This is a genomic window from Anaerobranca gottschalkii DSM 13577, from assembly GCF_900111575.1.
Classification (GTDB): domain Bacteria; phylum Bacillota; class Proteinivoracia; order Proteinivoracales; family Proteinivoracaceae; genus Anaerobranca; species Anaerobranca gottschalkii.
The window spans coordinates 1-57671 of sequence record NZ_FOIF01000004.1; the positions used below are offsets into that span (position 1 = coordinate 1).

At 33.1% G+C, this 57671-nt stretch carries 47 protein-coding genes, 1 pseudogene, 1 riboswitch and 1 other annotated feature (1 of these 50 running past the window's edge); of the genes and pseudogenes, 16 read left to right on the forward strand and 32 right to left on the reverse strand.

What is annotated here, in order from left to right; translation table 11 throughout:
* Window positions 1-269: helix-turn-helix domain-containing protein (locus BMX60_RS02040; protein WP_177159656.1), on the reverse strand; the 269-nt coding region annotated here is incomplete at its 3' end.
* 322 nt (window positions 270-591) lie between these two features.
* Window positions 592-2001 (reverse strand): sigma-54 interaction domain-containing protein, encoded by a 1410-nt coding sequence (locus BMX60_RS02045; RefSeq protein ID WP_091348588.1) that lies wholly within the window; start codon window positions 1999-2001, stop codon window positions 592-594.
* Between the two features lie 215 nt (window positions 2002-2216).
* Between BMX60_RS02045 and BMX60_RS02050 the strand changes: the two genes are divergently transcribed.
* Genes BMX60_RS02050 through BMX60_RS02060 form a run of 3 tightly spaced genes read left to right on the forward strand, consistent with a single transcriptional unit; the run spans window position 2217 to window position 5024 of the window.
* Entirely contained in the window at window positions 2217-3251 is a 1035-nt protein-coding gene (locus BMX60_RS02050; RefSeq protein ID WP_091348591.1) for a hypothetical protein, read from the forward strand.
* Window positions 3241-4341 (forward strand): hypothetical protein, encoded by a 1101-nt coding sequence (locus tag BMX60_RS02055; RefSeq protein WP_091348593.1) that lies wholly within the window; start codon window positions 3241-3243, stop codon window positions 4339-4341. The genes BMX60_RS02050 and BMX60_RS02055 overlap by 11 nt, the downstream gene beginning before the upstream one ends.
* A complete protein-coding gene (locus tag BMX60_RS02060; protein ID WP_091348595.1) occupies window positions 4341-5024 on the forward strand; it encodes an ABC transporter ATP-binding protein in 684 nt (227 codons plus the stop codon). Before BMX60_RS02055 ends, BMX60_RS02060 begins: the two co-directional genes overlap by 1 nt.
* Window positions 5025-5079: 55 nt before the next feature.
* Here BMX60_RS02060 and BMX60_RS02065 read toward each other — a convergent pair whose 3' ends face one another.
* From BMX60_RS02065 to BMX60_RS11980, 10 genes are all read right to left on the reverse strand, one after another.
* A complete protein-coding gene (locus tag BMX60_RS02065) occupies window positions 5080-5475 on the reverse strand; it encodes a thioesterase family protein (RefSeq protein WP_091348597.1) in 396 nt (131 codons plus the stop codon).
* Between the two features lie 16 nt (window positions 5476-5491).
* Window positions 5492-5908 carry a MaoC family dehydratase gene (locus tag BMX60_RS02070; RefSeq protein WP_091348600.1) on the reverse strand — a complete coding sequence of 139 codons (417 nt, stop codon included), beginning with the start codon at window positions 5906-5908 and terminating at the stop codon, window positions 5492-5494.
* Window positions 5909-6027: 119 nt separating this feature from the next.
* Window positions 6028-7020, reverse strand: coding sequence for an electron transfer flavoprotein subunit alpha/FixB family protein (locus BMX60_RS02075; RefSeq protein ID WP_091348602.1), 993 nt, complete (start codon window positions 7018-7020; stop codon window positions 6028-6030).
* Between the two features lie 26 nt (window positions 7021-7046).
* Window positions 7047-7832 carry an electron transfer flavoprotein subunit beta/FixA family protein gene (locus BMX60_RS02080; RefSeq protein WP_091348604.1) on the reverse strand — a complete coding sequence of 262 codons (786 nt, stop codon included), beginning with the start codon at window positions 7830-7832 and terminating at the stop codon, window positions 7047-7049.
* 19 nt (window positions 7833-7851) lie between these two features.
* Window positions 7852-8991, reverse strand: a complete 1140-nt coding sequence (locus BMX60_RS02085) for an acyl-CoA dehydrogenase (RefSeq protein ID WP_091348606.1) — start codon at window positions 8989-8991, stop codon at window positions 7852-7854.
* 336 nt (window positions 8992-9327) lie between these two features.
* Entirely contained in the window at window positions 9328-10047 is a 720-nt protein-coding gene (locus BMX60_RS02090; protein WP_091348608.1) for a coenzyme F420-0:L-glutamate ligase, read from the reverse strand.
* A 127-nt stretch (window positions 10048-10174) separates the two neighbouring features.
* The gene (locus BMX60_RS02095) at window positions 10175-11350 is read right to left on the reverse strand and encodes a cation:proton antiporter (RefSeq protein WP_091348611.1); all 1176 of its coding nucleotides are present in this window, start codon (window positions 11348-11350) and stop codon (window positions 10175-10177) included.
* A 46-nt stretch (window positions 11351-11396) separates the two neighbouring features.
* Window positions 11397-11463: riboswitch (Fluoride riboswitch) on the reverse strand.
* Window positions 11464-11494: 31 nt separating this feature from the next.
* Window positions 11495-11935, reverse strand: a complete 441-nt coding sequence (gene mutT / locus BMX60_RS02100; protein ID WP_091348612.1) for an 8-oxo-dGTP diphosphatase MutT — start codon at window positions 11933-11935, stop codon at window positions 11495-11497.
* Window positions 11895-12128, reverse strand: a complete 234-nt coding sequence (locus tag BMX60_RS02105) for a hypothetical protein (protein ID WP_091348615.1) — start codon at window positions 12126-12128, stop codon at window positions 11895-11897. Before BMX60_RS02105 ends, mutT begins: the two co-directional genes overlap by 41 nt.
* Window positions 12129-12252: 124 nt before the next feature.
* Window positions 12253-12882, reverse strand: coding sequence for a LysM peptidoglycan-binding domain-containing protein (locus BMX60_RS11980; protein ID WP_207648375.1), 630 nt, complete (start codon window positions 12880-12882; stop codon window positions 12253-12255).
* A gap of 294 nt (window positions 12883-13176) precedes the next feature.
* Between BMX60_RS11980 and BMX60_RS02115 the strand changes: the two genes are divergently transcribed.
* The 3 genes and pseudogenes from BMX60_RS02115 to BMX60_RS12445 all read left to right on the forward strand — a co-directional run.
* On the forward strand, window positions 13177-14499 hold the full coding sequence (locus BMX60_RS02115) for a sodium-dependent transporter (protein WP_091348617.1): 1323 nt from the start codon (window positions 13177-13179) through the stop codon (window positions 14497-14499).
* Window positions 14500-14654: 155 nt separating this feature from the next.
* Entirely contained in the window at window positions 14655-15344 is a 690-nt protein-coding gene (locus BMX60_RS02120) for a YczE/YyaS/YitT family protein (RefSeq protein ID WP_242945686.1), read from the forward strand.
* A gap of 104 nt (window positions 15345-15448) precedes the next feature.
* A pseudogene (locus tag BMX60_RS12445) lies at window positions 15449-15628 on the forward strand (CC/Se motif family (seleno)protein); the annotation flags it as partial.
* Window positions 15629-15637: 9 nt separating this feature from the next.
* Here BMX60_RS12445 and BMX60_RS02125 read toward each other — a convergent pair.
* From BMX60_RS02125 to BMX60_RS02140, 4 genes are all read right to left on the reverse strand, one after another.
* Window positions 15638-24166 carry a glycoside hydrolase family 94 protein gene (locus tag BMX60_RS02125; protein WP_091348619.1) on the reverse strand — a complete coding sequence of 2843 codons (8529 nt, stop codon included), beginning with the start codon at window positions 24164-24166 and terminating at the stop codon, window positions 15638-15640.
* Between the two features lie 28 nt (window positions 24167-24194).
* Window positions 24195-26636: a sugar phosphate nucleotidyltransferase gene (locus BMX60_RS02130; RefSeq protein ID WP_242945687.1), complete on the reverse strand. Its 2442-nt coding sequence runs from the start codon at window positions 26634-26636 to the stop codon at window positions 24195-24197.
* A gap of 131 nt (window positions 26637-26767) precedes the next feature.
* The gene (locus BMX60_RS02135) at window positions 26768-27487 is read right to left on the reverse strand and encodes an MORN repeat-containing protein (RefSeq protein WP_091348623.1); all 720 of its coding nucleotides are present in this window, start codon (window positions 27485-27487) and stop codon (window positions 26768-26770) included.
* A 93-nt stretch (window positions 27488-27580) separates the two neighbouring features.
* Entirely contained in the window at window positions 27581-29947 is a 2367-nt protein-coding gene (locus tag BMX60_RS02140; RefSeq protein ID WP_091348625.1) for a S8 family serine peptidase, read from the reverse strand.
* A gap of 257 nt (window positions 29948-30204) precedes the next feature.
* Between BMX60_RS02140 and BMX60_RS02145 the strand changes: the two genes are divergently transcribed.
* From BMX60_RS02145 to BMX60_RS02165, 5 genes are all read left to right on the forward strand, one after another.
* A complete protein-coding gene (locus tag BMX60_RS02145; protein WP_177159657.1) occupies window positions 30205-30837 on the forward strand; it encodes a TetR/AcrR family transcriptional regulator in 633 nt (210 codons plus the stop codon).
* A gap of 19 nt (window positions 30838-30856) precedes the next feature.
* The gene (locus BMX60_RS02150) at window positions 30857-31711 is read left to right on the forward strand and encodes an ABC transporter ATP-binding protein (protein ID WP_091348631.1); all 855 of its coding nucleotides are present in this window, start codon (window positions 30857-30859) and stop codon (window positions 31709-31711) included.
* Entirely contained in the window at window positions 31704-32429 is a 726-nt protein-coding gene (locus BMX60_RS02155; RefSeq protein WP_091348634.1) for an ABC transporter permease, read from the forward strand. Before BMX60_RS02150 ends, BMX60_RS02155 begins: the two co-directional genes overlap by 8 nt.
* A 4-nt stretch (window positions 32430-32433) precedes the next feature.
* The gene (locus tag BMX60_RS02160) at window positions 32434-33153 is read left to right on the forward strand and encodes an ABC transporter permease (protein WP_091348636.1); all 720 of its coding nucleotides are present in this window, start codon (window positions 32434-32436) and stop codon (window positions 33151-33153) included.
* Between the two features lie 110 nt (window positions 33154-33263).
* Window positions 33264-34904, forward strand: coding sequence for a BCCT family transporter (locus tag BMX60_RS02165; RefSeq protein WP_091348639.1), 1641 nt, complete (start codon window positions 33264-33266; stop codon window positions 34902-34904).
* 9 nt (window positions 34905-34913) lie between these two features.
* Here BMX60_RS02165 and BMX60_RS02170 read toward each other — a convergent pair whose 3' ends face one another.
* Complete coding sequence (locus BMX60_RS02170; protein ID WP_091348642.1) at window positions 34914-36716, reverse strand: DUF885 domain-containing protein; 1803 nt, start codon at window positions 36714-36716, stop codon at window positions 34914-34916.
* A gap of 174 nt (window positions 36717-36890) precedes the next feature.
* On the opposite strand from BMX60_RS02170, the gene BMX60_RS02175 reads away from it, so the two are divergent.
* The 4 genes from BMX60_RS02175 to asnA all read left to right on the forward strand — a co-directional run bounded on the left by BMX60_RS02175 (window position 36891) and on the right by asnA (window position 40960).
* Window positions 36891-37889: a hypothetical protein gene (locus tag BMX60_RS02175; RefSeq protein WP_091348643.1), complete on the forward strand. Its 999-nt coding sequence runs from the start codon at window positions 36891-36893 to the stop codon at window positions 37887-37889.
* A complete protein-coding gene (locus BMX60_RS02180; protein WP_091348646.1) occupies window positions 37876-38805 on the forward strand; it encodes an ABC transporter ATP-binding protein in 930 nt (309 codons plus the stop codon). Before BMX60_RS02175 ends, BMX60_RS02180 begins: the two co-directional genes overlap by 14 nt.
* 2 nt (window positions 38806-38807) lie before the next feature.
* Window positions 38808-39593, forward strand: coding sequence for a hypothetical protein (locus BMX60_RS02185; RefSeq protein ID WP_091348649.1), 786 nt, complete (start codon window positions 38808-38810; stop codon window positions 39591-39593).
* A 69-nt stretch (window positions 39594-39662) separates the two neighbouring features.
* Window positions 39663-39903, forward strand: a binding site (T-box leader).
* Between the two features lie 46 nt (window positions 39904-39949).
* Window positions 39950-40960 carry an aspartate--ammonia ligase gene (asnA, locus tag BMX60_RS02190; RefSeq protein ID WP_091348651.1) on the forward strand — a complete coding sequence of 337 codons (1011 nt, stop codon included), beginning with the start codon at window positions 39950-39952 and terminating at the stop codon, window positions 40958-40960.
* Between the two features lie 34 nt (window positions 40961-40994).
* Here asnA and BMX60_RS12450 read toward each other — a convergent pair whose 3' ends face one another.
* From BMX60_RS12450 to BMX60_RS02265, 15 genes are all read right to left on the reverse strand, one after another.
* Window positions 40995-41168 (reverse strand): OsmC family protein, encoded by a 174-nt coding sequence (locus tag BMX60_RS12450; protein WP_091348654.1) that lies wholly within the window; start codon window positions 41166-41168, stop codon window positions 40995-40997.
* A gap of 59 nt (window positions 41169-41227) precedes the next feature.
* The gene (locus tag BMX60_RS02200; RefSeq protein WP_091348657.1) at window positions 41228-41659 is read right to left on the reverse strand and encodes a ferritin-like domain-containing protein; all 432 of its coding nucleotides are present in this window, start codon (window positions 41657-41659) and stop codon (window positions 41228-41230) included.
* A 26-nt stretch (window positions 41660-41685) separates the two neighbouring features.
* Window positions 41686-42120 carry a hypothetical protein gene (locus tag BMX60_RS02205; RefSeq protein ID WP_091348660.1) on the reverse strand — a complete coding sequence of 145 codons (435 nt, stop codon included), beginning with the start codon at window positions 42118-42120 and terminating at the stop codon, window positions 41686-41688.
* Between the two features lie 100 nt (window positions 42121-42220).
* Window positions 42221-43342, reverse strand: a complete 1122-nt coding sequence (locus tag BMX60_RS02210) for an ABC transporter ATP-binding protein (RefSeq protein ID WP_091348662.1) — start codon at window positions 43340-43342, stop codon at window positions 42221-42223.
* Between the two features lie 12 nt (window positions 43343-43354).
* On the reverse strand, window positions 43355-44044 hold the full coding sequence (pgmB, locus tag BMX60_RS02215) for a beta-phosphoglucomutase (RefSeq protein ID WP_091348665.1): 690 nt from the start codon (window positions 44042-44044) through the stop codon (window positions 43355-43357).
* A gap of 21 nt (window positions 44045-44065) precedes the next feature.
* Window positions 44066-44896 carry a carbohydrate ABC transporter permease gene (locus BMX60_RS02220; protein ID WP_091348667.1) on the reverse strand — a complete coding sequence of 277 codons (831 nt, stop codon included), beginning with the start codon at window positions 44894-44896 and terminating at the stop codon, window positions 44066-44068.
* 36 nt (window positions 44897-44932) lie between these two features.
* A complete protein-coding gene (locus BMX60_RS02225; RefSeq protein ID WP_091348670.1) occupies window positions 44933-45823 on the reverse strand; it encodes a carbohydrate ABC transporter permease in 891 nt (296 codons plus the stop codon).
* 79 nt (window positions 45824-45902) lie between these two features.
* Window positions 45903-47135 (reverse strand): ABC transporter substrate-binding protein, encoded by a 1233-nt coding sequence (locus BMX60_RS02230; protein WP_091348673.1) that lies wholly within the window; start codon window positions 47133-47135, stop codon window positions 45903-45905.
* A gap of 75 nt (window positions 47136-47210) precedes the next feature.
* Complete coding sequence (locus BMX60_RS02235) at window positions 47211-49547, reverse strand: glycoside hydrolase family 65 protein (RefSeq protein WP_091348676.1); 2337 nt, start codon at window positions 49545-49547, stop codon at window positions 47211-47213.
* A gap of 191 nt (window positions 49548-49738) precedes the next feature.
* On the reverse strand, window positions 49739-50749 hold the full coding sequence (locus BMX60_RS02240; RefSeq protein WP_242945692.1) for a LacI family DNA-binding transcriptional regulator: 1011 nt from the start codon (window positions 50747-50749) through the stop codon (window positions 49739-49741).
* A gap of 84 nt (window positions 50750-50833) precedes the next feature.
* A complete protein-coding gene (locus tag BMX60_RS02245; protein WP_091348681.1) occupies window positions 50834-51901 on the reverse strand; it encodes an ABC transporter permease subunit in 1068 nt (355 codons plus the stop codon).
* Entirely contained in the window at window positions 51901-52947 is a 1047-nt protein-coding gene (locus BMX60_RS02250; RefSeq protein WP_091348683.1) for an ABC transporter permease subunit, read from the reverse strand. Before BMX60_RS02250 ends, BMX60_RS02245 begins: the two co-directional genes overlap by 1 nt.
* Window positions 52940-54526 (reverse strand): sugar ABC transporter ATP-binding protein, encoded by a 1587-nt coding sequence (locus tag BMX60_RS02255; protein WP_242945689.1) that lies wholly within the window; start codon window positions 54524-54526, stop codon window positions 52940-52942. Before BMX60_RS02255 ends, BMX60_RS02250 begins: the two co-directional genes overlap by 8 nt.
* 106 nt (window positions 54527-54632) lie before the next feature.
* Complete coding sequence (locus BMX60_RS02260; protein ID WP_207648376.1) at window positions 54633-55745, reverse strand: DUF3798 domain-containing protein; 1113 nt, start codon at window positions 55743-55745, stop codon at window positions 54633-54635.
* A gap of 111 nt (window positions 55746-55856) precedes the next feature.
* Entirely contained in the window at window positions 55857-56816 is a 960-nt protein-coding gene (locus BMX60_RS02265; RefSeq protein WP_091348689.1) for a D-alanyl-D-alanine carboxypeptidase family protein, read from the reverse strand.
* Between the two features lie 176 nt (window positions 56817-56992).
* Between BMX60_RS02265 and BMX60_RS02270 the strand changes: the two genes are divergently transcribed.
* On the forward strand, window positions 56993-57671 hold the 5' portion of the coding sequence (locus BMX60_RS02270) for an ABC transporter ATP-binding protein (protein ID WP_091348690.1). Its footprint extends 257 nt past the window's final position; 679 of the gene's 936 nt are visible here — the first part of the coding sequence; it begins with the start codon at window positions 56993-56995; the stop codon falls past the right edge of the window.

The following is a 57671-nucleotide window of genomic DNA, read 5'->3' on the forward strand; positions in this document are numbered from 1 at the left end:
TTTTTATATGCTAGGCAGGCATCCTTAATAGCTTGTTTTGTTATATTATTTGAATAGTCATTAAGCCATGAGTATTCTTTTGTCTTTTTTAGCTCAGTTAATCTTTTCCTAAGTTCTCTATCATTTAAAAATTTACCACCGTTATTATAATTCTCTTGTTCTGTAGCTAAAGCCCAATTATATGCCCATCTTGCTACTCCTGCACATTCCTTTAGTTTAGTTTTTTGTTTGTTGTTAGGTAGAAGCATTACTTTATAGGTTTTAATCATTAGGTTTATCACCCCCTAACAATTTCCTCATTTATAAAATTGTTATAGATATTTAGATTATTTTATAAATATAGTTTAACTGTTAAAAACCTCCTAATCCCATTTTTCCAACACAATCCCACTAATAAATAAAGCAAGAGTTATGCCAATATTTTTAAATACCTTCCAACCCTTTATATTGAGTATTTTTTATATAAATATAATTTTCAAATTATAATAATATGGCAGGCAATGTACGAATTTCACACACACTACCTGCCACCCCTTATCAATTCCCCTTTAATTTTGTCTTTAAAAAAGACATATGTACAAAAACACTACACTATTCTAAACCATATCTTTCTATTTTATCGTATAAACTAGAGCGACTAATGTTTAATATCTTGGCAGTTTTTTGTTTATTTCCCTTAGTCCTTTCTAAAACCCTTTTAATTACTTCTATTTCAGTTTCTTCTATTATTTCTTTTAAGGGGCGAAGGGGACCTTCCCCTTTTGTAACAGTCCTTTGGGTGATGTACATTGGTAAGTGTACCGGTAAAATGGTGTCTGAATCTGTTAAATTTATTGCCCTCTCCAAGACATTTTCTAACTCCCTAACATTTCCAGGCCAATTGTGTCCCCTTAAATATTCTAAGGTTTTAGGGGAAATTTTTTTGACGTATTTTCCCATTCCATTTGAAAGTTTTTCTAAAAGTTTATAGGCTAATATTTCTATATCTTCCTTTCTTTCCTGTAAAGAAGGGATATAGATAGACATTACATTTAATCTATAATAGAGGTCTTCTCTAAACTGACCTTTGGCGACCAATTCTTCTAAATTTTGATTTGTAGCAGCAATTACCCTTACATCAATAGATTTAGGAGAATTACTGCCAATCCTTTCTACTTCCTTTTCCTGTAATACCCGTAAAAGTTTTGCCTGCATTTTAAAGGGCATATCTCCAATTTCATCTAAAAAAATAGATCCACCATTAGCTAGTTCAAATTTCCCTACCTTTCCCCCTTTTTTAGCACCAGTAAAGGCACCTTCTTCATAGCCAAAAAGTTCTGACTCTAGAAGTTCTTGAGGGATAGCAGCACAGTTTACTTTAACAAAGGGATAATGACTTCTGTTGCTAGCATTATGAATGGCATGGGCAAATAATTCTTTGCCAGTACCACTTTTCCCTAATAACAAAACATTTGAGTTAGTTTGTGCAGCTTTTGCTGCCAAATATTTTGCCTGAAGGATCTTTTCACTTTCCCCTACGATATTTTCCCAAGAATATTTAGCCCCTTGTATTTCCTTAAGCTGAGTTTTATAAAGACTAAGTTCACTTTCCAATAACTTATTTTTTTGAATTATATCTTTGAATTCTTCTACATCTTGAAATAAAACCATTCCAAAGCCATATAAAACTTCCCCATTTTCATCTAAAACTGGGATCCGGTGGACAATAGCTGTATGTCCATTTTCAAATTTGTGTTTCCAAGCAATTTCCGCCTTTTTATTCTTAAAAACATAGGGAAAGCGGGAATTTCTATCTACATCTAAAACTTTTTTGCCAATAATCTGTTCTTTAGGATAACCTAAAAAATCGGCGAATATTTGGTTTATCATAATAACTTCTGTATTTTTCCCTATTAATATAATAGGGACCGGTATTGGGTCAAAAATTTTTTCCATCATGGAAATCAACATATTATCAATTACAATTTCATCGAGTTTTTTTCCTTTTGCCTTATTACTCATTTCCTCCCCACCCTTAAATAGTTTCCAATATAATTTATTCTATAACTTTTAAATAAAACCTTTTTGTTCTAAAAAATTAAATTATGTATTATATCAAATATATAAAATATTAACTTTTAATAAAATATTAAATATTCTACTTTTTTTAAACTATTGTGTTTGCTATAATGTTAATTAGGAACTTAAGGTTTAATTTTTAAAAGGGAGATGGGTAAATGAAAAAAATAAATTGGCTATTAGTTTTTTTAAATACCCTTTGTACTGGGGCAACGGCAGTTTTTTTTCTCTTTACTATATTTCAATTAACTATTGCTAAGGAAACTCCTTTTAATTTCAAAGAATCCTATAATCAATTACGGATTACAAATATTTATACCATAAATCAATCTGAAACTGTGGAATTAAAAGAAAAAATCCATACTCTAGTTTCTGATCAAGATGTTGTAATAATTATGACAAATATTGATTTAGTAGGTCTAGCCCTCTATGATCCTCAAGGATATTTTAAGCAATATCCATTAAAAACTGGAAATTATTTAGATTTTTACGATCCTTTGGGAGAAAATGAAGAAATCCACCAAATATTAGTTAAAGAAAATTCCTTTCTTTATAATTCAATGGAAAACAATACTATAATGTTACATGGCAAAGAGTATAAGGTAGTAGGAGTTTACTCTGAAGATCATCCACTAGCAACGGAAAACACCCAATATATTTACAACTTTTTTTCCACTATAGATCTTAGAGGTGAATATGTAATCTATACTGAAAATGAAAAGTTAATTGATGAAATAATTATCTTATTTGATAATTCTGAATATAAAATAAAAATTTTTGAGTTGAAGAAAGAAAATCTTTTTATAACATTTTTAAATCAAGTAATAACTATCCCCCTTTACCTAACTTCTTTTATTGGGATTATTTTTATTTACTTCAATTATTATTTGTATTTCAATGTCTTTTTATCAAAGTTTAGTAAAATTTCTAGTATCCATTTAAGGTTTGGAGCTACTAAATTTAAATTACTTCTGGAATATTCTAAAGAAATATTAATGAGCCTAACTATTGGCAGTGGTTTAGGTAGTATATTTTACTGGCTGTTTATACCTTTAAGAAATGAACAGCCTCCCTTTAAAATATATTTACTTTTACTAGTAGTTTCCATTTCCCTTAGTTACTTGTTATTTGCTGTGGTTTATTGGTTTAAAAAATTTAATGATACAAAATGGAGAGTTGATTATGAGAGGTAGAATATATTATGCTTTAAAGGATATTAAGAAAAACATCTTATCTATAATAATTTTTATGGGGCAGCTTGTTATTTTTACATTCTTTTTGCTAATTGTCATCAATGAATTATTTAATGTTTATTCATACGGAAAAAATATGGAAAAATTATATGATTATAATTTGGTATATTTTAATACCTATTACCACCCTTTAGGAACAAAAGTCACTGAGAAAGTAGATACTACTTTAAAAGAAGTTTTAGATGATAAAAAAAGGGCCTATTCAATTATCGAAAACTTTCCAGTCCAGGATATCCAAAATATCAAAACAGTAGTTGCCTTAGGAAATTTTCAAGAAATCTACGATATCAACCTAGAAAAAGATGATTTTGACAATCAAAGTAAAATCCCCGCTTTGTTAGGCAGAAATGTTAAAAATGTTAAAGTAGGGGACGAATTTTCTTTGAATCTTTTAGATAAAAAAGTGGTTATCGTTGGAGAGCTACCTAAGAATTCCTCATATTTTAAAAGACAAATGGAAGAATCATTAAATAATAGTATCCTTATTTTATCTTCTTATGAAGGATTAGGTCTTTTGCGGTATCACAATGTAGAACAGATAATTACAAATATTACCTTTGTGGATCCCGATATAAAAGAAATAAATGACTTTATTAATAATATGGAAGAAAGTAATCTAAGTTTTACCCCCAATTACTTCAATGACACTGTTTCAAAGTTGTATAGACAAAATAAAACCAACATTTTATTTTTCTTCACTTTCTTCTTATTTACCTTTGCATTTTCTATTTTAGGAATTTTATCTAATTTGATTACATTGGTAGATAAAAATCTACAAGAGTTTGCTGTACATTTACTTTACGGCGGAACATTAGCTGACCTTTACTGGAGGACATATATCTATGTTGCATCAATGATCTTTTTACCACTACTTGCTTCCTTGTATCTCCTTGAACAAACTGGTTTAAAATTTTTTTCTAATCTAACCATGTTAATTTGGGGGGGTATATTAATTGGATTAATTTCCCTTTATCCGTTGTGGAAATTGAAAAATAAAGACTTAGTTTTTTATTTAAGGAGGGATTACTAATGGAAGTTATTATAAAAGCTATGGAAGTAAAAAAAGAATACCTTACTGGTAAAAATAAAACTTTAGCAATAAATAATATCTCCTTTGATGTCTTCAAAGGGGAAAAACTCGCTATAACTGGACCTTCCGGTTGTGGTAAAACAACTTTGCTTAATATATTAGGGTTAATTGTAAAACCAACTTCTGGCAACATAATCATAGATTCTAAAGAAATATCAAGTTTTAAAGAAAGGGAAAGGGCTAGATATCGAAATAAATATTTTGGCTATATAGTTCAAGACTTCGCTTTAATAGAAGAATTTACCGTTTACGAAAATATTGAAATTCCCCTTTTATATACATCTGAAAAAGTTCCTAGAAGTAGAAGGAGGAAACTAATCTCAGAGCTTTTAACACAAGTAGGTTTAGAAGTTAAAATTAACGAAAAGGTTAAAAATTTATCAGGAGGTCAAAGGCAAAGGGTAGCTATAGCTAGAGCTATTGTAAATGACCCTGAAATCATTTTAGCCGATGAACCAACTGGTTCTCTTGATTCTAAGACAGGGGAAGAAATTATGACAATTTTAGATAACTTAGTCCAATTAGGAAAGACATTGATATTGATTACCCACGATAACGGCTTAGCCCAGTCCTGTGATCGACAAATCAAATTATTAGACGGAAAAATTACGGAAATAATATAAAAACAGGCAAGATTTTATCCTAGAAGTTGGGATAAATCTTGCCTTGTTTCTTTGATTACTTTCCTTTATTAACAGCTTTTTCTAAAAACTTATCTAATTTAATGATATACCTTTCATGGATTCCTTCACCTATTTTCTCTAACTGGTCAAAGGCTTCAACCTTAAATAATAATCTTTTCCCTTCAATTTCCAAAAGCTCTGCTACAGCCCATACCGTCATACCCACTGGGGTAGCTGCTAAATGTTTGACATCTAGATGGGTTCCAACGGTAGCAAATCCTTCGGGAAGGTGAGGATCTACAGCCTTTAATGCAGCATTTTCCATCAAGCCTATCATCAATGGTGTAGCAAAAACTTTAACTCCTCCACTGCCAAAGGCCTGGGCAGTATCTACTTCCCCTACCACTTTTTCCACTTTGGCATTCATACCAACAGTTAGATTAAATTCCATAGTGAACCTACCTCTCTTATTTAGGTGGCATTACAGTAGCCATTCCATCTAGTACCATTTGGCCCTTTTGGTTAGTACAAGTTGTTCTTAACTTAACCCTATTTTTTTCTTCAATTATTTCTACTACTTCAACTTCAGCTTTAACTGTGTCACCGATATATACAGGGGCGGTAAACTTTAATTCTTGTCCTAAATATATTGTTCCACATCCTGGAAGTTTCATTCCTAATACAGCAGAAATTAACCCAGCATTGAGCATACCATGGGCAATTCTAGTTTTAAACATAGTATTTTTTGCATACTCTTCATTGGTATGGGCAGGGTTTAAATCCCCTGTAATTCCACCGAAAAGATAAACATCAGTTTCTGTAATTGTCTTTTCAGTAAATGCTTTGTCACCAATTTTTAATTCCTTAATTGTTAAACCTTTCATCCAAACCTCTCCCTTCTAAAATGGCTATTTTAATTCTATAACAAAATATAATATTTTAAAAATTTTTTCTTTAATATTAGGCTTTCCAATAAGGAAAGCCTAATATAATTTTAATTTCCTTACTTTAATTCTTCAAGTAATGCAGGAAGAATTTTGTTAACATCTCCTACAATACCTAAATCAGCTACTTCAAAAATTGGAGCTTCAGGATTTGAGTTAATAGCAATGATAAACTCAGATTCTTCCATACCAGCTACGTGCTGAATGGCACCAGATATACCGCAGGCGATGTAAAGGTGAGGTCTTACAGTTTTTCCTGTTTGACCAACTTGGTGGTTTTTATCCATCCAACCTGCATCTACCGCTGCCCTAGAAGCAGATACCATTCCACCTAGTCTGTCGGCTAACTGTCCTAGAACTTCAAAACCTTCTTTTTTACCTAAACCTCTACCACCAGAAACTAAGACATTAGCATCTTCAATTCTAACTTTTGCTTTCTTTTCTTTAACTTCTTCTACTATTTCAACATTAATATCTGCCTCTGATAATTGAGGAGTTTCTACATGGACTTTACCAGCTCTAGTTTTATCCATTTCTTTTAAAGGCATTACACCAGGTCTAACAGAAGACATTTGTGGTCTGTGATCTGGACAAATGATAGTTGCCATAATGTTACCACCAAAGGCAGGTCTTGTCATTAACAAGTTTTTAGTTTCAGGATCAATATCTAAAGATGTACAATCAGCAGTTAGTCCTGTGTGAACCCTAGCTGCAACCCTAGGTGCTAAGTCTCTACCTATGGTAGTTGCACCAATTAACATAATTTCAGGTTTTCCTTCATTGATGGCATGGGCTAATACCTTTGTATAAGGCTCAGTTGTATATTTTTTCAATAACTTGTGTTCATATACCTTTACAGTATCAGCACCATAGTAAATTAACTCTTCAGCTAATCCTTGTACATTATCGCCTAATAATACTGCTGTAACTTCTGTTTCTAATTTATCTGCAATTTCTCTACCTTTGCAAATTAACTCTAGAGAAACCTTCTCTAAAACGCCATCCCTTTGCTCAACATAAACCCAAACACCTTTATAATCTTGTAAGTTCATTTTAATCTCTCCCTCCTCAATTTAGCTTAGATGATAAATTTTTCTCTAAGCTTATCAGCTATTACTTTTGCAGCTTCTTTCGGTGTTAAGTCTTTATGAATCACACCTTTACCCTTTACCCCTTTTGTAAAGGATTTTTTAACCTTTGTAGGTGAACCTTTTAATCCGATATTAGATCTATCTACATCGATATCTTCTAAAGTCCATTTAATAATTTCTTTTTCCCTGTAAGCATCAAAAATTCCACCTACAGACATGTATCTTGGTTCATTCATCTCTTTTAATGTAGTAATTAAGCAAGGCTTTTTAATTTTAATCCATTGGTAACCATCTTCAAAAATTCTTTTAACTAATAAATATTCGCCATCTAATTTTAAGTCTTCCACATAACTTACTTGTGGTAAACCTAAATGCTCAGCGATTTGTGGACCTACTTGAGCAGTATCACCATCTATCGCTTGACGTCCAGCAATAATTAAGTCGTATTCTAACTTTCTGATAGCAGCAGCTAGAGTTTGGGAAGTTGCCCATGTATCAGCACCAGCAAAAGCTCTGTCAGTTAAAAGGATACCTTTATCTGCTCCCATTGCCAGAGCTTCCCTTAAAGCTAATTCTGCTTGTGGTGGTCCCATAGTTAAAACTGTTACTTCAGCACCAACTTCTTCTTTTAATCTTAAGGCTGCTTCTAAACCACTTTTATCATCAGGGTTTATAATACTAGGTACCCCTTCCCTAATAAGGGTTCCTGTTTTAGGATCTAATCTAACTTCTGTAGTATCTGGAACTTGTTTTATACAAACGATTATTTTCATGACACTTTTCCCTCCCTAATTATTTTAACAGGTTAGCGGCAATAACCATTCTTTGAACTTCAGAAGTTCCTTCATAAATTTCAGTTATTTTCGCATCCCTCATCATTCTTTCTACTGGATATTCTCTCGTGTAACCGTATCCACCATGTAATTGTACTGCTTTTACAGTTACTTCCATAGCAGTTTCTGCTGCATATAACTTAGCCATAGCAGCTTCTTTACTGTGTGGTAAGCCATTATCTTTATGGAAAGCTGCTTTATAGACTAAAAGTCTAGCGGCTTCAACTTTTGTATGCATATCAGCTAATTGGAATTGGGTATTTTGGAAGAAACTTAGAGGTTTGCCAAATTGTTTTCTCTCTTTTACGTATTTAACCGTTTCATCTAAAGCACCTTGAGCAATACCTAGAGCTTGAGCAGCTATACCAATTCTACCACCGTCTAAAGTTTGCATAGCAATTTTGAAACCTTGACCTTCTTTACCTAGTAGATTTTCTTTAGGAATTACGCAATTTTCAAAGATTAACTCACAAGTAGCTGAACCTCTGATACCTAACTTAGCTTCTTTTTTGCCAATGGTGAATCCTGGAGTACCAGCTTCAACAATAAATGCAGAAATACCCTTTACCCCTGCAGATTTATCAGTCATAGCCATAACAATGTAAATATCTGCATAACCAGCATTGGTAATAAAGATTTTAGTACCATTTAAAATGTAATTATCTCCGTCTAGAACTGCAGTTGTTTGTTGGTTACCTGCATCGGTACCGGCATTAGGCTCTGTTAAACCAAAGGCTCCTAATTTTTCCCCTTTTGCCAATGGAACAAGATATTTTTGTTTTTGCTCTTCTGTTCCAAACATGTAAATTGGGTTAGCACATAGTGAAGTGTGGGCAGAAACAATTACTCCTGTAGTAGCACAAACTTTAGATAGTTCTTCTACCGCCATAGCATAAGCTAGATTATCTCCACCTTGTCCACCATATTCCTTTGGAAAAGGAATACCTAAAAAACCATACCTAGCTAATTTTTTCACAGTTTCTACTGGAAACTCTTCTGCCTCATCTACATGATGGGCTAAAGGCTTTACCTCTTTTTCAGCAAATTCTCTGTACATTGTCTGTAACATTTGATGTTCTTTAGAAAAACTAAAATTCATAAACTCTTCCTCCTTTTTGTGAAAGTTCTTTCTTTCACTTTATTTGTATTTTAAAAAATTATTTATCATTAGATAATGTGTTTATCTAATGTTTATAACCGACAATTTATAATAGCAAAAAACATGCCAAATTTTTTAATGATAATAAACCCTTTATTTATCGCCTATTAAAGATTTGATTTTTTAACACCAAACAAATTCTGTCCCGATTTCCGCACACTCCTGCAAGTTGTGTTGGTTTTTACTGTTTGTTTTCCCGGACAATAGTCAAAATTTGTACAGGTTTGTGTACAAAAAAAGACGGCACTTACTGTACCATCTAGCTTTTCAAAAATTTTATGCACTTGTACTCACTTCTCTTTCAGCATATTCCCTAATTAAAATAATAGGTGTTTGTTCTCTATCTTGTCCTGCTGGATTATCTTTTAATAACTTTCTTACTAGATCTTCTTTATCTTGTATTTCTTTATTAGAGGCAAGAATTTCTACACCTAAATCATTGGCATCTACAATCATAGAATCTATATCGTATTTCTCTTTAATTTTTTGGCATACTTTTTCTGGATTTTTAGGGGCAAAAATTCCTTTATCTGCATAATAATCATAAGCTTCATCATTAAAGCCATCTAAATTACTTATACCGTTACCAATTATTTTATAAAATACACCTTTGATGCGGAAGATCTTGCAGATAGCTGCAATAATAGCTGCAAATAGAATTTTCACCGGCCCTACTATATCGATAGCTACTTGCATTTTATATTCATTACGCAACCCTGTACAATGTTTATTCTTAACAACAAATTTAGATAATAATTTAGCTAAAAGAGTAACTTTTACGTCTTTTTTATATATTATATCTCCTTGACTTAAGGCTACTATTTTTTCACTTAAAGTTATAATATCCCCCTTTTGATAGTAGGGAATGACATATTCTTCTATTACTTTATCTAAATCTTCACCTAAAGTAATAAAATGGGTTTTAATAGCATATCTGGCATAATTTTTACCATCAATTTCTCTATATAGGGCCTTTCCCTCATTAGCTTTTAACATAAATTAACACCTTCCAATAACTTTAAAATTATTATTTTAAACTACTTGATAACAAGTAAGTATGCCCATATATTTTTATACTATACAATATAATTATTACAAAATTATTAATTAAATCATAAATTTATTACTCTAAAAGATAATCCCCTGCATACCTAATACCGATAGCTCCTAAAGGTGCTGTAATTACTATAGCTAAAACAGCTAATGCTAATATAATTTCTCCCCTTGGAACTCCCATAGCTAAAGGTATTCCTCCAATAGCAGCTTGAACTGTCGCTTTAGGGCTATAGGCAATTGCACAAAAAATTTTTTCTTTAGTGTTTAAGCCACTTTTAATTAAGGAAAAGAAAACCCCTATACTTCTTGCTAATACACCTGTAAATATCAATAAAATCCCCAAAAGTCCCGCTTCTTTCGCTACCATAATATTTACTTCAGCCCCTACTAATACAAAAAGCAAAAGCTCAGCAAAAACCCAAACCTTATTAAGTTTTGTAGCTAACCTTTGAGCAACTAATGGGATTTTTTGAAGTAACACAAAACCTATTACCATTACTCCTAAAAGTCCTGCTATCTCTATTTTTTCAGCAAATTCTTTTTCCATAGTAACTAATATTAAACCTGCTGACAGTAAAAATAGGACTTTTTTAGTATCCCTGATATGAAATTTTTTAAAAATTTTAATCAAAATTAAGGAAAAAATAAATCCTAATACTATACCCAAGAAAATAGCAACTAAAATTTTTTGTCCTTGAATAAATAGATTAAATTGACTTCCTCCATACAGTCCTAAAAAAGAAGTAAAGATAGTTATAGCAACTACATCATCTATACTGGCCCCTGCTAATAATAGAGTTGGTATTCCCTTTTTTTCGCCTTTTCCTTCATTCATCAATTTTAACATAGAAGGGACAACCACTGCGGGAGATACTGCAGCGATAATAAAACCTAACATTCCTCCTTCAGTAAAATCGAAATTGAAAAAAATAGTACTTAAAAATAAAATTGTCAACCCTTCCAGTAATCCTGGAAAAAAACTCAAAAGTAAAGCAGGTCTTCCAACTTTAATTAATGTATCTTTTTTTATTCCTAACCCTGCCCTTAACAAAATAATTATTAAGGCAATCATCCTTAGTTCAGATGATATTAAAAGGATCTGGGGACTTAAGATATTAAATCCGTAAGGTCCCATTAACACCCCTAAAACTAACATACCTAATAAGCCTGGTAATTTAATTTTTTCAAAAAGAACATAGAACAGTGAACCAAAAATAATTATTATAGCAAGACTTAATAACATCTACATTCCTCCTCTGTCTTGATTTAAAAAACAAAACTCCTACCCTGTCAAGGTAGGAGTCATTAGCCAAGAAATTTAGGCGGTTCTAGTGGATCTCCATCACTAACTTTAGTTGTCAGTTCTATTATACAAATTCAACTAAAATTAGTCAATAAAATAACTCTGAATTTTTCTTATAAAAGGTATATCTGCGGGGGCAAAAAGGTATTCATTTAGTCCTTCGACGGAAACCCAACTGACCTTTTGATGAAATTTTTCTGTAGGTTGCCCTGAAACGATAGAACATAAATAACTTTTTATTTTAACCACCTTGTCCCCGTAATTATGGGTATTTTCTCCAAAGAAATCTCCTACTAAGATTTCAATTCCCAATTCTTCAAAAATCTCCCTTTTTAAAGTTTGTTCAGGGGTCTCACCCTTTTCAACCTTTCCTCCTGGAAATTCCCACAAATTTTCTAAAGAATCCCCTAAAGGTCTTTGGGCAATTAGTATCCGATCCCCTTCTATTATGATAGCGGCACAAACTTCTAACTCCTTATTCCTTTCATTTAATCTTGATGGCTGTATAGTAATATTCCCTCTCATGTCCTCCATGGGGCTGAAAGTCAAACCCCTGCCTTTCCAATTCTTCAACAATTCCTTCTGATTGAGTAGCATCTGCTCCTTCTAGCCTAATAACTATTCTATCATTAACTTCCATATCCTTTAATTGTTCTCTTAACCTCTGCAGGTCAAGGGGAGTTATTTCTGTGCCACAATTAAAGAAGTATTCTTTCATCTAAATTCCTCCCTTAACATTTTCCTCAAGTTTAGTTTGTACTAAATAATAATTTTTAAACACAAAAGAAACCGTCATCTCAAGTTACCTTGAAATGACGGTCTAATTATTTCTTTACCGTATTTTATTGAGAAATGACATTGAAATCTCTAGAACGGCGGCAGAAAGTACCTTCACAACCAATTACAAATACTGTTCCTCTTATATTACTTGGAACTTGCCAATGAAACTCGATGATATTTGTCCTTTGAACTTTTTTAGCTTCAATAAGCCTTGTTTGATTAAAAGGTTGACTTGCAGGGGTAAAGAATAAGAATCCTTCATTTACGTGCATTGGGAACCTAGCTCTAATTATAGTATGTCTCGCTAATCGTACTCCCCCTTCTACAACTGGTAATGGTTTTCCATCTGATCCTAAAAATTCAACTGCAACGGGCTCTGGAGGGTGTGGAGGAGTTGGTGGGTGTGGTGGATGGGGTGGCATTGGTGGGTGTGGTGGATGAGGTTTTTTAGTTGGAACACAAATTCTTTGCCCTACAAAAATAAGTGCAGGATTTGGAATTTGGGGGTTAGCTGCTATAAGTTGTTGTAATGGTATTTGAAAACGTTGAGCTATTAAAAATAAACTATCTCCCTTTTGCACAGTGTAAATGAACCCACTGCAATGGGCTGGTGGAGCTGGAGGTCTGACATTTTGAGCCAAAGGACTTGCCACTTCATGCATGGATCTATTTTTAGCTAACTTTCTTTTCACTTTTTTTCACCACCTTTATAGGTTTTCCCTACATTATATGTCAAAAGATAATTAAAGTTTTAGGACATTTGTGTATTTTTAAAGATATTTACTTTTTCCAAAAAATAACTGTACTTTTTTTTTGCAACAAGCAGGAATTTTGTTATACAACAGCGAATATATTAAGTAATAAATTTTCTATACATTCAGTATTGTGTGTAAAGTTTGAGATTTATTTCACAAGGAAGGAGGGTAGACTAACAATACTGGATAATAGAAAAAAATCTAAATCTAAGAAAAGGAGAGTGTTAGTAAATGGAAAAACGGGAACAGTGGGGTTCAAGGTTAGGTTTTATTTTCGCTGCAGCAGGTTCTGCCATTGGATTAGGTAATATTTGGCGTTTCCCGACAAGGGTTGGGGAAAACGGTGGAGGAGCTTTTGTACTAATTTATTTATTAATTATGTTTGCCATCGGTATCCCTGTTATGATTTCTGAATTCGTTGTAGGTAGAAAAGGGCAGAAAAATATAGTAGGGTCCTTTACTTCTATCAAAAAAACTCCCCTTTGGTATGGAGTTGGATTTATGGGAGTTTTATCAGGATTTTTAATCTTAAGCTTTTACTCTGTAATAGCCGGTTGGGGTGTAAGTTACATTTTTAAATTCATAACTGGTACTTTTTCTGGCAATGTAGATACAGAATCAATATTTGTAGGATTAATAACTAATCCAACTCAGCCACTATTTTGGCACTTAGTATTTATGGCTATGACAACATTTATAGTGTTAAAAGGAATTGGTGATGGTATAGAAAAATACAGTAAACTCCTAATGCCTACCCTTTTGGGTTTGCTTGTTCTATTGGCAATAAGGGCTCTAACTTTAGATGGAGCTTGGGAAGGAGTTATCTGGTACTTAAAACCAGATTTTAGCGAAATCAAAGCAGATACCATTTTAGCTTCACTAGGGCAAGTATTCTTTAGCTTAAGTTTAGGTATGGGTGCAATGATCACCTATGGTAGTTATCTTTCTAAAAAAGAAGATATCCCTGGCAATGCGGTGTTAATTTCCCTTGCCGATCTACTAATCGCAGTATTGGCCGGTTTTATCATCATCCCAGCGGTATTTGCCTTTGGCTTAGAACCTGGAGCTGGTGCTGGTTTAGTGTTTATGACTTTACCTGCAGTTTTTGGTGCGATGCCCTTTGGTAATTTCTTTGGCTTCTTATTCTTCGTTTTATTAACTATAGCTGCTTTAACTTCTGCAATTTCCCTCCTCGAGGTTGTAGTAGCTTACTTTATTGATGAAGTTAAATGGGATAGAAAAAAGGCAGCTTTAATAGTTGGAACAATTATTTTCTTAATGGGTATTCCTGTATCTTTATCCCAAGGTGGAATCACTATCGCTAATATCGACTTCTTAGATCTGTTTGATAAAATTACTTCTTTAGTTTTCTTACCCCTTGGTGGTTTAATGACCGTTATCTTTGTCGGTTGGGTCTGGGGTGGTAAAAATGCCCTTGAAGAAATTCGCCAAGAAGGAGTTAAGTTTGAACTTGGTAATGCATGGTTATTCTTAATTAAATATGTACTACCAATAGTTCTACTTTATATACTAATAAGTGGTTTATTCCTATAATAAAATTTTATTTAATTTAAACTAATAAATTTCAAGGCTATGGCAAACTACAAAAAATTGCCATAGCCTTTTATTTTTTTATTATGGGTTTTAAACTATATTGTTCTGTAGTATAATTTTAATAAACTATTAATCTAATCTGAGGAGTAGAGAATATGCTCAAATCATTTAAGGGAAACACATTATACAAACTTCCTACCCTTTTTTTCGGCTTTATTCTTTGCAGTTTAGGAATTACAATGATGTACAAAGGGAGAGATTTAGGTTTAGGGCCATGGGATGTACTACACACCGGTATTATGAATTACCTTCCTCTAACCTTCGGTCAAGTCTCACAAATGACGGGATTTATTATTATTCTTATTAGTTCATTGTTAGGGGTAGCTCCAGGTATCGGTACCGTGTTAAATATGATTTTTATCGGAATATTTATTGACTTTTTCGATAATAGTCCTTTGTTATTTACCCCCCAAACCTTTGTTGGTAAATTGATAATGTTAATTCTAGGGGTATGGATTTTAAGTATTGGTATTTATTTTTATCTAAAATGTGGTCTTGGAGCTGGACCTAGAGATGGTTTAATGTTAGGTCTCGTAAAAAAAACAAATCTTTCCGTTGGCAGAATAAAAACTTTCATGGAAATATCTGTATTGATATTGGGAGCTTTATTAGGTGGTCAAGTGGGAATTGGAACAATCATTGTAGCCCTAACATTAGGTTATTCTTTACAAATTGTTTTCACTATAGGAAAGTATAATTCAAGGGATATTATTCATAGAACTTTAAAGGATGAATTTTTATCTTTATCAAAAATATTTAACCAAAAAGAAAGGAGTTTATTATGAAAATTACACTAACTGAAGAAGTGATGGGATATCTAAAAGAGAAAAATAAACAGGTAATTACAGTCAATTTGGTAATAGGTGGTTCCTCTTGATGTGGGCAAACTTATAGGTCTGAGGTTCAGACTAAACCCCCAAAAAAACTGGATAATTATTATAAATATGAAATAGAAGACATAACTGTTTACGTAGATAAAGACTTACCTGTTGATAGAGAAAAAGGTCTTAACATTACTTTAGAAGGTTTTTGGTTATTCAAAGTTTTAAAGGTAGAAAACAAACTGTAATGGGAAGGGTTAGACCCTTCCCATTATTACTTCTATGTTATGTTCCATTCCATCATCTTGTAAAGTGATAGGGAAATTTGTCAGGTTACCATCTAAAAATACCTCTTTAACCCCTTTATTATATTTTTCTGGGTTTCTTACCGTAATTAAATATGATGTTTCTCCATAGTTATACTTGATGGTATATTCCTGCCAGTCTTTAGGAATACAAGGATCAACCGTCAGTTTATCCCCTGATAACTTAAATCCAATTATATGTTCAAGACCTACTCTATACATCCATCCAGCAGCACCGGTGTACCAAGTCCAGCCACCTCTACCTATATGGGGTGCTACAGCATATACATCGGCAGCTATCACATAAGGTTCCACCTTATATGTGGATGCTTCTATAGGTGTTCTTGAATGATTTATCGGATTAACTAAATTGAACAGTTCCCATGCCTTATCTCCATCTCCCTTTAAAGCATAGGCTAAAATAACCCAGATTGCTGCATGGGTGTATTGCCCTCCATTTTCTCTAACACCAGGTACATAGCCTTTAATGTATCCAGGCTGTTGATCACTTTTATCAAAGGGTGGTGTAAAAAGCTGAATTAAACCTTGATCCCTTTTTATCAAATACTTTTCTACTGAATCCATAGCCATTTGGATTCGCTCGGTATTTTTACCTCCTCCAGATATTATGGACCAAGTCTGTCCTAAAGAATCAATGATACATTCGGTATTTTGAGAAGAACCTAATGGTTTTCCATTATCATAGAAAGCTCGGAGATACCACTGACCATCCCATGCATTTTTTTCTATATTTTCCACTATTTCTTCTGCTATTTTTTCATACCTAGCTGCCCTATCACTTTCTCCCATATATTCTGTTATCCCTTTAAAATCTTGGAGAATTTTATACAAGAACCAGCCTAACCAAACACTTTCCCCTTTACCTTTATTACCAACTGTACTCATGCCATCATTCCAGTCTCCAGAACCCATCAAAGGGATACCCCTTTCTCCAAATTTAAGGGATCTTTCTATGGCTCTAATACAGTGTTCGTAAACTGAAGCTTTTTCCATAGAAATTCTGGGGATTCCATACCTTTCATCTTCCCTTCCTAAGGGTTCATCTTCTAAAAAATGAACCTCTTCTTTGAGAATTTCAAAATCCCCTGTCCTCTTTACGTAATCGGCGGTAACTAATGGCAGCCATAATAAATCATCGGAAAAACGGGTTCTTATCCCTTTATCTCCAGCCCCTGGATGCCACCAGTGTTGAACATCTCCTTCTACAAACTGATGGGCACAATGGAGTAATATTTGCTCTCTAGTAACAGTTGGTAAATTAAATACTAAATTCATCGCATCTTGTAATTGATCTCTGAATCCATAGGCTCCACCGGACTGATAAAAGGCAGATCTGGCCCAAATTCTACAAGAAAGAGTCTGATAAACTAACCAGCCATTTAACATCAAATCCATAGATTGATCGGGGGTTTGGATTTGGATTTTCCTTATTAACCCTTGCCAGAATCTGGTTACTCCTTTTAAGGCATTTTTACACTGGGCCAATGACTTATATTTAGTTGCTAAGTCAAGGTACTGTCCATCAACATCATACCCTGTTATAAAAGTCAATTCTGTTTCTGCTAAAGCCTTTAGTTCAATGGTTGTTTGAATAGCTGCACAGGGTTCCAATCCAGCTCCAACTTTGTTGCTCAACCTTTGATATTTTAAAGCTAATGGATTTGACATATCTCCTGTTAATCCAATAAACTCCCGGCGATCTCCAGTATAACTATCTATTTTCTCTGATGAGGTTATAAAAGCAACTCCATTGGAGAAATCAATGTTATAAGGATTTTTTACTACTAAACTTTGGGTTTTCTCACAAAACTCAGTTATTATATAATTCTTAGTAGTTTGTTCACTTACCCCTAGGACTGGTTTTAAGTAATAGGTTATGGTAAGTTTTCTCTTTTCCCCTGATCCATTTTTTAATTTCAACAAACTAATTTTAACTGAGTCTTTTTCAGGTACGAAAACCGTTAACTCTTGGTTAATGCCATTGCTATTATGGTTAAAAGTTGTATAACCAATGCCATGACGGACAGTATAACTTTCTTTTTCTCTAACGGGGAGTGGAGTTGGAGTGAAAATTTTTCCTGTTTGGTCATCCCGGATACAGATAACTTCCTCTGAAGGGTCTGATACCGGATCATTAGACCAAGGAGTGATTTTATTTTCTCTACTGTTTTCTCCCCAAATAAATCCAGAACCACTTTCTGATACTAAAAAACCAAATTTTTTATTGGCTATGACGTTTATCCATGGTGCCGGGGTTTGTTTTTCCTCTTTAAGGCGGATTATATATTCTAACCCATCCTCTGAAAAGCCACCATATCCATTATAAAACTGAGTTCTTAATGGTTCATCTATACTGAGATAGCTGATATTTTGAGGTAAAAACTCCATTTCTTTTACATCTGGTGGAGTATAGGAAAACTCTATTTGACGGCTTAAAGCCCCTTTATCACCATGAATAATAATCCTGGCTACACTGTACAGTAAAGTTACATCTTCCTTAGCCATTTGTTTTGCATTCCTAATAAATACACCTCCAGGGGTATCTAGTAAATGCCTACCATGGCTAACAGAGACCATATCATTTAACATCTGTTGCAATGGTTGTAAGTAACTACTCTCTTCCTCATTTAGTACTACTAAATCCACCTTTAGTCCTTTAGATGTCCAATATTCATGGGCCTTTAGAAGACTTTGGAAAATAGATGCCTCTTCTGAATTTTTAACTACTAATAGAACAATTGGCAAATCTCCTGAAATCCCATAACTCCACAGGGCGGTTTGGTTTCTATTATTTTCTTTAATGATTTCTCTATATCTTTCTTTAGCAGGGCTAAGATAAATTAAAGAAGAAATCATATCTTGATAAATCTTCAATTCTTCCTTTTTAATATCCAAAAAGGACATTTCAACTTGACTTCTGGTATAGGCAAGATCAAAGCTTCGGATTATTGTATTGAAATCCCGATACTTCTTGGCTAAATCCAAGACTTCATCTTTACTATCACCAATCCCTGTAATGAATGTAACTTGTACCGAACCTCCAGCGGGAACATGTACCTTTTTCCTTAAACTAAAACAGGGATCTAAAACTATACCAGTAGAATCAGTTAATGGGTTTTGATAAGCAATAGCATTTTTAATATTTTTACCTCTGCCAATAAAATTACCTCGCATAGTCTCATATTGTAATCCTCCCACAGATTGACCATTGACTACTATTGTGTGAAAACCCCATATTTCCCCTTTATGTTCTTCCCTAGGCCGTCTAGAAGCAATAAGGCATTCATATTCAGGGACCATTTCTGTCCGCAAGAATAAATTACTGAAAGCAGGGTGGGCTAAGTCGGCAAGATGGTTTCCTAAAACTAGTTCCATAAAGCTAGTAACTTCGATGGCAGCATCTGTTACATTGTGGTTAGAAAGGGTTATTTTCCTAATCTCTACATTATCTTCTGATGATACAGTAACTTCCATTTTAGTCGTTATATTATCATCATGGCGATAATATAGAGCTTTATCATTATAAAACTTGACTTTATAACTATCTCCTTCATCCCCTAGTGGTTCATACCCAGCAGACCACAGTTTATCATCTTTTTTAAAGATGATATATGTTCCATATTTACCTATAAGGGAGTCTTCTCTCCATCTAGTTATATTATTGTCTAAACACTTACTATATCCCCCTCCCCTTTCATTTAGCATTACTGAGTATCTACCATTGGTTATTATGTGACAGCTAGGTAAGTATGGTGTAATCCCTTGGTACTCCCGGATTAACTCTTCTCCTTTAGTTACATATGTGGGAAGATAATCTTCAACTTCTTTAAATTCTTTAGTTATAACAGCCCTTACTGGAACCCTTTCTTGTAATAAAGTTTCCCCTGCCCTGATCATAGGGTTTTGGTGAAAACGTTTTTGTAGGATATTATCATATAGGAAGTTGTCTAATGCCATAAGGATCATCCCTTGATGATGGGCCATAAAACTTTTAACTATTTTTTTATCTTTACCGTGAATTATTGATCTTGCGGGGGTGTAATCAACAGCTTCATATAAACCATATTGACCACCAAGTCCTTCATTTAGTAATTTTTTTAAATTTTCTATAACCCCTTTAGGGTCAAAGGAAATTGCCAAAATACAAGCATATGGTGAAATAACGGTATCATTGGTCAACCCCCTTTTTAAACCGAGTTCCGGTATACCAAAGGCTTTGTACTGATAATTCAATGCTAAATCAAAGGTATAGTAACCAGATTCAGATACACCCCAAGGAACCTTCCTTTTCTTAGCATATTTCTTTTGGGCTAGTATTACCCCTTTGTAGGTCTCATCTAAAAGGGTATCTCTATAATTTTTCAAGAGTAAATTAGGCATAAAATACTCGAACATGGTACCGGTCCATGATACTAGGCTCCTAGAACCATCAACTATAGATAATCCCCTACCTAACTTAAACCAGTGTTTCTTAGGTATTTCCCCTTTACTAATGGCAAGATAACTGGTAGTTCTAGCTTCTGAAGCCAGTAAATCGTAGTATGAATTAGTCAATCTCTCATCATCGACATTATAGCCAATGGAAAAGAGGTTTCTTTTAGAATCATAAAGGTAGATAAACTCTGTTTCTTCAATTATAGTTTCTATAGTTGAAAGGAGTTCTTTTACCTTTTCTTCAGAAACAGTTATCTTATCCAGCTTTTCTATTATCTTTTCTTTTAATCTAGCTATTTTCTGATTCTCTATTTCTTCATCCTCTATCTTTTGAAGTAACTTTTTGTATAGCCCTTTTAATTTGTTAATGGTATTGCTATTATCTAGTTCCCTTAACAATGTTTCTATTTTAGGAAATTCAACATATTCATTTGGTTGATCCTTTAAATAAAATTCTTCTAGTTCTCCTCTAAATTCTTGGAGCATACTATTATATTTTTTCTGCCAATACCCCTGTTCAGTTGTTCCCTTTAACCCTTCTAAAACCTCATTATATTTAGTGACACCCAACCCTTTAGTCTTTATATCTGTATTCTCTAACATAAATAGCATTTTACTATCTTCAAAAACTTCTGCCAAAAGGGCAGTATCCCTTAAACCTAATAACTTGTTGTAACAGAAAATCTCTTCATCACCAAATTCCTCTAAAGCTTCTTTAATAACTATTAAGTTACTAATGAAGTTTCCACTATCAACGGTGGAAACATAGGCTGGTTTTAGAACTTCAAGGGTGTTAGTGTCATACCAATTATATAGATGCCCATGCCAAGTTTCCAGTTTTTCCACAGTTTTCAAAGTATTTTCTAACCTTTGGAGGGTTTCTTTTACAGTTAGGTAACCAAAATCCTTAGCTATTATCACCCCTACTAACATACAACCAATATTGGTAGGAGAAGTTCTATTAGCTAAACCTTTAGGAGGATATACCTGATAATTATCTGGAGGAAGATAGTTATTTGTTTCATTAGCGAAATCTTCATAATAGCTCCAGGTTTTCCTAGCTAATTCCCTTAACAATTCAAAGTCTTCCCCTGACAATCCAGCTTTTTCTTCCCCAAAAGAGATATCCTGACTAATTTTATAAGCTATATATGGGGATACCGCCCAAAGAAAGACTATAGGTAAAGCATAAACAATATTTTGTGGAATGAAAAATAACACTCCAAAAATGGTAATTAAAGTAATAATTAACCCCGACTTCATCCTTACAAAATAACTTTTTAGATCATTTTGCAAACTTCTTTCCTGATCTGCTGCTGTAACCCATTCTAACATATTCTTTTTTGTAACAAAAACTCTGAATAATGTTCTAGTTATAGCATCTAATAACATATACCCTTGATAAGGTAAAAAACAGAAATTGAGTATAACCTGATACCAAAGGGCTGAAACACCATAAAACTTCCGGACATTTGTTTTACCATTATAACCTTTTTGGCTTTGCCCTACTCGAAAATACTCTATCGTATTTAATAGGGCAGGAAAAAAGGCAATAAAAAGCCCTATAAATAATAGCAGCCCTTGTCCTTTGTCAACAAAAAGTAAAGTCATGATAAAGAAGATTAACAACTTTACTGGAACTAGACTTCTTCGAAGATTATCAAAAATTTTCCATTTAGAAAGGGTAGATAAAGGATTTTTTACCCAATTATTTTCCCTATCCCTTACTTTACTAAAAAGCCAAGGAAGTAGCTGCCAATCTCCCCTTACCCAACGATGTAACCGCATAATATATGAACTAAATTTAGCAGGATAGCCATCAATTAACTCTACATCAGTGGCTAACCCTGTTCTTAAGTAACATCCTTCCAATAAATCATGGCTTAATACAGAATTCTCAGGAATATTTTTGTGTAATATTTCCCCAAATACCTTAAGATCATATATTCCTTTGCCTGTAAAAATCCCATGGGAAAACAAGTCCTGATAAATATCAGAACTGGCAGTGGTATAAGGGTCAATACCTCCTTGCCCTCCGTAAACCTTAGAGAAAAAGGTTTTGTTAGAACTTTCCACTGCTACCCCTATTCTAGGCTGGATAATACCATAACCTTCTTTTACAATATTGTTCTCTCCTATGATAGCTTTGTTTAGTGGATGAGCTATAATCCCTACAAGTTTTTTTCCGGTAGAAATGGGTAGTTGAGTATCGGCATCTAAAGTTATGACGTATTTTATCTCTTCTTTGGGAATTCCAGTAATCACATTGAAAGTAGTGTTATTACTTCCCAATAGGAGATTATTAAATTCTTCAACTGCTCCCCTTTTTCTTTCCCAACCCATCCACTTTCCTTCATTGGAGCTGTAAACCCTTTTTCTTATATATAGGAAGAATCTATTTTCCCCATATTTTTCATTTAATTGTTTTATTTCTTCCACTGCACAATTAATTATCTCTTGATCATTTTCACAGTTTTCTTCTTTAGAATCCTTTAAATCAGCCAAAAGGGCAAAGTAAAAGTTAGGGTCTTTATTTCCTTGATAATGGGTTTCCAATTGTCTAACCAATTCTTTTACTCTATCTATATTAGGAAGTAGAGTAGGAACAATAATAAATGTGGCATTTTCTCTACCTACCCCTGTTTTAAATTCTAATCTTGGTAATATTTTAGGATGGTAAATTTTTAACAGGAGATAATTAATTAGATGAACTACTACATCACTAACTGGTATAATTAAACTTAAAGAAAATAGTAAAGACAAAATTATGTTATTCCAATAGTAATTGGTAATAAAGAGAAAACACAGGGAGATTCCTAAGGTCAATGAAATAATAGGAGTAATATAGATCCCTAAAGGATTAGAAAGGGTTTTTAAGCCCTTAGCTTTTAATACTGAAGTTAATTCTTTAACCCCTTCATCTATAATATAAAAACCAACATGGGCATACTTATCCCTATAACCTTCATCCCACTTCCTTTGAGCTAAATCTACTGCAACTTGAGCAATTTTGGTTTCAGATCTATTTAATTTATTTGATAATCTTTCAATCTCTGTTCTATAGTAATCTCTAGATTCAAAATCCATTTTTTCGTAAATCTCTAAAGGATCATTCCTCAATATCTTTTCTACGACATTGAGGGATTCAAAAATATCATTCCAATCTAATGTAGATATGGTATTTAAACTGATGATGGAATTACCGATAGATATTTTTCTAGCAGCTTGTTCTCTATGTTCCTCTATTAATAGCTGTTGGATAGATGTGTTAAACTCCGATAGTTTTTTTTCTAAAAAGCTAACTACATCTCCTGTTTCTGTGTCCATCCTCCTCAACTGTCTCAATAAATGCTCTACAAAGGCTGGACTTACAGAGTCAGCAAACTCCATCTTTTCTTGTAAATACTGGATAATCTTCTCTGGTTCTTCCTTAGCTAGCTCTTCTGCTTTTCTCCACCATTTTTGATTTTGAGAAATATCTCGGCAGATAATATTTATGTTTTTGATTAATGCAATCCTTGCCATCAAGGAAATCGACCAAATTTCCCCTATGGATAATATCCTTTGGCTTTGATAACCTTTAATAAACTCCATTAAAGTTTCTTCTTCAATTTTCCCATCAGTATGGGATATATAGTCTAATAAAAGGGCGTAAACCCTCGGATATCCTTTAAAGACACCACTTTTTATTGTATACAACTTTAAAAATCTGTCTTTTAATAAATTTAATCTTACTTCCTTTACTTGTTCTTCAACTTTATAAAAATTATCAAGTAACCACTCGGAAGCTGGGCTCATAGGTTTTTTGTTTTGAGCTTCTATACTAAGTTCTTTATATACCTTAACTATTTCACTAAAGGTCTGATCTAGCTTCTTAATTAAGGGTCTAATGGGTTTAGGTTCTGAGTAAATCTTATGCTGTTTAGCTATTTCTTTAGCGTGATTCTTCAATTCTTCTCCTGTCAATATAACATCTTTTAATGATTCAATAGTTTGTAATTCAATTTCTTTTTTTGCTAGACTCATTTACTATCAACCCTTTCCCTTAAATCCTTCATTTTTTCGTCTCTAATATTCCCTTTACTTTATCTGTAAAAAACTCACAAAGCTCCCTAGCATACTCCTCTGTTACACCTTCAGCATATATCTTGAAAACAGGTCTTTCATTGTCAGGAAGAATTACTCCCCAACCTCGTTTATCTTCAATTCTAACCCCTTCAAAAAGTTCTTTATTAGTAATTTGATTTTCCATCATCAATTCTTTTATTACCCTTCCTTTATCCTCCCAGTTACATGGTACTTCCCTTTTTTGGTAATAAAACTTGGGTAATCCATCCATTAAATCCTTTAATTCTATCCCTTTTTGCACTAAAAAATCCAAGATTATCCCTAATCCCCATACAGCATCATAATTAAGAATAAATTGTAGGTAATTTCCTAAACCTTGATCATCCTTTAACATTTCATTCATTACCGCTGAGGGGCTATTTTTAGTTCTAATTACAGGGCAATTATATGTTTTCCCCAAACGATCCACCACTTCGGGGAAGGTATGGGGTGCAATTAGTTTTAGTTTTTCACCTCTATTTAACAAAATTTGATATACCAAGATTTGATAAGCTTCTTCCGCTACCATTCTTCCCCTGTTATCTATTAACACTAAAGATTCACCGTTTTCCTTAATAACAGCAGTTAAAATATGCTGACCCTTCCAGGCCTTTGCCCTGATTTTATCCATTACATGGCCATGGGAAATGTTATCTACAACTTTCCCGATAACCTTACAACCTAGCCCTTTCAAAAAATCAGTCCCTATTTCTAAGGCTTTTAATGAGCTGGAAAGTAAATTAACAGAAGGAGCAACTTCTTTAATTCCTTTCAGATTAGAAACATATTTTTTCCCTTCTTCTATGTAAAAATAATCTAGGTTATCTACTTGGATTACCTCTTTAATCTCCCCTACATCACAACGTTTTACCCCTTCAGTACAAAGGAGATTTTCTAGTTCCCTTTCTACACTTTTTGAAATATTAGCTCCTTTTTCATTTAGAAATTCTATACTGATAGTATTTGGTTTTAAGGCATCACCTTTAACATGGATTCCACCTAATGCATTAAAATGTCTAATGGCAAATCTAGTCATGGGCAAAATAGAATCCCTTACATCAATTACCCTTTGTCCTGTTGATTGGACTCCTGCTATAAAGGCATTTTTTATCAATGAAGAGCCTTTACTATCATCACCACCTACTACTATTGCCCCTTCCTTTTTAAAAACTGAACCAAAGGAACAACCTAACTTTGCTGCAAATTCCGGAGTCATATCGATGTTGATATCACCTTTTACACTTCGATTCCCAAAAATATTTTTCTTACTTTGAGTACCCCAAATTAGATTTTGAGTTAATACAGTTCCTTCTTCCACCCTTTTTTCCGGCCAAATCTTTACTTCTGGTTTTACAGTACTATCTTCTTTCAAAATACTTCCTTGACCGATCACGGAGTTTTCATAGACCTTAACCCTAGAGGATAATTGAACATCTGAACAAAGGACAGCCCCTCTAATTTCACAAAAATTGCCTAATTTTACACCGGTCCAAAGGGTAGAGTTTTTTAATGTAGAACTAGCCCCAATCTTACAATTATCACCTAAGACAGTATTAGGTCCTAATTCTACTCCATCATTTATAACACAGTTTTTACCTATATATAACGGGGGAATTAACTTAGCTTTTTTGGAAATTAAAGTACCTTCATCAACCCAAATACCCGGTTCTATTTCTTTTGCATAGACTGGTAATTGGAGATTTTCACTGAGCATATAAAACTGGGTTTCTTTATAGGAAGTTAAAGCTCCTATATCATTCCAGTAGCTATCCATTACATAACCGTACATGGGAATTTTTTCTTCTAATAATTTAGGAAATAGATCTTTACTAAAATCAAAGGTATCCCCTTTTTGATAATAGTCTAGGACTTCAGGTTCCAAGATATATATTCCTGTATTAATGGTATTACTAAAAACTTCTCCCCAACTGGGTTTTTCCAAAAATCTAAGGATTTTCCCATCAGAGTCTATTATTACTACTCCGTATTCTAAGGGAACTGGTTCTTTTCGGAGAACTAAAGTTGCTTTAGATTTTTTCTTTTTATGAAACTCAATGGCCTGAGTTAAATCAAGGTCTGTTAAAGCATCACCACTAATGACAATAAAGGTTTGATCTAAAAAATCTCCACAATTTTTAACACTCCCAGCTGTACCTAATGGTACTTCTTCCACAAAATAATTTAATTTTACATTTAATTGTTCCCCAGTTCCAAAATAGTCGATAATCTTCTCTGGTAAATACGCCAAGGTTACTGCAATATCTGTAATTGAGTGTTTACTTAATAAATTGATAGCATATTCCATCACCGGTTTATTTAAAATAGGTACCATTGGCTTAGGTAATCCACAAGTCAATGGCCTAAGTCTTGTTCCCTTTCCTCCTGCCATAATTACTCCTTTTATAGTAACCACCCCTTTACATATTTTAGATATTTTTATTTTGTGAAAAATCCTTGTTATTCATTCATAAAAAATAGAGTATCGCAAAACTACTGGTTAAGTAGTTAGCGATACCCTTTTTAGTAAACGGGGTGGTCATTTTGCCACTCCCCTTGATATATCAGTTTACCATCCCTATACCATTTACCTTGCCCATGGCGTTTGCCGTTATAAAATTCTCCTTCATATAATAAACTGCCATCTTCCCTATATTGTTTTCCTTCTCCATGAAAAATCCCTTCAACAAATTCCCCTTCATACCGCAAGGTACCATTATCATAATACAGCTTACCTTGTCCGTGGTATTTACCGTTTACATATTCACCTTGATATTTCACCACCCCATCCTTTGTATACCATGTACCAAATCCATGGGGTAAATTGTTTTTCCATCCCCCTTCATACCAAAGGGAACCGTCTTCATAATACCATTTTCCTTCTCCCTGAGGAACCCCATTGACAAAATCTCCTTGGTACCACAATGTACCATTTCTAAAACTTTTCCCTTGTCCATGTTGCCTGCCTTTATAAAATTGACCTTCATAAACCACCTGATTTTCTTCATTATATATAATGCCATATCCATGAAAATCTCCTTCAGAAAATTCTCCTTCATAATATAATTTACCCTCTTCAGTATAAAGCTTTCCTTTACCGTGGAACTGCCCCCCTTTCATTTCCCCTTCGTATTTTAGCGTCCCATCTTCATAGTATACTTTTTTGATACCACAACCAGCTTGTACAAAAACTAAAAAAATAAATAATACTAAAAGAATTTTTTTATATGTACACCCTTTCATCAAATCAATCCCTTCTCAATTTTTACTACAATTATATTACATATAGCTAGAAAAATGCAAAAGTCAGTGTGGGGGCACTGACTTTTTACTCCTTTATCTAATTTGGAAAGATCCTCCATATAGATATTGACCAACACCTGCTTTTTCAGCATAGAGGAAAGCGTGGTACGTAGTTCTAGGTAAGTTATTTCCATTTATTTTGCCATCCCAGAAAAATTCATGATAACCTGGAGCTACATTTTGAATTACTAAAGCATCTCCAACATAGAAGAATGGTGAATCCCTATAAATCCATACTTCAAATAAATCAGCACCACCTGGTAAGTAAGTCCAAATGATAAAACCACCATCTACTGGTACTATTCCACCATGGGTTATCCTTGGATAATCTGGCTCTCCAACAAATAAAATTGCTGGAATGCTGTAAGTGTTGACTCCATCGGATACAGTTATTTTACCTTCGTAATACCCAGGTTGAAGTATATTAGTATCCACTTGTACGTTTAGATTTACCCCCTGAGTTTTTCCAGGATTAACCCTTAAGTTATTACTGGTCATTACTTTTATTCCTTCAGGATTACCGAAAAATTCTACATCAAAGTTATAAGTAACCCTTTGATTTGATAAGTTTTTAATTGTAAAGCTTTGTCTTTCTACTTGTTTACCACTATCTTTTATAAATTTTCCAAAAGAGTAACTACCTGGGATTATTAAAGTTTCAGTATTCACTGCTTCTTTAACCCTTATACTACCTGCTCCTTGAGTATTGTGGGGATAAGGTTTACCTGTAACAGGGTTAATTAAAACCTCAGCAGTATTCATCAAAGCTGCTTTAACATCATCTACTCCCCAATGGGGGTTTTTCTGTAAAATTAAAGCTGCAGCCCCTGCCACATGGGGGGAAGCCATACTTGTTCCTTGCAATGCTGCATAACCTCCTGGAACTGAACTTACGATTCCTACCCCTGGAGCTACCACATCAGGTTTGATCATCCATGTTTGTGCGGCAGGTCCCCTTGAGGAAAAATCAGCTACTTGCTCTGGAACTACTCCAGTTTTCTCGATATTAAATTTAACTTTATTATATCCAGCTTGTAATTGAGCCAACATTTTTTGTCCATCTACATTATCTAATTTGATTGTAGGTAAGTCCATACCTGGAATGTAAAAAGGTATTTCCCCTGCAACATTATTAAAAATTATAGCTGCAACGGCCCCATTATTTTTAGCATTTGTAACTTTATTTACAAAAGGAATCTCTCCTCTGATTATTAAAGCCACTTTTCCTTGAACATTTTTCCCTACGAAATCAACTGGTCTTCCTAAGCCAACATAAACAAATTCATATTCTTTACCATCTATATTTAATAAAGCATTGTCATTGGGGAAACCCATAATTTTGCTGGTAGGATAAACTACCCCTTCAGATGTAAAAATTTCTACATCATAGAGATTATAAGGTAGTTGAGTAGCACCTACAGATATAGCCCTTCTTGAAGCAGCTGGAGATCCAACTGTCCAGTTATTAGGCCCTGAATTACCATTAGAAGTTACTGCTACAACCCCTTCAGCCATTGCCCAGTCTAAGGCAATACTAGTAGCCCAGTCTGGAGAATTCAAAGTATTTCCTAAAGATAAATTCATGATATTTGCTCCATCTAAAACAGCCCTTTCAATACCTGCAACAACATCTTGAGTTGTTCCACCTTGTGGTCCTAAAACCCTATATGCTAACAATTTTGCTTCAGGGGCAACCCCTTTAATTAAACCATTTCCAGCAACAGTTCCTGCTACATGGGTTCCATGGTATTGCCCAGGACCTTCCTGGGGATCATTATCATTATCTACAAAATCCCAACCCTTATAATCTCCAAAGGCATGGGCTAAATCTGGATGAGTATAGTCAACACCGGTATCAATAATTGCCACTGTTATTCCTTTACCGGTAATTCCTTCTTCCCATAAAAGTGGAGCACCAATATATGGGGCACTATCTAACATCTTAGGATGAATTACTTCCCAGTCTAGAGGAATGATTTCAGTATTTACTTCATAATGTATATTTGGATATACTGCCTTTACCCCTGGAATACTCAATAATTGAGGTATTTGGTTTTGAGGAAGGTTTACTGAAAAGCCGGAAAATACATGATAGTATTTTCTATAAACTTCCACTCCAGCAACCCTTCTTCCTAATTCCTCAACTACATTATCCGCTGCAGCCAACACTTTTTCTTTAGTTTGTTTTCGGCCAGTGTGTTTTCCTTCAACCACTGATGGTTCATCCAATTCTACTATAACTGTAACTAACTCTTCAGACCGAAGGTCAAATTCACCATAAAGTTCTGCTAAATTATACTTATCACTATAACTTTTCTGATTAGCCATTCCTGTTGTACTAAAAAATGCAACCATGGTTAAGATTATTAAAAATATAGTCAATTTAGTTATCCTATTCATCTATTCACTCTCCCCCTTATATTTTTGAGTTAGGTCCCCCACCCTAAACTCAATAAATTATATGGTTATTTTTTAAAAATTATAACAGCAAAAAATTTAACCCTTTAAAGGATTTTACGGCAAATAGTTTAAAATATTATAAATTTTTATGCTATTATCTTGACTTTATGACACTTCTGTCATATAATGGTGACAAAGGTGTCATAATCGAAAATAAACTGTTGAAAAAACATAGATGGAGAAAGGAGCAATTTCCGATGCCTACTCAAACCTTTTTCAATTTACCCGGAGATAAAAAACAGCGGATTTTAGATGCCGCTATAGAAGAGTTTTCTAGTTACCCCTTTAATGAAGTTTCCGTCTCTAAAATCATTCAAAAAGCTGAGATTCCAAGGGGCAGCTTTTACCAATATTTCTCAGACCTAAAAGATCTGTATAAATTTCTTTTTCAAATAATTGCAGATAAAAAAATAGTTTATATAAATAAAGTAAATTTAGATCATAAAGGAGGAGATTTTTTAAATACCATTAGGAATTTGTATCTTGCTGGTTTACAGTTTGCTATCGAAGAACCTCAACTAACCCAAATTGCCAACCGCTTTATGAAAGAAGATGAGCATTTCCGAAAAGAAATAATTGGTTCTCTAGAAGGAAAAACCTCTGATTTTTATTACAACTTGCTTTTAGCTAGTAAAGCTAAAGGGGAAATCGATGAAAAAGTAGACTTAGAAATGGCAGCTTTTATCTTTACTACAATGAATTTAGCATTGTTTGACTATTTTCAATCAAAATTCAAGGGAGGTGACCTGTTAAAAGAAAAGGATTTGGTGGTAGAGATTGTAGATAAAATGTTCTATATTTTGGTCAATGGAATTATAAAGAGAAGTTAAAATTAGGAGGTGGATGTTTATGTTTATTATTAAAGATTTAACTTTTAAGTATCCTAAAAACCCCACTAATACTATAAAAGGGATATCCTTTGAGATTAAGGAAGGGGAAATTTTCGGCCTTTTAGGTCCTAGTGGTGTAGGTAAAAGTACTACCCAAAAAATCCTAATCAAGTTATTGGATAATTTCACCGGTGAAGTTAAATATCGAGGTGTCGACATCAAAAAGTTAGGTAAAGAATTTTACGGAGAAATAGGGGTAGGTTTTGAAATGCCTGTTCATTTTTCTAAGTTAACTGCCCAGGAAAATATTCAATTTTTTAAAAACCTCTATAATAATAGGATAGATACCGATGCACTATTAAAAAGGGTAGGTCTTTATGAAGATCGGCATAAATTGGTCAGTGAGTTTTCTAAGGGTATGAAAATTCGTTTAAACTTTGTCCGGGCAATGCTTAATTCCCCTAAAATATTGTTTTTAGATGAACCTACCAATGGCCTTGACCCCTCTAACGCTCGGATTATTAAGGATATAATTAAAGAATTTAGAGATAATGGCGGTACTGTTTTATTAACTACTCATCTAATGAATGATGTAGAAGAACTTTGTGATCGGGTTGCCTTTATGGCTGACGGAAAAATCGTGGAGATCGATACCCCTAAAAACCTTAAATTAAAATATGGTGAAAGAAATGTTGAAGTTGAGTATAAAGACGATCAAGGTGTGGGAAAAGAAGTTTTTCCTTTAGATGGACTTGGCAATAATCCTCAATTTATTCAGTTACTTCAAAGTAAAGAAATCCTCACAATCCACAGTAAAGAAACGACTTTAGACCACATTTTTATTAAGTTAACTGGGGGGATAACTAATGACTAAATTCCCTTACCTTGTAACTGGCGAAATTAAGAGGATGCAAAAATACCACATCATCGGTGCCAGTGTCTTAGTAGCACTAATATGGGTAGCAGTACTACATTTCACAGGAATAGAAAATATAGATACTATTTTCCCTTTGTTATTGTTTATCGATAGTACATTGATGTCGATGTTGATGGTGGGAGTTACAATGTTTTTTGAAAAGGGAGAAGGTACCCTTAAAACTTTACTAGTAACTCCCATTAGTAAGTATGAGTATATTTTTTCTAAAGTTATTTCCAATCTCCTCTCAAACCTATTAACCCTTTTAATCCTCTATGGATATGCTTGGTATTTTAAAGATTTGAGTATTAGCTTTTTCCTGTTATTAGCAGTGATTGTCTTAATCGCTTTTTTCCACTCTCTATTAGGATTCTATATTATGTATTTTACAAAAGATTTTACTTCATTGTTAATGTGGATAATGGCCTATTCCTTTATCATGGCAATTCCCGTTTTGCTAAACGAGATAGGAGTATGGGTTGGAAAATGGGTAGATAATTTACTCCTAATTCTACCAACTAAGGCTTCATCTACTTTATTGTTTGCAGTAACTTCTCTAAAGGGAACAGGTGAAACATATTTTTCAATTATTTACCTCATCTTCGCTTCTACCCTATTGTTCTATGTAGTTCAACTAAAATTCAATGAATTTGCTGCCAAGGAAAGCGGGGTGTAATATAATGTTTAAAGATTTTTTCTTAAGTGAAATAAAAAAGTGGGTTAGGGATCCTTTAACAGCTTTTATGATATTTTACCCATTGCTTTTCGGCTCTGTAGTTAGATTTATCCTTCCGGTAATTGCTGAACAAAGTGGGTTTATTTTGAAACATTACAGTGATTTCATTTTAGCCGCTACTGCTTTAATTACTCCTTTAGCCTATGGAGCTTTAATAGCTTTTTCTGTATTAGATGATAGAGATGATAATATCTTGATTGCTATAAGGGTTACTCCCCTCAATTTAAATCTTTTCTTAGCATTTAGAACTTTTTTAGCTACTTTCCTTGCTTTTATCGCTACAATCTTTGTACTTTGGTTTGCTAATATTACAACTCTACCTTTAGGTACAACAATTGCCATTGCTTTTTTAAATTCATTGGCTGCACCTATGACTACCTTTTTTATCAATGCCTTTGCTAATAATAAAATTGAAGGCTTTGCTGTAATGAAAGGTTTTGGCATGATTATAATTATACCTGTAGTTTCCCTAATCTTTACTGATATTAAAGAGTTTATTTTCGCTTTTGCCCCTGGGTTTTGGACTGCCAAAGCTTTAAGTGTAGCTATCCGGGGAGAAGGGATATTACAGCTCAGTTTTAATGGTTACTATTTTGGTGGATTGGTTTATGTATCTTCACTAATCCTTTTATCCCATAAATTGTTCATGAAAAAAGTGATCTAAATAAGATTATATCTACCTCAAATTTGTCATAATAGCTGAAATTTGTTACAATATAATAGTAAATTTTTTTAAGGGAGGTAAGAATATATTTAAATAGGAGGTAGATGTAATTGACGAAGGATTTTAATAGCAAAGAACTTGAAGAAAAGCTTTTTAAACGTAATTTTACTAAATTAGGTCTTGACCTTAACCCAGTGGTTTCTTTATCTGTAGGTGTTTTTATTCTAATCTTTTCTGTCTATGCTTTAATCAATATCAATCATGCAAAGGTAGTTTTTGAAAGTGTTAGAGACTTTATCATTACCAACTTTGATTGGGTCTTTATTTTAGCTAGTAATTTCTTTATTATTGCCTGCCTATATTTCGCTTTTTCTAACCTAGGGCATGTGAAAATAGGTGGAGTACACAGTAAAACCGAGTTTTCCAATTTTGCCTGGTATTCTATGCTAATATCTGCTGGAATGGGGATTGGTTTAATGTTTTGGTCTGTTGGGGAACCACTATGGCATTCTGAATCAATACCCCCGATTTTCCAGCATACCAATACAACTTATTCAGCTATGGCCACTACATTTTTCCATTGGGGTTTCCACCCTTGGGGAATTTATGCTTTGATATCCTTGGCATTGGCTTTTTTTGCCTACAATAAGAATTTACCTTTATCTCTCAGGTCCGTTTTTTACCCCCTTTTGGGTGATAAAGTATTTGGTCTATTAGGTGATATAATAGATTCTTTAGCAGTAATAGCTACTTTATTTGGTCTTGCTACTTCTTTAGGTCTTGGAGTACAACAAATCAATAGTGGATTAAATTACTTAATTGGTATTCCAATCAATGTAACTATGCAAGTAATTTTGATCGCTATAATTACCTTTATAGCAACTATTTCAGTAATATCCGGAATCGATAAAGGTGTAAGATTTTTATCTGAACTTAACATTAAACTAGCTACTGTATTTATGGTAAGTGTTTTAATATTAGGGCCTACCGGTTATATATTAAGGGTATTTTCCAATTCTTTAGGTTTATACCTTAACGATTTTTTAAGTTCTTCCTTTTTTATATCTATATCTGATAAATCATGGCAAGGAAGCTGGTCAGTCTTTTATCTGGCTTGGTGGATTTCTTGGTCCCCCTTTGTCGGTCTATTTATCGCTAGAATCTCTAAAGGTAGAACAATAAGGGAATTTGTCTTAGCCGTTTTAGTTATTCCTTCCCTTTTATCTTTTATCTGGTTATCGGTTTTTGGTGGAACTGCTATCTTTATCAACGGAGAAAGTGATGGAGCTTTATTTGATGTAGTGCGGGATAACCTACCTGTAGCCCTTTTTGAAATGATTACTTACTTAAATATTCCTACATTACTAAGTGGAATATTTAGGGTTTTGCTTTTTGTTGTTGCAACATTACTTATAATTTCCTATTTTGTAACATCCTCTGATTCCGGTTCCTTAGTTGTTGATAAAATCACTTCTGGAGGTAAGTTAAAAACACCTTCTGCTCAAAGGGTATTTTGGGCAGTACTGGAAGGTTTAGTAGCCTCTGTACTGTTAATAATTGGGGGAGAAAAAGCACTACAAGCTTTACAAACCGCTGTTATTAGTACAGGATTACCCTTTGCCTTAGTTTTAGTAGTTATGAGCATTTCTTTAATTAAGAACTTACAAATATCGCAAAAAAGACAAAAAAGAATACGGGATATCAATCAATTTAAGAAAATTTTAGAAGTTATAAACGAGGAAAAGAAATAAGGGCTAGCTCTAGCAAGCCCTTTTTTCTATATATTTATCTACTACTTCTCCTAGTATTTTTAGTGGTACAGCTCCCGTTTTTAGAATTAAATCATGGAACTGTTTAATATCAAAATCCTCCCCTAAAGCTTTTTTCACCTTTTCCCTCAGCCTCAAGATTTCCAATTCCCCTATTTTATAAGCTGTGGCTTGACCAGGCATCACTATATACCGTTCCACTTCTATAACAACACTGGTTTCATCTAACCCTGTATTTTCCAACATATATTCTATTGCTTGTTCCCTTGTCCATTTTTTATAATGGATGCCCGTATCTATAACCAATCTGACAGCTCTGAACAATTCCGATTTCAGATACCCTAATTTACTGTAATCATCGGAAAAAAGGTCCTTTTCATAGGCTAACTTTTCTGCATATAGTGCCCATCCCTCTACATAGGCAGTAAAGGGTATGACCCTTCTAAATGTCGGCATATTTTTTAATTCTTGTTGTATTGCTATTTGAAAATGGTGGCCGGGAATTCCTTCGTGAATAGCTAGTGATTCCATATCCCATTTTACTGGAAGTTTTAGTAAATTTACAGAAAAAATACCTGGTCGGGAACCATCCATTGAAGGAGGATTATAGTAGGCACCTGGTGCCGTTTTTTCTTTAAAAGGAGGAATTCGCTCTACTACCAATTTCCCCTTGGGTCTTATATTAAAAAGATCACTTATACTGGAATCTATTCTATCAATTATCTTTTGATAATCTAATAAAACCTGCTCTCTACTTTCTTCTGTATCTGGATAAGTAAATCTTTCATCTTTCCCCAATTCTACTAAAGTTTCAACGACATTTTTATTATCATTATAACCTAGTCTAGTTAGAATGTCCTTAATTTCCCCCTGTATCCTTTCTACTTCTTTAATACCGATATTATAAATCTCCTCAGCGGTTAATTCTGTAGTGGTATAGTGTTTTAACAAGTATTGATAATACTGATCTCCATTAGGTAAATTCCATACCCCAACATCTTTTACCCCTTTGGGTTTGAGCCTTTTAAAACAGTTAATTAATATTTCATAGGCAGGATATACATCATCTTTAATAGCTTTTTTAGTCTTTTCTAACAGTTCTTCCTGCACTTTTGGGGATATCTTATTTAATTTTTTTAATTTCTTTTCCATATTTTTATACAAGATATTTTCTTCAGCAGGAGTCATAATAAAATTTTCCATTTCCATTAGTACTTTTTCTATAACAAATAATGGTGGTATAATATTTTTCTTTTCCCGTATTTCAATTCCTTCCTCAACTTCCATAAATGCCTTTTTAAATTTCTTTAAACGGATAATATAATGTTTAGCATCCCTCAAAGTATTGATTTGATGAAAGGAAACCATAAAGGATGGAAGTTGATTTTGCACTCCAAACAATTGATTGACAGGATAGCTATGATATTTATATTTCCCTCCTTCCACCGAATCCCCTAAAAACCATTCCATAATATCGTAGGATAATCTATCTTTATCAGAAAGACTCTCCCTATCATAACTTTTTAGAATTTGAAATTCCCTTTCTATCCTTTTAATTTCCTTTTGTATAAACTTATCTGATAAATTATTGAGTTTTTTATTATGACTATATATCCCAAACTTTTCTAATACCCTTATCATAGTCAAAATTTCAGGATACCTTAAGGCAAATTTTAACATAACCCGTTCAAAAAAGTGGTTAATATTAACTGGTTTAAAGTATAATAAACGAATTAGCCAAATAATGAGTAATGCCAAAATTAAACTACCAACCCAAAAAACTAACTCTCTCAAAAGCCTCCCCTCCTTTTTAAAAGATATAAATTATATATTCTGTGAATTTTACAAAATTCCTTTATCTTATTAATTTTTTTACTTGAATAATTTTTCCCTTAAGTTATAATATGTAATATATTGTTTTTTTTGAAAAGATAACTTTTTTACCTTATAACTAAAAGGGGGAATTATATGTCAAAAAAAATTATCTTTTTATTAGTTTTTTTAGTAATTTCTTCTTTACTATTAGCTTTCATTAACAAAAATACTTCTTTTCCCAGTGATGAAACTTTAATTTATCCATGGTCATACAGCATTGATGTTTCTTTAGAAAGTACTGATGAAGATTCCTTTGTAACAATAGGTTTTTTAATGCTAAAAAATTACCCTAATTCTAAAAATACAGATCCTAACTTGATTATTGAAGCAAGACTTTCATCTCCTATAACAGTAGACGAAACTACTGAAAAAGATTATGTAGACCCTCACTTATCAATTGCTGTAAGTGTTAAAGATATTGAAAAAATAGGTAAAACAAAAGTAGATTCAAAAGAGGTATATCTATATAATCTCTTTGTAAATATCCCTAGATCTACAAATTTTGTTTTTGAAGATGCCTATTTAGAATTAACCTATATCAGCGGTATCAAAGAAAAAATATATATAGGTGATCTCGCTTTTTTCAATGTTCAGTCCATATTTTATGAAGTTGACCATTGTATTCAAAAGACAAGGGCCCTCGTAGCTTTAAATGAATTATGGGAAATTACAGCTTTAATTATAGAATTTAATGTAAAGGATAATGTTGTTTTAGAAGCCTTTAACTTTAGTTTACCTAAATTTGGGATAGATCAAGAAAACGTTGTTGTATTAAAGGAACCTTTAGATAGGGTTGAAGACTTATATCTTAAAAGAGAGTTAGATAAAGAATTCCCTAATATATATGAAATGGCTATTGTAGAACAGCCAACCAAAGCTTTGAATGTTGAACTTCATCAAGGGGTAAATACCGTTATTATTCCCTTTACAAAATCCACTGCTGACTTTGTACCAAAAATTAAAGTTTTAGGGGGACTTTTCACTTATTTAAAAGAAAATGAACAATTTATATACCCCCTTGAATCTTTGGAATACTTTTTAATTTCACCCTTTGAAAACTTAGAGGAGTTGATTCCAAATGACTGGAAATAGTGTTATAGAGTTAAATGGTGTTTCAAAACTTTATAAAGGTAAGGCAGGAATATTAAACTGTAACTTAAAGATTCCAGAAGGACAAATAACTGCTTTTATAGGCAAGAATGGTGCTGGTAAAACAACTACTATAAAGTTGATTATGGGTTTTCTAAAGCCATCTAGTGGCAAAATCACTGTATTTGGCAAAGAAAAAAACTGGTTAAATCCTTGTAAAGATATCGGTTATTTACCAGAAATTTTTTCTTTTCCTCCCCTTTACACTATCCATGAACTATTTTCAAGTTTAGCTGGTATGAGAAAAATTTCTTATAAAACAATAAAAGAAGATATTGATGTACTAATCGAGTTGTTTGAATTAAAGGAACACCTTAAAAAAAATATTGGAGCAATGTCTAAAGGAACAAAACAAAAAGTTGGTATAATACAAACACTCCTTCATAAACCCAAACTAATAATTTTCGATGAACCAACTACCGGTTTAGATCCCTTAGCTAGAAACCGTTTTTTTAAAGTAATTAAAGAATATTGTCTAAAAGAAAGGGCTAGTATTATCTTTAGTTCCCATGAATTGAAAGAATTAAGTGATCAAGCTAACTATTATTCCTTCTTCCATCAAAACGAAATAATTGATAGTATCCCAGCAGAAGAAATCCTTCAAACTGAGGAAAAAACAAAAATTTTTACTGACAAAGACATTGATGAGGAAATTTATAGAAATTTACCGGAAAAAGAAAAAATAATTGTAGAAAAAAATAAAATAATTTTTCCTAAGGATAATGATAATACTTTTCTTAATCAAATTATCTCTATACTTATAGGTTCAGGGGTTAATATCAAAGATATTCAAAATAAAAACTCCCTTACAGTAGAGGAATATTATTTTAACTTATTGAAGAAGAAGGGAGCGATGTAGATATGAGTATGTTTTGGGTTACATATGATACTATTTTAAAATTTTGTACAAAAAAAGTTTTAATATCTTCTTTTATACTCATTGTTGTTCTAGTCTTTTTACCATTAGCTATGACTAATTACTTAACATATAGTGAACCGATGAGAGATTTATATAAAGATATCATTTTTGAGAACTTTTTAGAAAGTGTCTATTTTTTTAGTCAAATGTTACTAACATCTTATATTATTATTTTAAGTGCAATTACCGGTGGAGAAGTTTTTTTAGGAGAATCGGAACAAATATATTTAACCGGTGGTGTTAACAAAATTAAGTATTTTATTGGAAGAATATTAGGTATTGTCTTATTTATATCAATGCTTTGGTGGACTTTATTTTTACTAACAGGCTTTACTTTACTAATTACTAAAACTTCTTATGTTGAGTTTTATATTCTAAATACCTTTATAAAACTTTGCTTCAATTCTATCCTTTTAGCCTTTGTTAGTATTTTCCTAGTTGGCTTATTCAAAGTTTTAGTTATTGGCTTTATTCCAATTTTATTATCCCAGTACTGGCTATATATTAATTCGAATGCATATCTAGAACTAAAAGAAGACAGAGTCTTAAATATAGTTAATTATATCTTACCAATTAATTCATATAAACTTCTTTCTATGGAAGAAAGTTTTACTATCTTAGACAAGTACCAAGAACTTAATCCATTCCACGGAAATATTTACATGTATTCATATACCGCTATTTTGTTAATTATTATGATTTATATATACACTAAAGCAGAGTTTTAATCCTAATATTTTCCCAAAACCCTTGACTTTATTACTCTAATATGCTAAATTAAATTAAAATATTAAAATTCAAAGGCGATGATGGGAAGAAGTAGATATAGAAGGTAGTTTCAGCGAGTTGGTGATGGTGGGAGACCAATACGAAAGCTATATCGAAAAACATCCTTAAGCAGCTAACCGAAATCCTTTAAGAGAGTAGGCTTAGACGGAACCTGTACCGTTATCTTCAGGGCGGTTTGATAGAACCGTTATTAAGTGAGCCTTATGCTAATTAGGGTGGTACCGCGGAAGTATACCTTTCGTCCCTTTCAGGGATGGAAGGTTTTATTTTTTTATTAAAAAAGGAGGTTTAATTAATGCTAAAGAAATTTGCCCCACAAAAATACTGTTCCCTACTGGATATTAAAGAAACGGAAGTTGCCATCAAAGCTATTAAAGATTATTTTGAAAGAAAGCTGGCAGAAGAGTTAAATTTGACCCGGGTATCTGCCCCTTTGTTTGTAAAATCAGATTCTGGCCTAAATGATGATTTAAGTGGTAAAGAACAGCCGGTATCCTTTTCTGTACCATCTACCGGTGGTCAGTATTTTGAAATAGTCCATTCTCTAGCAAAGTGGAAGCGAATGGCATTGGCCCGCTATGGTTTTGAAGTAGGTGAAGGTTTGTATACCGATATGAATGCCATTAGAAAAGATGAAAAATTAGGAAACCTCCATTCTATTTACGTTGATCAATGGGATTGGGAAAAAATCATTACACCAGAGCAGCGGAACAAGGATACTTTGAAAATGACTGTAAAGAAAATATATAGGGTTTTTAAATCTACAGAAGTTTTTATAACTAACCTTTATCCTCAAATAAAACCTACCCTGCCAGAAGAAATATTTTTTATCACAACCCAAGAATTAGAAAACCTCTACCCCCATCTATCCCCAAAAGAACGGGAAAATGCCATTACTAAAGAAAAAGGGGCGGTCTTTCTTATGGAAATCGGTGATACATTAAAGTCTGGCATAAAACATGATGACAGAGCCCCTGACTATGACGATTGGAAGTTAAATGGAGATATCCTCTTTTGGTACCCTGTCCTTAATTGTGCCGTTGAACTTTCATCTATGGGAATCAGAGTGGATAAACATTCCTTAATCGACCAATTACAAAAGGCTGGTCAGACAGAAAGGCTTAATTTAGAATTTCACCAAATGCTGATCTCAGATAAACTTCCTTTAACTATGGGTGGTGGGATAGGTCAATCCCGGATTTGCCTGTTTTTCTTAAAAAAAGCCCATATTGGGGAAGTACAGGCTAGTATCTGGCCAGAAGAGATTATAAAGGAATGTGAAAGTTTAGGTATTCAATTATTATAAAAAATAGGGCCCTTCTTTAAGGCCCATTTTTTATTTATTTAGACGTAATAATTTGAAAGTTAGGGGGATTCATCAGTTTTAACCCTTCGGTAGATAACCCTTTGCTCTGACAAAATCCTAAAGCATAAACACCAGCACAGGTAGCTATAGAACTTAAAAACAAATCAAAGGGAGTTGGAGCTGAACCTTCTCCACCAGCGGCTCCAATATCATTATACTACAATTATACCCCATTAGGGTATAATTGTAAAGGGATTATATAGAAAATTAGAACTTATTATACCTTTTTAATATTCCCTCTAATATTCTGGCATGTCGCCCTTCATCTTTTGAAGATTCATAAAAGTAGTCCCTCACATCATTAAGACCTAATTCTTGTGCTTTATCCCCTGCCTCTTTTTTCCCTTGATTTGCAAAAATTTCTCCTTCTAACATTTGTTTTATATTGGCAAATAAATCCTCCTGTATCAATCCGTTAAATTCAGCAAAGCGGGCAGCATGCTCTGCTTCTTCCCAGGCGATAGTTTTTAATATTTCAGCTATTTCAGGATACCCCTCCCTTTGTGCCTGCCTTGCCATAGCTAAATATATACCTACTTCAGAAGTTTCTCCTGTAAAGTTTTGTTTTACTACCCTTTCCAATTCTGTTCCTTTAGTATCACCTATTTTATTCTCCAAAACTAATTTAATTTCTTTCATAACATCTACCTCCTATTATTTTTCTTTTATTTTTTCCTTTGGAATGCTGCAAAAACTTTATCAGCAACCTCACTATTAATGTTCTTTATATCACTTAAGTACATAAAAGTACTACCCCTATATTCTTGTGGATCCCCTAATAATACTACTTCATAAGCAGAACGGATAACATTGATAATACAATCCTCATCATGGTATAAATTACAGTTTCTACATTGATGTAACAGAAAAGCTAATGAATCAACCATAGTGTCTTCATCATATACCTTCATATCTTGTAATGGTAAATTATCCATACCACCATCAATAAACTCTTTATTTTCTTTTATTGAAGTTGTTAAACAGTTTTTTGCATAACCTATTAAACAACTATCACTTTTACAGCCACCACAGTAGTCTTCTGTTAAGCAACATTCACTAACTGTTTTTATAATTCCTTCATAATCAAATCTAGTACTCATCTTTCTCCTCCCTTTAAATCATCGTTATTAGTTATAATTATTATTACAAAATATAGTTTACCAAAGAATTGGTAGTTAAGCAATAAAAAAGTGATAGAGGTTATCTATCACTAAAAAATATGTTTTCTTGGGTATCTTTATCAAAAAAGAAAATTTTCTTGGAGTTTAGGATAACTTCTATATTATCATCTATTTTTGCATCCATACCTTCGGTAAATTTACTTATAATCTGTTGAGTACCTAATTGAATATGGACAAAGGTTTCAGATCCCATTATTTCCCTTAAAATAACTTTTCCTTGTAACTCAATTTCATCATTTATCTCTTCATTTTCCTTTTTGGTAATATGTTCCGGACGTATACCTAAAATAACCTCTTTTCCAACATAGCCCCTTTTTTCTAGCATTTTTCCTTTTTCAAAGGGAATCATAATGGTATCATTGTTCTTTAATAAAGCAAAATATCCTTTTTCATTTTTATACAATTGACATTCTATTGTATTCATTTGTGGGCTACCTAAAAAAGTAGCCACAAATAAATTCTTGGGGTTATTATATAAATTTTGAGGGGTATCGAATTGCTGTACTACCCCTTTATTCATCACTACGATTCTATCCCCCATAGTCATCGCTTCTACTTGGTCATGGGTTACATAAATAAAAGTAGCCTGTAACCTTTTATGTAATTTCATTATTACACTTCTCATTTCTGTCCTCAATTTGGCATCTAAATTAGATAGTGGCTCATCCATTAAAAAAACTTTAGGGTTTCTTACAATAGCTCTACCTAATGCAACCCGCTGCCGTTGACCACCGGAGAGCTCTTTAGGCTTTCTTGAAAGTAAATCTTCTAGCTGAAGGAGTTTAGCTGCTTCCATAACTTTTTCTTTAATCTCTTTTTTAGATTCTTTTCTAAGTTTTAATGCAAAACCCATATTTTCTTCCACAGTCATATGGGGATACAAGGCATAGTTTTGAAAAACCATAGCAATATCCCTATCTTTCGCCGGAACATCATTAGCCTTTAGATTATCAATATATATTTCACCATCGGTTATATCCTCCAAACCTGCAATCATCCGCAAAGTTGTCGATTTTCCACAACCGGATGGCCCTACAAAAACGACAAATTCTTTATCTCTAATTTCCAAATTTACGTTATTTACTGCTAGAACACCATTATCATATTTCTTACATACATCTATTAATCTTACATTTGCCATTATAAGCCCCCTTTATTTTATTTCAATCTTTTGATTTAACCAATTGTTGTATTTTTCTACCAATAATTCAAAGGTTAAATCATCAGTATTCTCCACTTGAAAATCTACATTTAATAAAGGTGTTTTTCCTATTCCCACAGCAAACATTCCTGCTTTTTTTATACCATCTATACCTGCTTGGGCATCTTCTATCCCTACACATTCTAAAGCTTGGATATTTAAACCATTTGCAACATCTAAAAAAATATCTGGCTCTGGTTTACCCCTTCCCACTTTTTTAGGATCAGCTATATAATCAAAATAACTATCTACTTTTAACAATTTTATTACTCTTTCTGCATTTAATGATGCAGATGCTAAACCTATTTTAATCTTATTTATTTTTAATTTTTCTAATAAGCTTCCTATCCCCGGCAAAATATCCTTTGGGGTAATAGATTGTATTAAACTTATATACTCGTTATTTTTTTCTTCTGCTAATTTTTCTTTTTCTTCTTTAGTAAACTTTTTCTCAACCTTTCCACGCTCCAAAATTAGCTCTAGGGATTCTAACCTACTAACCCCTTTTAATCTTTCATTAAATTCTCTATCGATACTTATCCCCAGTCTTTTACCTAGGTTTTTCCAAGCTAAATAGTGAAATTCAGCTGTATCAACTATAACGCCGTCTAAATCAAATATAACTCCTTTTGGTAAAATCATGTCAAAACCTCCAATAAGCCTTTATTTTTCTCCATCCATACGAACACTTTCCATAAAATACTTATTTAACAAAATGTATAAAATCAAAATGGGTACTAAAGAAATTACACTGGCAGCCATTACTTCATCCCATTGGGTTATTCCACTATATCTACTCATCATCGATTGAATTCCTACTGTGAGTGTATATTTTGAGGTATCTGCCAAATACAGCTTTGCCCTTAAAAACTCATTCCAAAAACCTAAGAAAATAAAAACTGCTTGGGTTGCAATAGCAGGTTTAGCTAAAGGCATAGCTATTCTAAAAAATACCCCTAATCTATTTAATCCATCTAAAGCCGCTGCTTCTTCTAAACTTTTAGGAAAATTTATAAAAAACTGCCGCATCATAAAAATATAAGTAGCATTAACTGCAACAGGTAATATAACAGCATTATAAGAGTTAAGCATCCCAAAACTCCGGACAATAAGATAATTAGGTATTAATAGAACTTGTCCAGGCACCATAATAGATGCCAATATAGCATAAAAAAGCATATCTTTACCTCTAAAGTTGATCCGTGCTAAGGCATAGCCAGCCATCGAATTAAATAAAACATTTAAAGTTGTACCTACTATTCCTACAAAAAAGGAATTAGCTACCCAACGTAGAAAATTATCATCCATTAAAAAAAGTTTTCTATAAGCTTGTAATGTTGGTTCTTGGGGAATGAGATTCAAACCTCCCCCTGTAATTTCTCGGTAGGTTTTAAAAGAAGCTGAAACTGCCCACAAAAAAGGAAAAAAAGTCACAAGTGCATAAATAATTAAAATTAAATAGAGAGCTAAACTTACATAGTTCCTCTTACCCATAGTGCACCTCCTAATAAAAATTTACTACCTGTATATTTAGTAAAGGCTTTCTGATTTGTTTAGTTTTTGAGCTATAAATGAAATAGTAAAAATAACTATCGACAAAACTATAGATAATGCCGCTGCATAACCCATAGTATTGTTTTGTCCAAAGGCATACCTAAAGATTAATAAAGCTACTGTGAGGGTAGAATTTTCCGGTCCTCCAGAACCATTAGAAAAGATATAGGCTTGGTCAAACATCTGAAAGGTTCCTATTATACCCATTAGCACCACAAAAGTGGTAATGGGTTTTAAGTGGGGTACCGTAATATATAAAAATTTCTGTACATTATTAGCCCCATCAATTTCCGCTGCTTCATATAAACTTTTAGGTATCTCTTGTAACCCTGCCAAGTAAATTGTCATAAAGAAAGGTACTGTAGACCAAATATTCATTGCCATAATTACTTGTAAAGCAAACCTCGGGTTATTTAAAAAGTTAATAGGTGTATCTAAAATATTTATTCTCATTAATATTTGATTAACAGGTCCTGTTAAACTAAACAAAAACATAAAAATCATCGTTAAAGCGGCACTAGAGGTAAGGGTAGGCAAAAAATAAATAGTTCTGAAAAACATTTTACCTTTAATCTTACTATTTAAAACTGCTGCTAATACCATAGCTATAATAGTCTGAGTTGGCACCACTACACTGGCAAATAGAGTTGTGTTATAAAAAGCCCTTCTCGTTGCAGTATCATTAAAAACCCTTCGATAATTATCTAAACCTATAAATTCAAAATACCCAGTAAATAGGTTTACCCTATGAAAAGAGATATAAATTGCATAAAAAATTGAACCAAAAATAAAAATCCCTAAAACTAATATCGCTGGGGTGAGAAATCCATAACCCATTAAATTATCTGCTACTTTATTTTTTTTCATTTCTCCACCAACCTTTATCCATTAATGTTAGAGCATATAAAGGGATATTCCTTTATATGCTCTAACTTTTTCCCCTAAATTAATTTTGTCTAATTATTTTATTAGCTTCTTCCTCAGCTATTTTTAGAGCTTCAGCTAAAGTTCTTTCTCCTTTTACTACTGATGGTATATAATTTCTAAACTCATTATTTATTGTATCTAAAGTAGTTCCCTTTTGCCAAGGTGTAGCATATTCAGCCCCTAGAATATGGGGAACTTTTCGCTGATCATCCATTACACCTATAGCTTCAGCTACATCAGCCCTAGATGGAAGAACCCCTGCACCTTTAGTCCAAATTGCCATCCCTTCTGTTCCTGTAGCAAACTTAATAAACTCTTTTGCTGCTTCCACTTCTTTTGATTTACTATAAATACCATATCCTACTGTAAATACCATAGTTCCTTTTTCCCCTCTAAAAGTGGGAACTTCTATTACTCCAAATTCAACTTCCGGAAAGTTTTGTTCAAGGAATCCAAGTACCCAGTTACCTTCGATCATCATAGCTGTTTTTTCATTACCAAAGGCATCTCCATTCCAACCTACACCTAAGTCTTGGGGTGTTACCAATTTACCTTCTTTAGCTGCTTCAAATAAAGGAGTTAGATTTTCTACTATTTTAGGATCTGATAAATTAGAATAAATTTCATCCCTAACGATAGAAACTCCTCCCCCTTGAGCAATAAACATTTTCCTTGCTAAGTCTTGATTATAGGTCATAGCTGCCATCCCAGAAGGCAACTTAGCTTTAAGGTTAGTTAAAAAGTCACTGGTCCACAACTCTTCTAATGTATCAGGTATTTCTTCAGCATTTACATATTTTTTATTATAATAAAGGGCTAGTGTAGAATAATCCTTACTAACTGCATATACCTTTCCATCCTTAATAAATGCATTTGTTAATGGTTGATAAAATTTGTCTAACTCAAATTCATCATAATCTAATTCTAATAATACCCCTTGCTCAATAAAAAATGGGGCCATATAAGCATCTACATAAAACACATCTGGTGCTGTCCCACCGATTAACTCTACCTGTAATTCCATATTGTAATCAGAATAGATCCTTTGCTCCACTTTAATTCCAGTTTTTTTAGTAAATTCAGCAACCATTTTGTTAAAGGCAGCGGTTTCAGCATCATTACCTCCCCATCTACCTACAACTATGGTTTTACCTGATAAGTCATCTGTATTGTTAGCATCAGAAGAGCCACACCCACTTAGCAAGCCAACTACTATAAAAGTAGAAATTAGGAAAACGAGAAACTTTTTCAAACTAAAAACCTCCCTTTTTTTATTTATTAAATAACCTAATTTTGTTAGGTTATTTAAAAACAAAATCCTTAAAAACTAAATCTTCAATACTAGCTTATCTTTTAATAGATAAAACTGCTGATTATTTAAAATTTCAATTTCCCTATTTCTATTAGTCAACTTTTCAATCATTACTTTATCTTTAGTTATTTCTATACTTAATTTATCTCCTTGGTAATAGATAACAAATTTAAGTTTTGACCAATTCTCAGGCAATGAAGGTTGAATCCTCAGTTTACCATCAATAATTCGTACTCCACCAAAACCGTTTACTACACACTGCCAAATTCCTCCAATAGAGGCAGCATGAATACCGTGATCACTTGATTTCATATTAGGTCCTAAATCAATTTGGGCGGCTTTTTTAAATAATTGATAAGCCAATTCTTTTTCTCCTAAATCATTAGCTATAATACAATGGGTAGAAAGGCTTAATGAAGAATCATGCAATGTCTTAGGTTCATAATAGTCCCAATTAGCCTTTTTCACATCTTTACTAAAATAATGTTCTAATAAATAAAGTAAAATAATTACATCTGCTTGTTTAGTTACTTGAATTTGATTGACCTGAGCTAAGTTATAGTCTCGAAATATTGAACCTACTTGCTGTTGATTTTTGTACTTTGTTAAATCAATAACTTCTTTTTGTAAATATGTATCATCTTGAGGTATTACTAAATTTTCATTAGGTTTAGGTAAATAAATTTTCCTTTGGACATCAATCCATTTTTCAATCCAATCATCGATTTTAATTTTTTCATTTAATTCATCAAAAACCTTTTGATCAACTTTTTCTCTTAAGCTATTATAACAATCTATAGCAATACTGATGGCAAATTTAGCCATATAGTTTGTAAAGGCATTATTATCTACATGTTCTTTATATTCATCTGGTCCAATAACTCCTTTTATTTCATAACGTCCCTTTTCTTCATTCCACTCTACCCTTGAAGCCCAAAACTTAGCTATTTCAAATAGCATTTCATAACCATATTTAATCAAGAAATCTTCATCACCGGTAATTTGATAATATTGCCAAATAGCGTAACTTATATCGGCGGAAATATGTTGTTCAATAAAACCTGACCAAATTTTAGTTGCTTCTCCAGTTACTATATCGGCAGCTCCCCATACTGGCGTTACTTCTCCATCATCTTTCCATGCACTTTCCCAAGGATACATGGCCCCTTCATAGCCATTTTCCTTTGCTTTTTTCCTTGCACCATCTAAAGTAAAATAACGGTATTCCAACAATAATCTAGCTTTATCAGGATAGGTATATATATAATAAGGTAAAATAAAGATTTCTGTATCCCAAAAAACATGACCTTTATATCCTTCACCACTTAACCCCTTTGCTCCAACACTCATTCTATTATCGTGAAAAGGTGTCATAATCCTTAAATGATATTGAGCAAATCGTATAGCTAATTGATCAAATCCATCAGTTGATAAAATTTCTATTGGCCCTTGACTCCAAACTTCTTTTTCCCATTTTTCCTCACTTTCCATTAGTAATTGATTATATCTTTTTTTACTTTCTTCCCTTAACTCCTTTAAGCTCTCTAATATAATCTCTTTTAAACTTAATTTTTCCAATTCCTTATCTCTAGAGGTATGAAAAGTCGACAATTTATTTAAGACAAGTTCTTGCCCAACTTCTATTTTATCATTAAACTCAAAGAAAATTTTTCTTCTATCCATTAAAATTATTGATTCTGGTTCATAGTATTCATTATTCTTAAAAAATGAATGGGTAGAATTTATTACAAAATGAATATTACTTTCTATAGTTGTTTGAATAAAATTTAAATATTTTCCGTCATACAGCCGTTTTTCACCTTCAAAAAAATGTTGTACCCCTGAATTAGTCATTTGCCCATTTATCCCTGATTTTAATTTTAGTTGAACAGGTTTACTTAACGGCTTTATCAAAACCTCCTGGGCTACCAAGTGATAATTAGCTAAAGAAACCAATCTTTTAAAAGTAAATTCTACTTCTTCTCCACTAGGACCTAACCAAATAAAATTCCTTACTAATTCACCGTTTTTTAAATTCAAATATCTACTGTAATTTTTAAAGTTCCCTTCCATTAAATTCATCTTTTTCCCATTGATATATATATCTATACCTATAACATCCGCTGCATTGGGTAATTCAGTTACTTCACTGGGATGAAACTTGTTATATGTACCGCTAATAAAAGTATTTCTAACTTCTCCAGGATACGTCTCTTCTGTACAAGCTCTAATTCCTAAATACCCATTACCTTGATACATAATTGATTCAAATTTCCCTAAGTACTCCTGACAAAAGTCCTCTTCTGCTACTATCCAATTCTTCAAGCCATTTATTTCTTTATCATATTTCATGCTAACCCTCCACTACTTGTTTGTTTTCCCAAAACGTTTTCGGAAAAAACGATAAAAAAATCCAAAACGTTTTCGTTTTTATTATACCACCACTATTATTTATTTGACAAGTATTTTCCAAAAATTTTTTTAATAATTTTTAAATACTAAGTTTAATATAACGACTATTGATAATTTCTTACCAATAGCCGTTATATCCTTTTAACAGATTCTCTAATAATAAATTCATAAGGGAAGTAGATAGTTTTTTCTACCGGTTCATTATTCATCAATTTACTTAATTGTTTACCTGCTTCATAGCCCATAAGATAAAAGTCTTGTCTTATCGTTGTCAGGGGAGGAGTCGTATATTTAGATAAAGGTATATCATCAAAGCCGATAATAGAAATTTGATCCGGCACCTTTATATTTAAATCTGTCAAAGCTCTCATCGCCCCAATTGCCATCATATCACTGGCACAAAAAATAGCTGTTATATCAGGATTTTCCTTTAATAATTTTTTTGTATACTGATATCCTTTTTCTTCTAGGTAATCAGCATAAACAATCAAATTATCATCAAATTTAATATTATTTTCAATTAAAGCTGCTTTATAGCCCCTTTCCCTTTCTATAGAAACTGTTGCCTCTTTTCTTCCGTTAATCATAGCAATTTTTTTATGATTCAAGCTAATTAAATATTCTACAGCTTCTTTAGAACCTTGGTAATTATCAATGGAAATATTGCATGTTCTTTTACCCTCTACATGAACATCGATAAATACACAGGGGAAATCAGCTTCTATAAGCTCTGAAAAATAAGGATCATCTGTCCTGATTCCGTTTAAAACAGCCCCTCCTATATTATGTTCGTTACAAAATTGCAGATAAGACTTTTCTTTTTGTTTTGCAGAACTTGTAGTAAAAAGGGCAACTTCATGGTTAATCGTTTCTGCAAAGGCATACATCCCACTTAATAAACTATAGACAATATTATCCTTTCCTCCATCCTTTTCTAGACCTGAAAGTATTATCGCTAAAGTATTATTTTTTTGTTTAACTAAACTTTTAGCTGACTGATTTGGAATATAACCCATTTCTTTAGCTATTTTGAGAATTTGGGCTTTAGTAGTAGGGCTTACATCACTGTAGTTGTTTAATGCCCTAGATACAGTAGTTATTGATTTACCTGCAGCTTTTGCTACATCTTTTATAGTAGGCACCAAAAAATCACCCCCTAAAACCTTTGTTTTAATTTAGTATATACTATTTTTTTACTAAATTCATCAGTTTTAGGGGGTTTTCCTTTATTTTTTCTTACTACCCTTCCATGCGTGGATGGCTAAGGCTACTGCAATAACTCCATAAGCTACAAAGACCCTAAAAAATTCTCCCACTTGTGGATCACCTAAAAGTTTTTGTCCTGCCAATGGGGAAATGATAAATAAAGTATGGAATAAAAAGGTGCCTAATATTGCATGACCGATGGTAGCTTTAGTTACCGAAGCTCCTCCTATTAGAATAGATGCTACAGCAAAGGTCCCAACTTGTTCATGACTACCAAAGGTGTTTAGTGTCCCTATACTTTGTAAAAATATTAATTGTCCCCATGCTGCAAGGATTGTAGAAATAATTATTGCTTTTATTCTCGTTTTATCTACATCAATCCCCGCTATCGCTGCTATGTACATATTACTCCCTACACTTCTGAAATCTTGCCCTAACTTACTTTTCATTAAAAACCTTATAAAAAGACAAAGTAAAACTATGCATATAATAGTAAGGATAGGAATAAAAATCATCCCAATATTTATACTTAATGGATTATCCAATGCCCTCCTAATTCCCTTTAAGTCTATGGAGTTTCTCAATCCCACCCCTAATGATAACAATAAAACTTCATTGGACATAGGAATTATTGTCCCTACCATTACCAAAAAGACCAATTGGTATAAACCATTGGCAAAAAATCCTAAAATCATTCCAGTAATCATTTCTTTTCCCTTAGCTTTGTTTAATACCAAACCCACTAAGTAACCAAATAGTATTGCAATAGGAGTAGATAAAAGTATAGATAGACCAAACCCGGCAAACCCAGGTATTTCCCAATGGGTAATCATTATCACAGCCACTTGTCCTGCCATTGCCCCTAATACTATCCCAAAATTTAATCCAAGACCTGCCATAATAGGAATAATTAAAGAAATAACTAAAAAGGAGTTTCTAGCCATCCGCAAAATTATTTCTCTGATAAGAAATGTCATAGTTGTATCTGCAACCATAATACCCAAAATACAGATGATAGAAAAAAATATTGGAACAGCATTCTTTTTTAGTAAATCTAAAAAAATATTTTTAAATCTAGGGTGTAGCATTAGTGTTCACCTCCAGACTTTCTAGTTAAGGCATATAAAATTATTCCGTTCATAATGATTATTCTTGTTACTTCTGAAAGGTTTCCTGTTATCAATTCATTGGCTATAGGAAGGGCAATAACTAAAAGGGATTGAAATAAGAAAGTTCCTACTATACATTGGGTTATTGTCCCTTTTTTCAATGTTGCTCCACCAATTAAAATCGATGCAACTACTGGAAAAGCCATGAATAGAGGTGCTAAGTATAGTTGTAAAAAGCCAAAGGATTGGGCATAAACTAAAATTCCCACTGCCCCTAATACTGTTGATAAAATAATCCCTAATATCCGATATCTGTCCACATTTAAACCACAGGCTTTAGCAAAGGCTGGATTACTTCCAACAACTTTCATTGCAATACCTGTTTTAGTTTTATGGAATAATCCCATGGCAATACAAAAGAGAGCAAAGGTTAATAATAACCCAGTCGGTATAGTTACCCCAAATAATGAAAATTTCAAGAAATCATTTAACACTTTATCAAATATGTCTTGTATTGATATCGTTACCCTTAAACCAACTCCACCATAGGGCCAAATCATTAGGGGACTAGTAAAGGGAGCCCTTGCCCAAAACATACAAATCCCGGAAACTACTGAAAAGCCCAAATAAGTACCTACTAACATTTCTTGTCCTTTAACCTTGTTTAACAATAGGCCATATAAATATCCACTGAATATACTTAAAGGTAATGAGATTAAAATAGCTAAAATAAATCCCATAAAACCTACAAAACCTAGTTCTATTGATATAACTGCCCCTAACAATCCACAGATGATTCCTAAAGGTAAGCCAAAGTTAGGTCCTGCACCAACCCGAATGGATGGTATCATTGCCAGCACCAATATGCCATTCATTCCAGTTCTAACAAGCATACTGCCAATAATTTGAGTCATCTGTAACTTTAAAATATAACCGGTGATAATTAGGGATAAAAGAAAAGCACCGATGATTAACCTAGGCCAGCCGACCTGTTCTATTACTTTTTGCAATTTCCCTTTATCCATTTTGCTCCACCTCCTCCACCTGATCTAAAGTTCCTGCCATCAATAGACCATATTTTATATCTGAATCTTCCGGTTTGAGAATTCCCACATTCTTTCCTTGATATATGATTGCTACTCTATGACAAATAGACCGTAGTTCCCCTAATTCGCTGGATGTCATGATAATAGTCATACCCAACTCCTTATTGAGCTTTTTCAAAAGCTCTAATACTAAGTTCTTTGCCCCAATATCTATTCCCCTAGTAGGTTCTGAAACAAAGAGGAGCTTTGGTTCTAGTGTTAAAGCCCTGGCAATACAAACCTTTTGCTGATTACCTCCACTTAGTCTTTTGACAATTTGTTTAGGCCCTGTACAGCGTATATCCAACATTTTTATCATTTCTTGAGTTTTTTCTCTAACAGCTTTCTTGTCTTCAAAATTTATCCCTAAAATCTTTCTAAAAAATTTGTTCTTTACTTGTTGAGCTGCAATACAGATGTTTTCCTCTATACTATCATCTAATAGTAGCCCAACACCCCGGCGATCTTCCGATACAAAGGCAATACCCTTTTCCAATATTTTAGCGGGGTTATTTAGGGGAAGTTCCATTCCCTCAAGTTCCACTTTTCCTCTACTAGGATAAAGACCCATAATTCCATTGGCTATTCCTATTTTCCCATGTCCTGCTAATCCGCCAATACCGATAATTTCTCCCTTCTTAACTTCTAGAGAAAAACCTTCTACCTGTTCTCCCGGCATATCTACATAAAGATCAGTAATTTTTAAAATAACTTCATCCTTCCCTATATTATCTTTCTCACTGATAATTCTGTTGATCTTACGACCTACCATAAGTTCTGCCAGTTTAGCTACAGTAGCCTGTTCTTTATCAATAGTTGCTACTTGTTCTCCATCCCTGAGTACCGTAATTCTATGGGCCACTTCAATTACTTCATCTAATCTATGGGTAATAAATAGTATTGAAATACCTGTTGCCGCTAAATTTTTCATTGTAGCTAAAAGGACTTCTGCCTCTTTTTCAGTTAAAACTGCTGTCGGTTCATCAAATACTAAGATTTTGATATTCTTCTTATCTATTTCCCTGGCAATTTCCACAAACTGCATATGTCCAACCGGCAACCCTGCTACAGGAAGATATTCATCTATAGTCATTCCAGTTTTCTCTAATGCTTCCTGACTTTCTCTATTCATTTGTTCATAGTCTAATGTTTCTAGTTTTTGACCTAAAACTTTACTTAAAAGGTTAGGTTTTGTAATTTCTCTATTTAATTTAATATTTTCAGTTACAGTGAAATTAGGTAATAGCATGAATTCTTGATGTACCATGCCAATTCCCAGTTCCATAGCTTTATGTGGACTTTGTATTTCCACTTTTTTCCCTTCTATGTAGATTTCCCCAGAGTATCCACCGGTTTCATGGATAACTGGCATACCAAATAATATATTCATTAAAGTAGATTTCCCTGCTCCATTTTCTCCTACTATAGCATGAATTTCACCTGGTGCAATTTCTAAATTTATCCCTTTTAAAACAGGATTTTGATAATATTCTTTTCGGATATCCTTTAATTTGATCACATTGCTCCCCCTTTCTATAAACTAAGTAGTATTAGTAATAGATAAAGCCCAATTAAATTTTTTATTGGGCTTTATCTTTAATACTCGTAAATCTTAAAAATAGGAACTAAAATACTATAGAATCAACAACAAATAGATAGAAATTATCTGTTCCTTTTAATAATTCTAATTGTACTTCTCCTCCAACTGCTTCATTAAATTTTTTTTGTAAGATATCGTAATTAACCCCATCTACTTCCCCTTTAGCTAACGCCACTCCATATTCAGTAGCAGCCCAAATAATTGCCATATTAGCAGGAGCTTTCCATGTAGCCATACGGCCTGCATTACCAGCTTCGGCAACTTTAGCTTTAATTTGTTCAAACAAGTATTCTAAGTCCCCAGTTTTATCAGATGGTATTGACACCCCTAAAGCTCCTGGGTAGGCATGGTAAGGACTAGGACAACACTGTTCTGGAAAAATAGCTTTATTTTTTAGTACTTCCCTAATTAAAGGCTCTTGCATAGCACAGTTAGTACCAAAGAAAGCTGTATTTGGACCATGAACTTCTACTTGTCTTGAAACATCTTCTAAAATAAATTGTTGGGTACCGGGGATACCAGCATCTCCTAAAGGATCTGGAGCATCAACTTCGATAAACTCGATACCTAATTTTTCAGCTGTTTCCCTTAATTTATCCCGACGGCTTGCTAACAGTTCATATGACATATGTCTAGGGAAAGAATAATGGATAAATTTCTCTGCTCCCATAGCTTTAGCTTGTTCCATTATAGAAACTCCCCTGAATAAATTATCTGTTTCTAACACAATGTCAGCATACTTAGCTATCATTGCTGGATCTTCATGGGGAACTCCAACTATAAAGAACACATCATCCCTTGTTTCTCTAACTTGCTCGATAGCTGCAGCTGTACCAGGTACTCCTTGAACAATAACTATAACTTTTACTAAAGGATCAGCAGCTAAGTTAACAATATTAGCAATAGTAGTTTCTTGTTCTTTTGTAAAGTTGTCTGGATAGGTTACATGTTTAATTACATCTTCACCATATTTTTTCACCATATCCTGAGCTGCTACGAATTCTTCCTCCCCTTGGGAAACGGTACCGGTCACAATCCCAATCCTAAATTTGTCTTCTTTTACTTCACTTTTACCACCACAACCTAATAAGGCAAAAATTAGTAATCCTGTTAAAAGAACACATAAAATCTTTCTCAAAAAAATCCCTCCTTAATTTTGAGTTATCTATATATATTAAAGTTTTATGTTTAATATGCCATTGTATCTTAACACACAAAAAAAATAGCTTGTTGTATTGCACAACAAGCTTTAGTTATTAACATAGATAATTTCTCTTTTTAAGTTTTGAGGAAGTTCTTTTAAGAATTGATTTAAAGTTAAACCAGATTCTTTCCATTCCTTTGCCTTTTCTACACCTATATAGCGATAATGCCATGGTTCAAAAATATAGCCTGTAATACTTTCTTTTCCTTCTGGATAACTTAGAACGAATCCATATTTATAGGCATTTTCCATTAGCCATTTTCCTGCTGAAGTATTGGCAAAACTTTGATTTAAGCTACCCTCTGGTCTTTCTACAAAATCCACAGTTGTACCAAGCTGATGTTCAGATGTCCCTGGTTTAGCTGAAATCCTATTTGCCATTTCTTCTCCATATCTTAATACATGATTATTATAAATTTGTTTTTGGGTTTCATAATCTCTAAAAGCAGATGCTACGTACAAAGTAATTCCTTCTTCTTTTGCATCTTTCCACATTTTTTCTAAATAATAGGCAGCTTCTTTTCGTAAATAGTATCTCCATTGTGGTCTCGACAATAAATATTTTGGTAATTCCACTAAATCAGAAGGTCGATAATTACCTAAACTGACATTTTTAGTAACCAAAGTTAAAATATCATCAGGGTCAAGTGCTAGATATTGTTGATCTTCAAGGACAAATTTTGCCATAATTGTCGCTGATTCCTCTGGTTTAAAACTATACTTAAGTTCAGTAGATAATAATTTCCCATCTAAGTACCACCCGTCGAAAATATAGTTTTCTTTAGGTATTGCTTCAATAAATACTTCATCCCCTTTATTAAAAGTACCTCCTCCTAAAACACTTCCTCCTTCATTCCTAGATACTAATAGGCGAATTTGAAGTTCTTGTGGAGTTTTACTTTCTATCAAATTTTCTGAACGGGCACTCAATATATTATTTAATAAATTAAAGGAAACAAGGATTACTACTATTGATATAAATATATATAATCTTCCATTTTTCATGGCAATCTCCCTCTCGCTAAGTTATATAAATTAATTCGCTATAAAAGTCTAAAAACCTGCTAAAACTTCTAAGATAAAAGAAATATTTTTCCGGGTTTATTTTCAAAATATTAGTTACATTTCTCTAATCATCTGATATAATTAACATAACTGTATAAAAAAGGGAGAGATTTGTTATGGGTTTTGTAGAGGTAAAGGAATTAACAAAAAAATACGGTAATTTTACCGCTGTAGACAAGATAAGCTTTACTATAAACAAAGGAGAAATTTTTGGTCTTTTAGGGCCTAATGGTGCTGGAAAAACCACTACTATCTCAATCCTAGCTACATTATTAGAACCTACCTCTGGGGATATTGTCGTCGATAATTACAGTGTTAAAAAACATCCTAATAAAGTACGGGAAATGTTAGGGTTTGTCCCCCAAGAAATCGCCCTCTATCACTCATTAAGTGCCATAGAAAACCTTACTTTTTGGGGAAGAATGTATAACCTTAAAGAAAAAGAACTAAAGAAAAGGGTTGATTATGTTTTAGATTTGGTTAGTCTAAGTCAAAGGGCAAAGGAACCTATAAAAAATTATTCCGGTGGTATGAAAAGGAGAATTAACATAGCAGTAGGTCTTTTACACAATCCAAGGCTATTGTTAATGGATGAACCTACTGTAGGAGTTGACCCCCAATCACGGAATAACATATTAGAAACTGTAAAAAATTTAAGCAAAGATGGTATTACTGTAATTTATACCAGCCACTACATGGAAGAAATTGAATACCTCTGTGATAAGGTAGCTATTATGGATAGTGGTGAAATTAAAGCTCAAGGAACAGTTGAAGAATTAAAGGCAATAGTAGGGA

Bases quoted from the DNA above. Each gene is read 5' to 3' on its own strand.
- pgmB (WP_091348665.1), bottom strand. From the start codon at position 44,044: ATGATTTTACCAAAAGGAGTTATATTTGATTTAGACGGCGTTATAGTT.
- BMX60_RS02185 (WP_091348649.1), top strand. From the start codon at position 38,808: ATGAGTATGTTTTGGGTTACATATGATACTATTTTAAAATTTTGTACA.
- BMX60_RS02060 (WP_091348595.1), top strand. From the start codon at position 4,341: ATGGAAGTTATTATAAAAGCTATGGAAGTAAAAAAAGAATACCTTACT.
- BMX60_RS02175 (WP_091348643.1), top strand. From the start codon at position 36,891: ATGTCAAAAAAAATTATCTTTTTATTAGTTTTTTTAGTAATTTCTTCT.
- BMX60_RS02135 (WP_091348623.1), bottom strand. From the start codon at position 27,487: ATGAAAGGGTGTACATATAAAAAAATTCTTTTAGTATTATTTATTTTT.
- BMX60_RS02080 (WP_091348604.1), bottom strand. From the start codon at position 7,832: ATGAAAATAATCGTTTGTATAAAACAAGTTCCAGATACTACAGAAGTT.
- BMX60_RS02210 (WP_091348662.1), bottom strand. From the start codon at position 43,342: ATGGCAAATGTAAGATTAATAGATGTATGTAAGAAATATGATAATGGT.
- BMX60_RS02155 (WP_091348634.1), top strand. From the start codon at position 31,704: ATGACTAAATTCCCTTACCTTGTAACTGGCGAAATTAAGAGGATGCAA.
- BMX60_RS02115 (WP_091348617.1), top strand. From the start codon at position 13,177: ATGGAAAAACGGGAACAGTGGGGTTCAAGGTTAGGTTTTATTTTCGCT.
- BMX60_RS02120 (WP_242945686.1), top strand. From the start codon at position 14,655: ATGCTCAAATCATTTAAGGGAAACACATTATACAAACTTCCTACCCTT.
- BMX60_RS02250 (WP_091348683.1), bottom strand. From the start codon at position 52,947: ATGGATAAAGGGAAATTGCAAAAAGTAATAGAACAGGTCGGCTGGCCT.
- BMX60_RS02095 (WP_091348611.1), bottom strand. From the start codon at position 11,350: ATGTTATTAAGTCTTGCTATAATAATTATTTTTGGTTCACTGTTCTAT.
- asnA (WP_091348651.1), top strand. From the start codon at position 39,950: ATGCTAAAGAAATTTGCCCCACAAAAATACTGTTCCCTACTGGATATT.
- BMX60_RS02130 (WP_242945687.1), bottom strand. From the start codon at position 26,636: ATGGCAGGAGGAAAGGGAACAAGACTTAGGCCATTGACTTGTGGATTA.
- BMX60_RS02070 (WP_091348600.1), bottom strand. From the start codon at position 5,908: ATGAAAGGTTTAACAATTAAGGAATTAAAAATTGGTGACAAAGCATTT.
- BMX60_RS02265 (WP_091348689.1), bottom strand. From the start codon at position 56,816: ATGAAAAATGGAAGATTATATATATTTATATCAATAGTAGTAATCCTT.
- BMX60_RS02145 (WP_177159657.1), top strand. From the start codon at position 30,205: ATGCCTACTCAAACCTTTTTCAATTTACCCGGAGATAAAAAACAGCGG.
- BMX60_RS02045 (WP_091348588.1), bottom strand. From the start codon at position 2,001: ATGAGTAATAAGGCAAAAGGAAAAAAACTCGATGAAATTGTAATTGAT.
- BMX60_RS02160 (WP_091348636.1), top strand. From the start codon at position 32,434: ATGTTTAAAGATTTTTTCTTAAGTGAAATAAAAAAGTGGGTTAGGGAT.
- BMX60_RS02220 (WP_091348667.1), bottom strand. From the start codon at position 44,896: ATGGGTAAGAGGAACTATGTAAGTTTAGCTCTCTATTTAATTTTAATT.
- BMX60_RS02075 (WP_091348602.1), bottom strand. From the start codon at position 7,020: ATGAACTTACAAGATTATAAAGGTGTTTGGGTTTATGTTGAGCAAAGG.
- BMX60_RS02125 (WP_091348619.1), bottom strand. From the start codon at position 24,166: ATGAGTCTAGCAAAAAAAGAAATTGAATTACAAACTATTGAATCATTA.
- BMX60_RS02090 (WP_091348608.1), bottom strand. From the start codon at position 10,047: ATGTTAAAAGCTAATGAGGGAAAGGCCCTATATAGAGAAATTGATGGT.
- BMX60_RS02235 (WP_091348676.1), bottom strand. From the start codon at position 49,547: ATGAAATATGATAAAGAAATAAATGGCTTGAAGAATTGGATAGTAGCA.
- BMX60_RS02105 (WP_091348615.1), bottom strand. From the start codon at position 12,128: ATGAAAGAATACTTCTTTAATTGTGGCACAGAAATAACTCCCCTTGAC.
- BMX60_RS02065 (WP_091348597.1), bottom strand. From the start codon at position 5,475: ATGGAATTTAATCTAACTGTTGGTATGAATGCCAAAGTGGAAAAAGTG.
- BMX60_RS02180 (WP_091348646.1), top strand. From the start codon at position 37,876: ATGACTGGAAATAGTGTTATAGAGTTAAATGGTGTTTCAAAACTTTAT.
- BMX60_RS02050 (WP_091348591.1), top strand. From the start codon at position 2,217: ATGAAAAAAATAAATTGGCTATTAGTTTTTTTAAATACCCTTTGTACT.
- BMX60_RS02055 (WP_091348593.1), top strand. From the start codon at position 3,241: ATGAGAGGTAGAATATATTATGCTTTAAAGGATATTAAGAAAAACATC.
- BMX60_RS02085 (WP_091348606.1), bottom strand. From the start codon at position 8,991: ATGAATTTTAGTTTTTCTAAAGAACATCAAATGTTACAGACAATGTAC.
- BMX60_RS02150 (WP_091348631.1), top strand. From the start codon at position 30,857: ATGTTTATTATTAAAGATTTAACTTTTAAGTATCCTAAAAACCCCACT.
- BMX60_RS02245 (WP_091348681.1), bottom strand. From the start codon at position 51,901: ATGCTACACCCTAGATTTAAAAATATTTTTTTAGATTTACTAAAAAAG.
- BMX60_RS02225 (WP_091348670.1), bottom strand. From the start codon at position 45,823: ATGAAAAAAAATAAAGTAGCAGATAATTTAATGGGTTATGGATTTCTC.
- BMX60_RS02205 (WP_091348660.1), bottom strand. From the start codon at position 42,120: ATGAGTACTAGATTTGATTATGAAGGAATTATAAAAACAGTTAGTGAA.
- BMX60_RS02140 (WP_091348625.1), bottom strand. From the start codon at position 29,947: ATGAATAGGATAACTAAATTGACTATATTTTTAATAATCTTAACCATG.
- mutT (WP_091348612.1), bottom strand. From the start codon at position 11,935: ATGAGAGGGAATATTACTATACAGCCATCAAGATTAAATGAAAGGAAT.
- BMX60_RS02200 (WP_091348657.1), bottom strand. From the start codon at position 41,659: ATGAAAGAAATTAAATTAGTTTTGGAGAATAAAATAGGTGATACTAAA.